This window comes from Nonomuraea sp. JJY05 (assembly GCF_043496855.1).
GTDB lineage: Bacteria > Actinomycetota > Actinomycetes > Streptosporangiales > Streptosporangiaceae > Nonomuraea.
The window spans coordinates 1-57,671 of sequence record NZ_JBIEIS010000019.1; the positions used below are offsets into that span (position 1 = coordinate 1).

Below are 57,671 nucleotides of genomic sequence, written 5' to 3' on the forward strand. Positions count from 1 at the left end.
ACAATGTCTTTCGTCTGGATTGTGAATCCAAGCAATTTCCGTCAATAATGACGGGGATATGCATGTGTATCTCATGCACTGGCTTTTAACACACTGTTGAGTTCTCAAGAAACGGACGCGTACTTCCTCACTTGAGACCGTTCAGGTCTTTCGCTCGGAGGCGTTCATTTCGTTGTGTCTTTATTCTTTCAGCCGTTCAAGTCCCTGTCAAATTGACCCGACTTGCTCGACTTGCTGGAATTAAGACCTGCCCCGCTTCCGGGACAACCCCTCTAACTTACCAGCCCATCCGAACCGATGCGAATCCATCGGAGGACGACCCTCGAAGTAAGTGGGATTTGCCGGGCATCTTCGGGAGTCTCTGTGGCCCCCTCGGCCGCCCTGCGCGAAGCAACTCTAGCAGCCCGGCGCACGTACTTCGCGCCACTCAGGTAATCAGGTGGTTGTTCCCTCACCACGCAACGCCCAAACCTCACCAAGGACACCCAGGTCGGCGCCCCGGCCGTCAAGCCGACGGCAAGTCGTCCGCAATCGCTCCCAGGTACGAAGTACCTACGAGCAGACTGCGCTCTCGGAGGTGTCCGCTATGACCCGCTCGGAGTTCGACGACATCCGTGCCTTCCTTGCCGACGAGGCGACCCATGCCGGAGACCTGTTGAGAATCGCCAGGACCCTGATCGACGATCTCGAACACGCGCGAATGCGCGAGGCCGTGCTCCGTACCCACTATCTGCGTCTGCTCACGGCGGCGCGGGCGACGGTGGCGGCCGACATCGCGGACGCGCCCGACCCCATGGCGTTCCTCAAGCACGAGTTGTCGGAGCGCGGCCAGATGCCGGAGGACGGCGAGGCCGTCCAGCGCATCCTGGCGGACGCCCATACGGCGGCCCTGCTGCTCGCCTGCCTGGAGGAGTCCGTCCCCCAGCGTCCGCGCGGAATGCGGCTGCGCCGGTGTGTCGGCATGAGGCGGACCCTCCCGCGCTGAGGGCTGCTTCTCACGCTGAGGACTGCTTCTTGGGCTGAGGACTGCTTCTCACGCTGAGGGTTGCTTCTTAGGCTGAGGGTTGCTTCTTGGGCTGATGTTCGGCTCGTCATCGATGCCGAGGACGTTCGGGGCGAGCGGCTCGCTCATGCGCCGCTCCGCCGGTCGGCTGCGACGATTTGAAGCGCCCAGGCGTCTGCGGTCTCCGATTCGGGTTCGTCCTCCCGCAGCCTGCGGTCGGGCAGGAAGAATGCGAGTGCCAGGGCTGCGAGGGCGACCACGGACAGACCCGCGAAGATCGGCAGGAGCGCGTCGACGTAGGAATGCACCACCTGATCGCGGACCGACTCGGGCAGCGAGCGGACGAGCTCGGGGGTGAGCGAGTCGGTGCCCTTCCCGCCCAGGCTCAGCGCGAGGCCGGACAGGGAGCCGGTGAGCCGCTCGGCGAACAGCGCGCCGACCGCGGCTGTGGCGACGGTCGCGCCGATCTCACGGAAGAAGTTGTTGGCGGAGGTGGCGGTGCCGACCTCGCTGCGCGGGAAGGCGTTCTGCACGGGCAGGACCAGGTTCTGCATGAGCAGGCCCATGCCGGCGCCGAGCAGTGCCAGATAGGCGCACACCAGCTGGACCGGCGAGTCCGCGTTGAGGGTCGAGAGCAGGTACACGCCCGCCGGGACGATGACCAGACCCGAGATCTTGGCGATGAGCTGGCCGGAGACGGTGGCGGTGAGCATCAGGCCGGCCACCATCGGCAGCAGGAGCAGTCCGGAGACGATCGAGCCGGCGATGGTCACTGCGACGAGCGACAGGATCAGCGGCGAGTCCCACGCGTGATCGTTGCCGCCCAGTCGGCGACCAGCACCAGGCTGGTGACCGTGATCGCCATGAGAGCGGTTCCGAGGTAGTCGAGTCTGGCCGTCCGGTCGGGCTTGGGGAGCCGGATGCCGAAGTAGCCGATGGCGAACGCGGCGACGCCGAGGGGGACGTCGATCCAGAAGGCCCACTGCCACGAGGCGTTGTCGGTGATCCAGCCGCCCAGGAGCGGACCGGCCACTGAGGAAAGGCCGAAGACCGCGCCGATGGCGCCCATGTACTTGGCCCGCCGGCGCACGTACGCTCTCGAACCAGCTGAACTCCAGCAGCCAGGCGCCCGACACGGCGTCGCGCTCCGCACCCGGCCGCAGCCGACCGGCTGCGCCGGGAAGCTGGACCGGCTCACTCGGACCCCGGGCGATCGAGCCGGGCGCGCCGAAGCGCGCCCGGCAGCCAACGCGGCGGAGGAGGAAGGCGGGCAGGCGGTGAACGCCGCCAGGGTGCGGGACTCGGGGGTCAGGGTTGAGGATCAGGCCGTCAACGCGGTGCGCAGCTTGGCGAGCACGGCGCGCAGGATGCGCGAGACGTGCATCTGCGAGATCCCGAACTCCTTGGCGATCTCCGACTGGGTCATGTTGCCGTAGAAACGCATCAGCAGGATGTTCTTCTCCCGAGCCGGCAGGGCGTCGATGAGCGGCTTGATCGCCTGCGCGTCGAGCAGGGTGTCGAGCGAGTTGTCCGGCGCGGCAAGGAGGTCGCCCAGCTCGGCCGCGTCCTCGTCGCCGCCGCCGACCGGCGCGTCCAGCGACAGCGCCGAGTAGGCGGTGGACGCCTCCATCGCCAGCAGCACGTCCTCCTCGGAGATGCCCAGCTTGGCGGCCAGCTCGGCGACGGTCGGCGAGTGACCGAGGACCTGCGTCAGCTCGGCCGTGGCCTTGTTGATCTCGATACGGCGTTCCTGATAGACGCGTGGCACCCGGATGGCCCAGGTGCGGTCGCGGAAGTGCCGCTTGACCTCGCCCAGCACGGTGACCATGGCGTATCCCCTGAAGTCGTGACCGAGCGAGGGATCGTAGCCGTTGACGGCCTTCATCAGCCCCACGTAGGCGGCCTGGCGCAGATCGTCCATCGACTCACCGCGGTAGCGGTAGCGACGGGTGATCTCGGTCACCAGTCCCTCGTGCATCTCCACCAGACGCTCGCGGATGCGCGCCGCGTCCAGGTGGGAGATGTTCGGGTCGGCCAGGCGGGTCAGGAGGTCCTCAGCGGTGAGCTGGTCGGAGGTGGTGGTCAGGACGGGCACGTGCTTCTCCCAAATGTTCCGGCGGCCCCGTCCATGGAAAAAAGCCCATGCAGAGGCACGCCTTGGTTCGCGTGAGAGGAAGCCCTCTGCTGGACTTCGAGATCCACTATCCCCACTGGCGGCCCTCCCATCACCTTCCAGCGATAACGGATTCATAACGGATGCACGGAGCGCTTCATCGCCACCTCCATCGATCGGCTCGACAGCGGTACGGCCTGCCAGGGCGCGCCGGCAAGGCGCCCAAGGCTACGGCGGAGTCTTGGGCGTCAGCCGGTGCTCCCCAGAAGCTCCCGGACGTGTAACGGACCGCGTTCTTGACATCGAGCCCGAACCGGGCCGCGGCGATCATGGCGTCGCGGAGTGACTCGCCTGCGTGGTGACTTCTCGGTCCTCGATCCACGCGCAGCCGCTGGCCGGGCTCCCGGCGCAGGCGATGACCTCGTCCAGGTGGTCACGCGTACGGGTCAGCTCGGCGATCTGGGCGTCGATGCGATCACGTTCGGCGGCCAGCCGGGCACGTGATTCGGGGGTGCTGACCTTGGCATCGACGCAGGGCAGCAGCTCGGCGATGGTCCGGCTGGACAGCCCGGCGGAGTAGAGCATCTGGATCAGCCGAACGCGGTCGGCCGCCGACTCGGGATAGTGACGCTGCCCCGACCCGCTCCGGCCCGCCGCCAGCAGCCCCTGCTCCTCGTAGTAACGCAAGGCCCGCACGCTGACGCCCGACCGCGCCGCCAACTCGCCGATCCGCACCGTGACCTCCATCACAATACTTGCCTCTGACGTCAACGTCAGGTTCTAGCCTATCCAGCATGCAGATCAACGGAGCACATGTGCTGGTCACCGGCGCCAATCGCGGCCTGGGCCGGCAATTCGTCCTTTCCCTCCTCGACCGCGGCGCCGGCAAGGTGTACGCCACCGCCCGCCGTCCCGACCTCATCGACGTACCGGGAGCCATCCCGCTGCGCCTGGACATCACGGACCCGGCGTCGGTCGCCGCCGCGGCCGCCGCGGCGGCCGACGTCAAGATCGTCATCAACAACGCCGGCATCTCCACCGGCGCGAACCTCGTCACCGGCGATCTGGACACGATCCGCCGCGAGATGGACACCCACTTCTACGGCACCCTCAACGTGATCCGCGCCTTCGCGCCCCAACTGGCCGACGGCGCGATCCTCAACGTCCTGTCCGCGCTCTCCTGGCTCGCCTTCAACGGCGCCGGCGCCTACCACGTGGCCAAGGCCGCCGAGTGGGCGCTCACCAACAGCGTCCGCCTGGAGCTGGCCGACCAGCGCACCCTGGTGACGGGACTGCACCTGGGCGCCGCGGACACCGACATGATGGCCTGGTACGACGGCGACAAGACCGCCCCCGAGGCGATCGTCGCGGCAGCCCTCGACGGCATCGAGGCGCACCGGCCGGAGGTGCTCGCCGACGCCTGGAGCCACCAGGTGAAGGCGTGGCTGTCCGAGGACCCGAGCGTCATCTACCGGGAGGCAGCGGCCGCCCTCACGGCCTGACCTTCAGGCCGGGCCCGTACGTGAACCGCACCCGGCGGCCGGCAACCGCGCGATGCCGGCCGGAGAGCCGCCGGTGCACGCCGTCGCGGCTTCCCGGCCGTGGTGACGGGGAGCACGGATCGGACCGGTCGGGTGTGGGGCCTGGACAGCGACCGCCAACTCCAGCGGCCGGATCTGCCCGGCGCGGTGTCGCGTGTCGCTGTCGCGTCGGATGGTCGTCGCGTTCGGTGACGACATGGCCGTCCTGGCGCTCCAGCGCCCGGCAGCGGAGCGGGAGTCGTGACAGTGACGGTCAAGCCTGTCCGTCGAAGCGGCACACGTCGAGGACGCAGTTGCGCAGCCACCGATGAGCCGGGTCTGCGTCGAGACGTACGTGCCACAACAACGACACCGTCACCTCGGGGGCGCGGAACGGCAACTCGAAGAAGCACATTCCTTGCCGCAGGTCCACGGTGTGACGATCCGGAACCGTGGCGACCAGGTCCGAAGCCTTCGCCAGGGCCAACGCGGCGTTGAAGCCGTCGACGACCGTCACGACGTCCCGGTGGCGGCCCGTCGGGCGAAGCGCCTCATCCACCAGTCCCTCCGTCAGGCCGCGCCGCGAGACGTGCACGTGTCGCGCGGAGGCATAACGGGCCGTCGTCACCTTCCCGGTGCTCAGCGGGTGCTCACTCCGGACCACCCCGATGAACCGGTCGGTGAACAGGGGCTTGCTCAGCACGTCCGGAGCCAGAGCGTGCTCGATGACGCCCGTCTCCAGGTCGACCATGCCTTCCCGCAGAGGGGCGACGTCCTTCTTGGTCTTCTGCAGGAAGCGCAACCGTACGCCAGGTGCCGCTCTGCCGACTCTGGCGACCAACTCGGGTCCGAATCTTTCCACGAACCCATCGCTGCCACGGAACGCGAAAGTCCTCTCCAGCGTCGCCAGGTCCAGCTGGTCAGCCGGCCGCAGTACCTCCTCCGCCTCCTGGACCAGGCCGCGCACACGGTCGCGCAGCTCCAGGGCGCGGGGCGTGGGCACCAGCCCCCGTCCGGCGCGCACCAGCAGCGGGTCACCCGTGGCTCGCCGCAATCGTGCGAGCGCGCGGCTCATCGCGGACGGGCTGAGCGCGAGCCGCTCTCCCGCCCGCGTCACGCTGCCCTCCTCGAGCAGAACGTCCAGCGTCACCAGCAAATTCAGATCGGGCCGCGCCATGCGGACACGATCCCACAGATCAGCTCATACATGGCGTCTCATGCACAAGTGGCTTTCCATCATTGCGTCTTCCGCCAGGCCGAGAGGCGACCTACGGTCGTGGCGAACCCGTCGACGTCAGGAAGAAGCCATCATCTTGAGATCAGCAACTTCTCCGAGCACCGAGCCTGAGCAGGCGCCGCCTGCGCGCCGCCCGCCACTGTTCTGGGCGCTCAGCGCGCTGTCGCTGTCGATGCTGCTGCCCTCACTGAGCATCAGCATCGCCAACGTCGGCCTGCCGAATGTGGCTGTGGCCTTCGACGCGGCCTTCAACGAGGTTCAGTGGGTGGTGATCGCCTACCTCCTGGCCGTCACGACACTGGTCGTCGGAGCCGGTCGGCTCGGGGATCTCGCCGGCCGGCGCCGCCTGATGGTGAGTGGCATCGCCGTGTTCACTCTCGCCACGCTGCTCTGCGCTCTCGCGCCGAACCTTGCCCTCCTGATCGCCGCCCGGGCGCTCCAAGGGGCCGGCGCCGCCTGCATGATGGCGCTGACCATGGCCTTCGTCGGAGAGACGGTGCCCAAGGACCGCACCGGCGCTGTCATGGGACTGCTCGGAACGATGTCGGCAGTCGGCACGGCGCTCGGCCCGTCCCTCGGTGGCGTCCTGATCGAGGTCTTCGGCTGGCGTGTGATGTTCCTCGCCTGTGTGCCGCTCGGCCTGGTCACGCTCGTCCTCACCTTCCGGGTGCTGCCCAGCTCCGCGCCGGCGCCGAGCTCCGCAGGCCGACGGTTCGACACCGTGGGCGCGGCATTGCTGGCGATCACCCTGTGCGCCTACGCGCTGGCCATGACGATCGAAGGGAGCTCCTTCGGCCCGCTGACCATCGGATTGCTCATCGCCTCGGGAGCAGGCCTCGCGCTGTTCGTCATCGCCGAGAGCCGGGTCTCGTCCCCGCTGCTCACCCTCTCGATGCTCCGCGATCCCGTCCTCGCCGCCGGCCTGACGACGAGCGCCCTGGTCTCCACCGTCATGATGACCACTCTCGTCGTGGGACCCTTCCATCTGGCACGGGCACTCGGGCTAGACCCGGCCTTCGTCGGCCTGGCGATGTCGGCGGGCCCCGCGGTGTCCGCCCTCACCGGCGTCCCGGCGGGCCGCGCCACCGACCGCTTCGGCGCCGGCACCATGGTGGTCGTCGGGCTCAGCGGCATCATCGGTGGCGCCGTGGTGCTCTCCTTGATGCCCACGGCGGCCGGTGTCATCGGATACGTCGTGCCCCTGGTCGTCGTGACTGCCGGCTACGCGCTGTTCCAGGCGGCCAACAACACCGCGGTCATGAAGGACGTCTCCCCTCACCGGCGCGGGCTGGTGTCGGGCATGCTCAGTCTCTCCCGGAACCTAGGCCTCATGACCGGCGCATCGGCCATGGGCGCGGTCTTCGCCTTCGCCGTCGGCACGAGTGATGTCACCACAGCCGCGGCAGCGGAGACAGCTCGCGGAACGCGCTGGACCTTCGCCGTCGCGGCTCTCCTCGTGGCCCTCGGCCTGGCCTTGGTCCTGGGACTTCGGCTGCGTTCTCGGCGCCCGGGCACCTGACCACCGCCGAAGGAGGCAGGATGTCGATGGCCGGCGTGAGCGTACCGGGCGGCACCGGGTGCTGGGTCAAAGGTCGGCGCAGCGGGGCGATCCGGGCGATCGGCCGCGCACTGCGGAGTGTGGCCACAGCCGCTGACCCGATGAGCACTCGGCCCATACCCGGCCTTGGCTGACCGGCTGTAAGACTTCGCATATGTGGCAGCGGGGCTTTAATTGGGCAGCAGTCGCACTAGTCGGGATATTTGGCCTGATGTGGGTTGGCATCGTGATCTATGCGGATCAGAGCTCATCCCTCTGGATGCGGGTCGTGCAGGTGGCCTTCGGGATCCTGCTCCTCGGTTGGGCCGTGCAGAGAACGGTCGTGATGCTCGTCAAGCCGTCGGGCCACTGCTACTCGGAGGAAGCCGACGGCTGGAACCGGTAGCCCATCCCCGCCTCGGTCAGCAGGTGGACCGGACGGGCGGGATTCCGTTCAAGCTTGCGCCGGAGCTGGGCCATGTACTGGCGCAGGTAGTGCGTCTCCTTGAGGTAGGAGTCTCCCCAGACCTCCCGCAGCAGCTGGCGCTGGCTGATCAGCTTGCCCGGGTTCCGCAGCAGGATCTCCAGGAAGTGCCACTCCGTGGGCGTCAGCCGTACCCCTCCCGAGATCGTCTTGCTGGAGAGGTCGATCACGTGATCGCCCAGCCGCACCGTGGCGGCCTCCTCCTCGTGCTGGCCCGTGCGGCGGGTCACGGCGCGGACGCGGGCGAGCAGCTCGTCGATGCTGAACGGCTTCGTCACGTAGTCGTCGGCGCCCGCGTCGAGCGCGTCCACCTTGTCGGTGCTGTCCGCCCGCCCCGAGAGGACGATGATCGGTACGGCGGTCCAGCCGCGCAGGCCCTCGATGACCTCCACACCGTCCAGATCGGGCAGCCCGAGATCGAGGATGACCAGGTCGGGATGCCACTCGGCGGCCTGGCGCAGCGCCGAGCCGCCGTCGGCCGCGACCGCCACCTCGTACTGCCGGGCGGCCAGGTTGACGCGCAGAGCGCGCAGGATCTGCGGCTCGTCGTCCACCACCAGCACGCGGGTCACGTGTGCCTCCGCAGCGAGACGGTCATGGTCAGTCCCCCTCCGGGCGTGTCCTCCAGTACGAGCGTGCCGCCCATCGCCTCGGTGAGGCCGCGCGAGAGCGCCAGGCCGAGCCCCACGCCCGTGTGGCTGTCGCGGTCGCCGAGCCGCTGGAACGGCATGAACACCCTTTCATGCGCTTCCGGCGGAATCCCGGGGCCCCGGTCGACGATGCGGATCTCCACGTTCTCGCCGTGCCACCCCGCGTTGACGAGCACGGGTTCGCCGTCGGGGCTGTAGCGGAGGGCGTTCGACATGAGGTTGACGAGCACCCGCTCCAGCAGGGCGGGGTCGGCCATGATCTCGGGGACGATGGGCGGGAGGTCGCTGCGGATCTGGTCGCTCAGCGGGCCGAGGTCGTCGATGGCGTGCGGCAGCACGTCCCCGACCGCCACGGGCTCCAGGTTCACGCCGAGCACGCCTGCTTGGAGGCGGCTCATGTCGAGGAGGTTCGCGACGAGCCGGTCCAGCTTGATCAGCGACTCTTCGGCGGTGGCCAGCAGTTCGCCGCGGTCCTCCTCCGACCAGGTCACGTCGGTGCTGCGCAGGCTCTCGACCGCCGCCTTGGCCGAGGCGAGCGGCGTACGCAGGTCGTGGCTGACGGCGGCCAGCAGAGCGGTGCGCATCCTGTCGGCCTCGGCCAGCGGCTCCGCCTGCTCGGCCGCCTCGCGCAGCCGCTGCTCGCGCAGGGCGACCGCCGCCTCCGCCGCGAACGCCTCCAGCACCCGCCGGTCGCTCGCGTCCAGGAGCCGGCCCCGGGCGGCGAGCACGAGCCGCTCGTCGATCACGACGTCGGTGTCGGCCGTGCCCGGCCTCGTGCACGGCACGCCGCCCGAGGTGGCGACGATGTGCCAGTCGTCCGTGCGCTCCAGCAGGGTCACCGTGCCGAGCCCGAACGTCTCCCGCGTCCTGGCCAGCAGCGAGGGCAGCGCCGCGTCGCCCCTCAGCACGTGACCCGCCAGCGTGGACAGCACCTCGGCGTCCGCCCGCGAGCGCGCCGCCTCCCTGCTGCGCCTGGCCGCCAGGTCGACGACCGTGCTGACCATGACCGCCACCAGCACGAACGTGGTCAGCGCGAGCACGTTCTGCGGCTCGGCGATCGTCAACGTGTGCAGCGGCGGCGTGAAGAACCAGTTGAGCAGCCCGAACCCGAGCACCGCCGCCGTCAACGCCGGCCACATGCCGCCCACCAGGGCCACCCCGACGACCAGCAGCAGGAAGAGCGGGATCTCGCTGGGCAGTGACAGGCCGAGTGGCCGGAGGGCGGCCGTGAGCAGCGGCGGCGCGAGCAGCGCCAGCCCCCAGCCGGACAGCCGCCGCCTGCGGGTCAGCGCGGCGCTCGACCGCGCCCGCTCGCGGCCCGTCCTGGTCGCCTCGTGCGTCACCATGTGCACGTCGATCGACCCGGACAGCGCCGTCGTCGTCACGCCCACGCCCCGCGTGACGATCTGCGCGAGCCGCCCCCTTCGCGACGCGCCCAGGACGAGCTGGGTGGCGTTCACGCCACGGGCGAACTCCAGCAGCGCACGCGGGATGTCGTCGCCGACCACCTGGTGGTAGGACCCGCCCAGGGCCTCGACGAGGGCCCGCTGGTGCACCAGGTTCGCGGGGTCGCCGCCGGAGGTCAGGCCGTCGGCGCTGGTGACGTGCACGGCCAGCAGATCGGCTCCCTTGCTCCTGGCCGCGATGCGCGCGGCCCGGCGGATGAGCGTGTCCCCCTCCGCGCCTCCGGTGAGGGCGACCACCACGCGTTCGCGGGCCTCCCAGGTGCCCGCTATGGCATGGTCGGCGCGGTACTGGTCGAGTTGCTCGTCCACCTTGTCCGCGAGCCAGATCAGGGCGAGCTCCCGCAAGGCGGTCAGGTTGCCGACCCGGAAGTAGTTGGCCAGCGCGGCGTCGGCCCGGTCGGGCGGGTAGACGTTCCCGTGCGCCATCTGCCGGCGCAGCGCCTCGGGTGACATGTCCACGAGCTCGATCTGCTCGGCCCGCCGCACCACCTCGTCGGGTACGGTCTCCCGCTGCGGCACGCCGGTGATCTGCTCGACCACGTCGTTCAGGGATTCGAGGTGCTGGATGTTGAGGGTGGAGACGACGTCGATGCCGGCGTCGAGCACCTCGTCGATGTCCTGCCAGCGCTTGACGTTGCGGGAGCCGGGGACGTTCGTGTGGGCGAGCTCGTCGATCAGCGCCACGGCGGGGGCTCGGGCGATGACGGCCTCCACGTCCAGCTCGGTGAACGTCGCGCCCCGGTAGGTCATCGTCCGCCTCGGCAGGACCTCCAGCCCCTCAAGCAGGCGGGCGGTCCTGGCGCGGCCGTGGGTCTCGACGAAGCCCACGACCACGTCCTTGCCACGTTCGCGGGCGCGGTGCGCCTCGCTCAGCATGTCGTACGTCTTGCCCACGCCGGGCGCCGCACCCAGGTGAACGCGCAGCCTCCCGCGGGACGTGCTTCCCATTCCTCCAGGCTACGGCTGGTACGGCGGCGCGACCCCCCAGCCCCAGTGGGGCACGGGGGCCTCGAGCGGCGGCGTGGCGTCCGGCTGGGAGTTGTGCCTGGCCAGCCTGGTGCCCCATTCGATGTAGCCGGCGAACGCCGCCCTGAACTCTGGGTCGTCAGGCAGTCCCACTTCGTCGGCCGCGTCCATGAGGAGGTTCACCCACCTGCGGCGCTGGGGCTCGGTGATGGCCTTGCCGAGGTGGTGGCGGAGCATGTTGGGGTAGCCGCCGCGCTCGTTGGTGTACCGGTCGGGGCCGCCGAAGACCTCGCTGAGCCACATCGCCACATATTTGGGGTGATCGGGGTCCATATGCGCGAACAATGGGCCGATCAGGTCGTCCTTGACGACCGTGCGATAGAACGCTTCGGTCAGCCGCTCGAACGCCTCAGTGCCGCCGGCCCATTCGTACAGCGTGGGTACTGATTCTTCAGTCATGTAATGATGTAATCATCTGCGGGACGGGGCGGGCAAGGCCGGGAAAACGACAGAGTCCCTGGTCTCCGGATCTCTCCGGTGACCAGGGACTCTGGCTTTGTAGCGGGGACAGGATTTGAACCTGCGACCTCTGGGTTATGAGCCCAGCGAGCTACCGAACTGCTCCACCCCGCGGCGGTGTCTCTGTAAATAACTATACAGGGCCCGCGGAGTGCATTGACCACGCCGACCCCGGAGCGGCCCGCCGTCGGTGGTGACGGTCCCTTGCGGAAGGCGCATGGGGCCGATCGAAAGTCCCACCCGCCGATGGGCGTGCCCACCCCAGCCCACCGGCGCGCGAAACGACGGCCGGACACCCCGCTCGCCGCCCGGCGTAACCGTCCGTGCGACCAGGCGGCCCGCGCGAGCGTCTTTCGGAGGCACCGCTGGAACGGCACCACGGACGGGAGTGGGGCGCCTCGTGCTCTGGCCGGATGGGCCCGCACCGCCGACGGAATGGCGGTGTCTTGGGCGGCGGGAACGCGTCGCCGGCCGATCCGGCGTGCCCCTCCCCGGTAGGGCCGTCGCCGCCGGGAAAGCCGGAAGCCCGGACTCCGTAAGAGTCCGGGCTTCCGGGTTGGTAGCGGGGGCAGGATTTGAACCTGCGACCTCTGGGTTATGAGCCCAGCGAGCTACCGAACTGCTCCACCCCGCGTCGCGTTGTTGCTCCTAAAGACTAGTAGGCGACGCGGGGTGGGCGCAAACTGATTGCGCTAGGACGTGCCCGCCGCTTGCGATCCCGTAGGGGATGGCGAGACGGAAGGCGTGCCCGACGGTGAGACCGATGGGGTCGCCGACGGGGTGGCGGATGGAGTGGCCGACGGGGTCGCCGAAGGCTTGGGCTGCTGGGCGTTGGCCCCCTCCAGCGCCTTCAGCGCCTCCTCGAGCCTCTTCTGAGCCTCGCCGTAGGCGTCCCAGTTGGGCGGGCTGGACTGCAGGGCCTTCTGCGCGTCCTCGTACGCCTTCTTGGCGTTGGCGATCGCCGAGTTGATCGCCGTGTTGGCCTGGTTGGGGACGTTCTGCTCGGTGGGGGTGTTCGGCTGCTGTTGCTGGCCGCCGAAGACCTCCGCGAGCGCCTTCTCCAGGTCCGGCCCGACGCCGATCTTGTTGCCGTACGACACCAGGACCCGCTGCAGGATCGGGTACGGCTCCTGGCCCCCGCCCGCGGCCACCTGGACGTACACCGGCTCGACGTAGAGCAGGCCGCCCGCGTACGGCAGCGTCAGCAGGTTGCCGTACCGGAGCGACGAGCTACCCACGCCCATCACGTTGAGCTGGCCGGCTAGGCGGCTCTGGAAGGCGTTCTGCACCTGCCCTGGGCCCGGGATGGGTGTGTTGGACGGCATGCGCAGGATGCGCAGCCGACCGTAGGCGGAGTCTGCCGACGAGTCGACCGCCATGAACGCCGACAGGTTGGCGCTTCCCTGCCGCGGCACGAACGTCGTCGTCAGCGAGAACGTCGGCTGGCCGCCCGGCATCGTGGTGGTCAGGTAGTAGGGCGGCTGCTTGATGTTCTTGTCGTTCTGCGTGGGGTCGCCCGGGACGTTCCAGAAGTCCTGGCCGCTGTAGAAGGCGGCGGGGTTGGTGATGTGGTAGCGCGACAGCGTGTAGCGCTGCACCTTGAACAGGTCTTCGGGGTAGCGGACGTGGTTGCGCAGGTCGGCGCTCATCTCCGAGGCCGGGCGGATGACGCCCGGGAACGCCTTGCTCCAGGTCCGCAGCAGCGGGTCGTTGGTGTCCCAGCCGTAGAGCGTGACCGTGCCGTCGTAGGCGTCGACCGTGGCCTTGACGGAGTTGCGAATGTAGTTGATCTTGTCGGTCGGCTGCTGGGCGATCACGCGGCGGTCGGTGGTCGCGTCGCGCGTCATGTCGCCGAGGCTCTCGCTCTGCGAGTACGGGTAGTCGTTGGACGTCGTGTAGCCGTCGATGATCCAGGTGATGCGCCCGTTGACGATCGCCGGGTAGGGGTTGCCGTCGAGCGCGAGGAAGGGCGCGACCTTCTGGACCCTTTCGCGCGGGTTGCGAACGTACAGGATCTGGGAGTTGTCGTTGATGTCGCCCGACAGCAGGATGTTCGCCTCGCCGTACTTGGCGGCGTAGACGAGCCTGTTGAGGAACGAGCCGACGCGGACGCCGCCCTTGCCGTCGTAGATGTTGTCCGCCTGGCCCGTGCCGCCCGTCTGCGGGTAGTCGAGCTCCTTGGTCTTCGGGTTGCCGCCCGCGATGACGTACTCCTCCGCGGCCGGCTCCTCGCCGAAGTAGATGCGCGGCTGGCGCAGCCCGGTGGTCGTCGCCAGGGAGCCGGTGACCGGCATGTCCTTGGCGTCGTAGTTGGGCAGGCCGCCGCCGTCGACCTGGTTGCCCGGCGCGGCGACGAAACCGTAGCCGTGGGTGTAGACCAGGGCCCGGTTGATCCAGTTGTTCTGGCCCTCGGGCGGGCCGGTCATCTCGCGCACGCCGACGACGTGGTCGACCAGCTTGCCGGTGCTGTCGGGGTAGCGGTCGACGTCGAGCGTGTCGCCGAAGTTGTAGAAACCGCGGATGCGCTGCGTCTGCTCGTACGTCGAGGACAGCAGCGCCGGGTCGAGCAGCCGGACGCCGGTGACTGAGGCGTCGCCGCCCTTCTGGACCTTGGCCGGGTCGGACTCGGCGTTGTAGTTTTCGACCTCGGTCTTGTCGATGTTGTACGCCTCGCGCGTGGCGTTGATGTTGCGCTGGATATAGTCCGCTTCCTTGCCCTGCTGGTTGGGCTTGACCTGGAACTGCTCGACCAGCGCCGGGTAGACGCCGCCGATCAGGATGGCCGAGAGCACGAGCAGGCCCGCAGAGACACCGGGGAGCATGCCACCGGGCCGGAAGATGCCGGCGAAGAACAGGGCGGCGCAGATCAGGGCGATGATCGCGAGGATGGTCTTGGCCGGCAGGACGGCGTTGACGTCGGTGTAGGACGCGCCGTGGACGAACCCGCGGTCGGAGAAGACCAGACCGAAGCGGTCGACCCAGTAGGCGACGGCCTTCAGCAGGACGAAGACGCCGAGCAGCACCGACAGGTGGACGCGGGCCGCCTTGGAGGCGTGCACGCCCGGCGACTGCAGCCGGAACCCGCCGTACAGGTAGTGCGTGATCGCCGCCAGGACGATCGAGATGATCACGGCGGTGAACAGGAAGTTCAGCACCATCCGGATGAACGGGTAGTCGAACATGTAGAACGAGATGTCCAGTCCGAACAGCGAGTCCTTCTTGCCGAACGACTCGCCGTTGACGAACTTCAGCCACGTCTCCCACTGGCCGGCGAACGAGGAGCCGGAGAAGAGGGCGAGCAGGCCCATGCCGACGATGAAGATCAGCTTGCGGTGGGGGTCGAGCGCCATGCGGTAGCGGTCGGCGCCGCTGCCCCCGCCGAACATCGCCGGCCCGAACATCGGCCGCATCCGGAAGGCCAGCAGCATGTTGCCGCCGGCGATGCCGACCATCAACAGCGCCCCGACCAGGAACAGCACGATCTCGGTCAGCAGGACGCCGCTGAAGATCGACGTGTAGTTGGCCGCGTCAAACCATAGATAGTCGGTGTAAATACCGGAAAATAGGAAAAACAGCGCCACGATCGCCACCAGAGCGATCGCCACAGGCAGAAGCAGTCTCGGACGGCGGGGCAAGCTCATCGCCCTACCGGCTCCTGGGGTCCGGAAGCTCAAGGCCAACCCCTCGTCGTGATGAAGAAACGGTCCGTGTCTGGCAACCTACACCGCTGTGCCAGCCCTACGGCTAACGCACGGCGAGCTCCGAAAGTTTCATCCGGCCTCGCACGCGGGCACGTTCCCCTTGCCCGTGCGCAGCGCGTCGAGCGCCAGCACCGCGTCGTGCAGCGTGTCGGCCCTGACCAGCCGGAGCCCGTCGGGCACGGCGTTCATGGCCTCGGCGCAGTTGTCGGCGGGCGTCAGGAAGATCGTCGCGCCGGAGTCTTTGGCGCCCACCATCTTCTGGGCGATGCCGCCGATCGCGCCGACCTCGCCCGACGGCTGGATCGTGCCGGTGCCGGCGATCCGCTTGCCGCCGGTGATCTCGCCGGGCGTCAGCTTGTCGACTATGCCGAGCGAGAACATCAGCCCCGCGCTCGGCCCGCCGACGTCGCCGACGTTGATGTCGACGTCGAACGGGAACTTGTATTTCGCCTGCATGACCACGCCCACGAGGGTCTGCCCCTTGGGGCCGGCCACGGTGGGCACGGTGACGTCGAGTTTCTGGCTCCCCCTGGTGACGGAGAAGGCCACGTTGTCGCCCGGCTTGTGCGCCTTGACCGCGTCGCCCACGACGTCGACGTCCTTCGCGGGCTTGCCGTCCACGGCGTTGATCTCGTCGCCCTTCAGCAGCTTGCCGTCGGCGGGCCGGCCCTTTTCCGTGGAGACCACGGTCACGACCATGTTGAAGGGGATCTTGAGCTCGTTGAGGGCGGCGGCCCTGGCGGAGTCCTGGGAGTTGGTCATCTCGACCGTGTTCTCCTCCTCGACCTCCTTGGGGTCGCGGTTGGGAGCGAAGATGGTCTCCTCGGGGACCACCGCCACGGTCGGGTCGATCCAGCCGCGCAGCGCCGTCAGCAGGTCGATCTGGGCGGCCGGGCCGCCCTGGTAGGCCACCGTGACCAGGCTCAGCGCGCCGCTGGTCGGGTACGTCTCCCGCCCCTTGACCGAGATCACGGGCTTCTTGTCGACCTCGCCGATCGTGTTCTCCGTCGGGCCGGGGCTCAGCACGACGTACGGGACCGGCCTGAACGCGCCCACCACGCCGAGCGCGAGCACGAGGAATCCCGCGAGCAGAAGGGTCAGGGCGCGTCGTGACATGTCGATGAGCTTATTCGCCGGCGCCGACCCATTCGGTCTCGCCGTCGGCGAACAGCTGGTGTTTCCAGATGGGGACGTTTGCCTTCAGGTCGTCGATCAGCCGCCTCGAGGCCTTGAACGCCTCGTCCCTGTGGGGCGCGGCCACCGCGACGATGACGGCCGCCTCGCCCAGCTCCAGATCGCCCACGCGATGGACGGCGGCCAGCGCCGTCACGGGGAAGTCGGCGGCCACCTTCTCGGCGACCTGCCGCAGCTCGGCCTCCGCCGAGGGGTGGGCCGAGTAGGAGAGCCCGGTGACCGGCTTTCCGTGGTCCTGCTCGCGCACGGTGCCCACGAAGACGGCGGTGCCGCCGGCGGCGTGGTCGCCCACGGCGGCCAGCACCTCGTCGACGGAGAGCGGGGTATCACGAATGCCGAGCAACCGGATGACGTCCACGCAAAGAGCCTACCAACAAGAAATCCGCCCGATGGACTGCCGAAACGCCGTCGTACCTGGTCAAAGCCGGGTTGACGGTGGATTTCTCAGGCGCGCCGCTTCTTGCGCACCTGGCGGACGATCGCGGCGGTGCCGATGACGGCCACGGTGGCGCCGGCCGCGGTGAGCGTGGCCTCCTTGACGGGCAGGCGCCGGCCGACCACGGTCGTCCGGTTCTCGCGCAGCTCCAGGAGCTCCTCGAACGCGGCCTCGTTCGTCCACGAGGGCTTCCAGCCAGCCTCGCGCAGCGCCGTGCAGTCGACGACCCACGGGTAGACGACGTAGTGCAGGTCGGTCGCCGGGGCCGGGGTGATGCCCAGCCGGTGGAGGCGCTGGGCCGTGCTGAACGTCAGCCCCGCGGGCAGCTCGAACCTGCGGATGCCCGACAGCTCCTCGACCTGCTCCTGCTCCATCCACCCGTCGGAGCCGACCGCGACCACGCCCGTGACGACGCCGCGGGCGGCCAGGTCGAGCGCCGAGACCAGGTCGTCGATGTGGCAGAACTGCCAGCGCGGGTTGCAGCCCTTGACGGTCAGGAGCCTGGGCGACTCGAAGTGACGGGTGATGACGGTGTCGACTCCCGGGCCCACGACCGCGGCCGGGCGCAGCACGGTGACCTCCAGGCCGGGGTGGCTGCGCAGCGACCGGCGGGCCAGGGACTCGATCTCCAGGTGGTCGCCCACGACGCCGGTGTCGGGCTCGGCCGCCACCGGGGCGTCCTCAGGCAGGGGCACCTCGTTGTCGGGCGCGGCGCCGTACACCATCGCGCTCGTGACCAGCACCACACGCCGCACGCGCGCCGCCGCGCAGGCCGTCAGCACCGTCTGGGCAGCTCGCAGGTTGTACGCGCGCCGCTCGGACGGGTCGGAGTCGACGGCGTAGTCACCGGCCAGATGGACCAGGACGTCGATGTCGGAGATCCGGTTCGCCAAGAGCGGATCCCGTACGTCGATCACTCTCCAGGTGGCTTCCGGAACATCGCCGCGCTCCTCGTCAATGGCCACCACCCTGCGGAAACCCGCGGAGGATACGAGCCTCGCGAGCAGCTCTCGGCCTATGCCGGAGGCCGCTCCGGTGACGGCTACTACGGGTTGGCTCGGGCGTTTCGAGGTAGGCACCAGGTCCTCACTTTGCACTGATCCGCCGTAGGACGACTAACGTGGCGGATGTGGACTCCTCCATCCTGCACGAGGTAGAGCGGTGACTGACCTGCCAGGTCGCGAAAACGACCCTAACGAGAACCCGTTCGCCATGTTCGGCAACCCTGAGCAGATGGCTCAGGCGATGCGCCAGTTCGCCGACATGCTGTCGGCGCCCCAGGGTTCAGGCCCTGTCAACTGGGACATGGCCAAGAACATCGCACGTCACGCCGTGGTCGCCCAAGGCGATCCGAGCGTCATGGAAGGCGAGCGCCGTCAGATCGTCGACGCGCTGAGCCTGGCCGACCTGTGGCTGAACGAGGCGACGACGCTGCCGAGCGGCGTGTCCAACCCGCGGGCCTGGAGCCGGTCCGAGTGGATCGAGAACACGATCCCGGTCTGGCGCAAGCTCTGTGAGCCGATCGCGGAGCGCATGGTCGAGACCATGGGCGGCGCGCTCGGCGGATCGGGGCTGCCTCCCGAGGCCCAGCAGATGGCCGGTCCGCTGCTCGGCATGCTCAAGCAGATGGGCGGCATGATGGTCGGCCAGCAGATCGGGCAGGCGCTCAGCTCGCTGGCCCGCGAGGTGGTCGGCACGACCGACATCGGCCTGCCGCTGTCCGACACGGCCGCGCTGCTGCCCGGGGGCATCGCCTCGTTCAGCGAGGGCCTGGAGATCCCGGCCGACGAGATCCGGCTCTACCTGGCGCTGCGCGAGGCCGCGCACCACCGGCTGTTCCAGCACGTCCCGTGGCTGCGCTCCCACCTGCTGGGCGCGGTCGAGGAATACGCCAAGGGCATCACGGTCGACACCTCGGCGCTCGAAGAGCAGATCCGCGGTCTCGACATCAACAACCCTCAGGCGATCCAGGAGGCGCTGAGCGGGGGTAACCTGCTCAAGCCCGAGGAGACCGAGCGGCAGAAGGCCGCGCTGGCGCGGCTGGAGACGATGCTCGCCCTGGTCGAGGGGTGGGTGGCCACCGTGGTCGACCGGGCTGCCGAGGGCAAGCTGCCCTCCGCCGTGGCGCTGGCCGAGACCGTACGCCGGCGGCGCGCGACCGGTGGGCCCGCGGAGCTGACGTTCGGGACGCTGGTGGGGCTGGAGCTGCGGCCCCGGCGGCTGCGTGAGGCGGCGGCGCTGTGGCGCGCGCTGGAGAGCGAGCGCGGATTCGAGGGGCGCGACGCGCTCTGGGGCCACCCCGACCTCATGCCGACGGCCGACGACCTCGACGATCCCGACGCGTTCGTACGCGGTGAGGCGGCCTGGGACATCTCCCAGCTGGAGGCGAAGCCGGACGACGAGGGCGACAAGGGCGACCCGAGTTGAGCCTGCACGGCGACGCGGTGGCGGTGCTGTCCGCGTGGAGCGCGCCCACGCCCCCGGAAGAGGCGTTGCGCCTGGCGTTCCTGGAGCATTTGGGCGCGCACGACGACGCGATGCTGCGGGAATGCGTACCGGGGCATCTGACGGCCACGACGGCGGTGCTGTCGCACGACGGCTCGCAGGTGCTGCTCACGCTGCATCCGAAGGCCAAGATGTGGCTCCCCATGGGCGGCCACTGCGAGATCACCGACATGTCGCTCGCGGACGTCGCGCTGCGTGAGGCGTGGGAGGAGTCGGGGATCTCCGGGCTGGAGCTGCTGCCCGGCCCGCTCGCGCTCGACAGGCACGAGGTGTGGTGCCACCCCCCGCGCAGCTGGCATCTGGACGTCGAGTACGCGGCCGTGGCCCCGCCCGGCGCCGAGGCCGTGATCAGCGACGAGTCGCTCGACCTGCGCTGGTTCCCCGTGGACGCGATCCCCGAGCTGTCCGACGAGGCGACGCGGCGGTTGGCCGCACGCGGACAGGCCGCGCTTAGCTCGGGCTCACGTGCGTTTGGCTAGAGTCTTTTGCGTCGTTCCAAATAGGGGGCTGCGTGGAGACTTCTGCCGTCGGCGGCACGATCGTGACACCCGAGCGCAAGCGCCGGAAGTTCCCCCGAACGGCGTTGACCTGGCTGGCCGTGACCCCGTTCGCGGCCTGGGCCGTGGTGCGGGTGGCCGGTCTGGAGCGGGGGTCGCTGCCCACGCAGATCATGACCGCCACCCCGTACGCCGCGGCCGGCTCGCTGGTCCCGCTCCTGATCGCCGCGGTCGGGCGTAAGCGGGCGGCGACCGCCGTCGCGCTGCTGGCCACGACCGCGCTCGGCTTCAGCGTCCTGCCCAGGGCGCTGGGCAGGGCGGAGGCCACCACGGGCAGGCCGCTGAAGGTCATGACGATCAACATGCTGTTCGGCCGGGCCGACACGGCGACGATCATGACGCTGGTACGCGAGTTCCAGCCTGACGTGCTGAGTACGCAGGAGCTCACCCCCGGGGCGGTGGCCGACCTCGACGAGGCCGGGCTCAAGGAACTGATGCCGTACCGCGTGCTGCAGGACGAGTGGAGCGCCGGCGGGAGCGGGCTCTACTCCAAGCATCCGGTGGAGCCGCTGTGGAACCTGATCCCGCCGGTCGGGCACCAGATGCCCGCCGCGCTGATCTCGCTGCCGGGCGGGAAGCCGATCGAGTTCATCGACGCGCATCCGTTCCCGCCGCTCGGGCCCCAGGTCGTCGAGTGGAACGAGGCCATGGCGGCCTTTCCCTCCGCCTCCCCCGACCGGATCCGGATCATCGCGGGTGACTTCAACGCCTCGCTCGACCACGCCGCCCTGCGCGGGCTGCTGGCTCGCGGCTACAAGGACGCGGCCGACACCGTGGGGGCCGGGCTGATACCGACGTGGCCGGCGAACAAGCGGGTGCCGCCGATCATCACGATCGACCACGTGCTGGTGGACGAGCGGGTGGGGGTGAAGGAGGTCAGCGTGCGCGACGTGCCGAGGACCGACCACCGGGCGGTGCTGGCCGAGCTCACCGTGCCCTGATCAGCGCCCTGGTGCTCTCCCAGCCTTCCAGGCCCGGGTCGAGGCGTTCGACGTCATCGGGGGTGCGCAGCCGGTGCCAGCCCGGGGTGGTGGCGACCTTACGTGGGCCGGGGGCCTGGGCGCGCAGGGTGGTCACGATCTGCGCGTCGTCGAGGTCGGGGTCCGCCCAGGTGGGCGGGGGGAGCGCGCAGGCCATGGCCACGGCGCCGCCGTTCTCCGCCGGGCAGATGGTGATCTCGGCCCTGCCGAGCTCCCTGAACAGCTTGCCGACGAGGAGGGGCGGCAGATCGGGCGCGTCCGCGCTGATCACAGCGGCTTGGCTGGCTTGGTCAGTTTGGTCGGCTTTGAGGCGCTCGAGGATGATTTTTAGCGGTTCGTCGTCTTTTATCGTGATTACTTCGGTGCCCGGCCAGACGATCTCCTCCAGCTCGGGGACGCTGGTGATCAGGACCGGGGTGACGAGCTCCAGCCCCGCGACCATCTCGTAGGTGTCCTCCGCCACCGCTTCGAGGAATCGCGCCGGGTCCACGCCCGGGGGCGCCGCCTGTGCCATGCGCTGTCGTACCAGGACCGCGGCGATGCGCGTCAACACTCCTCCGGTGCCGTCTGGGCCGCGGCCGAGAATCCCTCCAGAAACCCGCGCGCGCGTTCAGCCTTGGGATACTGTTCTACCAGCGCCCAGAACTTGGTCCCGTGACTGGGCACCAGCAGATGCACCAACTCGTGGATGATCACATAGTTGATGACCCATTCGGGCAGGCCCTTGAGCCTGGTCGAGATCCTGATCGTGCCGTTCTCGGGAGTGCACGAGCCCCATCGGTGCTGCTGGTTGTCGACCCAGCGCACGCTCGCCGGCTCCGCCTTGCCGTCGAGGAACTTGGCCGACAGTTCTCTGGCTCGTTCGAGCAGCGCCTCGTCGGTGGGCCTTCGTCGGCGTTCCTTCGCAGCCAGCCGATCCAGCATCCGGCTCACCCATTCATCTGCGTCTTCGCCACTCAGCCAGGCGGGCAGGAGCACGATCGTCTTGTCGCCGTCGCGGTAGGCGGAGACCGTACGCCGGCGACGAGAACTGCGACGAACCTCGACTGTCTCGGGGGGCACATATGCACGTTAGCCGACCGTGGCGAAATTCCACAGAGGGTGGACGTTGTTTCTGCTGGTCAGATGATTAAGAGCCGGTGAATTTGGGCACGCGGCGTTTCCCGATGGGCGTCGAGCCCCTGATCACGCCTGCGGAGGCCGTGGTCACGGGGCCGGACAGAAGATTCCCACCTCAGCACGGCTTCCTGGTCTTGATGGTCTTGGTTCTGGGGTAGTTTGCGGGGGCTTGTGGGGATGGGAGCGTTCTAAATGATCTTCATTCCGGGCCGGCGGACTTCCGACATTCGGTCGTTTTTCGGGAAAGATTGATTTACCAGAGCTTTATCTACCGATCCCCTCCCCACCCTCCTTGCCCCCTGCACTTGGGGACGCCGAGGCCACCTTTCCGCGCCCCAAGAGTCACTCCCTCACTCCTACGCAATCCGGCCCCTGACGTGGCCCGCTGACGTGACCCGCTGACGCGCCCGCCGACCTGGCCGGCCGACCTGGCCCGCTGACGTGACCGACTGACGTGACCGACTGACCTGGCCGACTGACCTGGCCGACTGACCTGGCCGACATGGACCTCCCCGGCCCAATTGGGAGCGACCTTGCCCCTCATCAGCCGCATTTGCCCCCTCATCAGCACTCTGACCTGCTTGCCTGCCTCTTCCTCTCCACAGGCCCTCTCGGAGCCCGGAGTTATCCACAACCACCGCCGAACCCACTCGGGATCTTGCTCCGGCATGGAACCCTTCCCGCCATGAGGCCACGTGTGAAGCCCGCCCTCCGGCGCATCATCCGCGACAAGCACACTCTCCAGTACGGCGCACACCCCCTCCGGGCCGTCATGTTGAGCGGCCTGACCGAAGCCGTCCGGCAATGGATAGAGGGCCTCGACGGCACCCGCGACCTGGAGTGCGTAGTGAGAGACGCGGCCGCTGCGGGCCTGGACGAGGTCCACGCCCGATCCCTGCTGGATCAGCTCGCCGCCCAAGGCGCACTCCACGACGCCGCCACCAGCCCCGCGCCGATCGCCGACCTCTCCTTGGCCGAACGGGACCGCCTGCGACCAGACCTGGACGCCCTCGACCTCGCCTCGACCGCCCCGGACGGCGCGATCGGCCTCATCGCCCGGCGCCGTGAGCGGCGGGTGCGCGTCTATGGGGCAGGCCGAGTGGGCGCCCAGGTCGTCGCCCTGCTCGCCGCCTCCGGCATCGGCAACATCCGGATCCTCGACCCAGGCATGGCACGCCCGTGCGACATCACACCGGGCGGCCTGACCTGGACGGAGATGGGCCTCCCCCGCGAGATCGGCGCCGCGATGGTCGCCAGACGACTCACCTCAGGCGGCCCCACCCCCACACCACAACCAACCTCCGACAGCCACGCCCCCACGGCACAACCAACTTCCGGCAGCCCCACCCCCACAGCCCGACTCACCTCCGGTGGCCACGCCCCCACAGCGGAACCAACCTCCAACAGCCCCACCCCCACAGCACAACCAACTTCCGGCAGCCCCACCCCCACAGCCCGACTCACCTCCGGTGGCCACGCCCCCACAGCGGAACCAACCTCCAACAGCCCCCTCCCCACAGCGCGGCGCAGTCCCGCTGCCGCTGCCAACACCGCACCGCCCGTCCCTCACCGCACCGACCCACCTCGGCCCATCGCCACCGGCGGCACCCGTTCTACCGGAACAAGCGGCAACGCCCGTACTACCGGTTCCACCCGCGCAAGCGACAACCCCCAAGCCACCGCTTCCACCCGCGCAAGCGACAACCCCCAAGCCACCGCTTCCACCCGCGCAAGCGACAACCCCCAAGCCACCGCTTCCACCCGCGCAAGCGACAACCCCCGCGCCACCGCTTCCACCCGCGCAAGCGAGAACCTCCGCGCCACCGGTTCCAGCCGTGCGAGCGACAACTCCCGCGCCACCGTAAACAACCGTGGCATCGGAGGAGTCCCAACAGCCCGACCCACCCAGCCTGCCCGACCTGCCCAACCTGCTCAAACTGCCCAACCCCGAGGGATGCCGGCAGCCCAGCCCGGCCAGGCAGCCCAGCCCCAACGCCCGCAAGCCGGGAAAGGCCCTCGTACCACCCCAGCTGTACAAAGCACCCGAGTCCCGCAGACCGGAGAAGACTTTCGTGAGGGCATGCGCTCCGCTCAGACCGCAGAAGGCACCCAGTCCAGCGGCGCGGCACGGATTGCAGCCTCCGCGGAGGCGGGACGCCGTCGGGGCGGCCTGGTGCATGAGACCGACGAGAGGGTGAGGCCATCCGTCAACGCAGTGGCGGGAGGCCCGTATCTTGGAGACAAGTCGGATCGCCCCGACCTCGTCATACTCGCACCCGTCGGACCCCTGGACGGGGTGCTGGTCAGCGAGTTGACCTCGCTCGGCATCCCGCACCTCCTGGCGTCGGCCTTCGAAGGGCATGGGACCGTGGGACCGCTGGTCATCCCGGGGAAGACGGCGTGCCTGCACTGCCTGGATCTGACGCGGCGGGATCGCGACCCCCTGTGGCCGATCGTCACCGCCCGGTTGGGCGGGTATCCGCCGGGCGAGATCGCCTGCGACGTCGCCCTGGCGGCGCTGGTCGCGGCGGCGGTGACCGGCCATGCGCTTGCTTACCTAGATGACGGAGGGTCGGCTGTGACCAACGGCACAATGGACGTAACACCTGATTGGCGCTGGAAAAGACGGTCGTGGACCATACATCCGCAATGTCGTTGTATGCGAAACAATCCATATTCGCTAAGAATGGTCATGTCTCCTAACCGCGACTGACGTGCTCAGAGGACGACCATGAAGGGGGGAAGCGGTATCTCGTCGAGGTTCCGCGCATGAGGGTGAGCGATCTTCCGCGCCGTGCTGTCACGCGTTCCGCCAAGCTGGCCACCCTTCCGCTCGGTTTCGCCGGCCGCGCCGCTCTCGGGCTGGGCAAGCGGCTCGGCGGCAAGTCTGCGGAGATCGTGGCTCAGGAGGTTCAGCAGCGTACGGCCGAGCAGATCTTCAAGGTGCTCGGCGAGCTCAAGGGCGGCGCGATGAAGCTCGGGCAGGCGCTGTCCATCTTCGAGGCGGCGCTGCCGCCGGAGATCGTCGGCCCCTATCGAGCCACGCTGACCAAGCTGCAGGACGCTGCTCCCCCGCTGCCCGTGTCCACCGTTCACAAGGTGCTCACCGAGCAGTTGGGTGACGACTGGCGGGAAAACTTCCTGTCGTTCGACGACCAGCCGACTGCCGCGGCGTCCATCGGTCAGGTGCACAAGGCCGTGTGGCACGACGGCAGAGAGGTGGCCGTCAAGATCCAGTACCCGGGGGCGGGTAAGGCTCTGCTCGGCGACTTCGCACAGCTGGCACGGCTGGGCAAGCTCTTCGGCGTGATGCTTCCCGGCCTCGACGTGAAAGCCGTGCTGACGGAGCTGCGCGAACGCATCGCGGAGGAGCTCGACTATCTCCGGGAGGCCGAAGCCCAGCACGCCTTCGCGCTGGAGTTCGACGACGACCCCGACTTCCACGTCCCCGATGTGGTCGCGGCCAACGAGCTGGTGCTGGTCAGTGAGTGGATGGACGGCACTCCGCTGTCCCGCGTCATCACCGAGGGCACCAAGGAGCAGCGCGACCGCGCGGGTTTACTCTTCGTACGTTTCCTCTTCTGCTCCCCCGCGCGGGTCGGAATGCTCCACGCCGATCCGCACCCGGGCAACTTCCGCATGCTGGCCAACGGCAAGCTCGGCGTCCTCGACTTCGGCGCGGTCAACCGCCTGCCCGAGGGCTACCCGAAGGCGTTCGGGCAGCTGACGCGGATCTTCAACGAGGGCGACATGGAGACCGTCATGGCGGGCCTGCGCCGGGAAGGCTTCATCCGCAGCGACATCGAGATCGATCCGGACCTGCTGCGGACCTTCCTCGCGCCGTATGTGGAGCCGACGGCGGTGGAGGAGTTCACGTTCAGCCGGGAGTGGCTGCAGGCCCAGGCGGCGAACGTGACGGATCTACGACCCACCAACGTGGTCCGGCAGCTCAACCTGCCTGCCTCGTACGTGCTCATCCACCGGGTCCACGCGGCGGGCATCGGCGTCCTCTGCCAGCTGGGCACCACGGCGCGCTTCCGCGACGAGGTGATCCGCTGGGTCCCCGGCTTCGCCGACGACCCCGACGACGAGGCCCTGACCATCGGTTGATCGTCCCTGCTCCGGGGGCTGATCTGGCGGCTCGTTGGTGGGCCGCAGGGATTTTACTGAACATGAGGTTAACTTCTGACTTCGCTGTGTAATGATACGAGTGCAAACCGTTACTCACGCGAAAGGATCCACATGCGCCGATCCGCGCGCCTGCTCACCACCTCCGCGGACCCACTCGCTCCCCCACCCCCCATGGCGCGGGTAGCACGAACGCGGTCAGGCCGGCATGAGCTCGCGCACGGTTCGGCGTCATGGTTCCTGAGGTGAGTGCGGCGCCCTGCTGTCCGCGACCGATCCGGCTTCCCCCACGTCCCGTCCGGGTTCGTGACCCCCGGCCGGCTCGGTCCACGAGGCCCGTGCATGCGCCTGTGCCATGCTCGGTGATCCCACCGGCGCTGATGGTCAGCACACCCCCTCCAGGGTGCTGAGCCGGCGCCGGTGGGTGAGCACCCCGGCACCGCACCTCTTCCGCCGCTGCCGAGCTGACGCCCTCCCCAAGCACGCGGCCGGAGCCGAGTATCAGGGCCTGTCCCCCTCTCTCGGCACCGACATCAGGATCAGTTGGATGGGCAGCGGCCGGGGCACCTCACCCGCCAGCGCCGAACTGACCGCCGAAAGCCGAGCACCAGAGCCCCTCCCCATCCCACCGCACCGACATCAGGATCAGTTGAACGGGAGCAGCCGGGGCACCTCACCCGCCAGCGCCGAGCCGACTGCCGGAAGCCGGGGCATCAGGGCCTGTCTCCGTTCCTCGGTGCCGACATCAGGAGTGTCTTCGGGCGGTCAGGGGTTGGCGAGGGCTGGGCGGTGACGGTCAGCTGCTGAAGGCCGGTGCGTTGTCGCGTGCCCAGTCGGCGAAGGTGAGTGCGGGTCGGCCCAGCAGATCTTCCACGGTGCTGGTGGTGGGGCCTGGGCGGTTGGCGTAGTCGGCCAGGGAGCCGAGCAGACGGGCGGGGACTTCTTCGGGCAGTCCCTGCGCGAGCATGCCCTGCCGTACCTGCTCGGGCGGGAGTTCCTGGAAGGACAGCGCTCGGCCGATGGCGGCGCCGATGAGCCGCACCTTCTCGAACTGGTCCAGTGACTGCGGCCCGGTCAGCGTGTGGATCGACCCCGTGTGCATGTTGTTCAGGAGGGCTTGTACGGCGACGGCCGCGATGTCGGTTTCGTGGATCGGGGAGGTGGCGGCCTGGCCGTAGGCGCCGCGTACTACGTCACCGGCCTTGATCTGGGGCGCCCAGGCCAGGGCGTTGGCGGCGAAGTCGGACAGGCGCAGGACCGTCCAGTCCAGGCCGGAACTCGTGACGAGGTCCTCGGCGAGCTTGAACTGGGCGGCGAAGCGGGGCTCCCCGGCCGGATGCTCCACGGTCGTGGCCGACAGCAGCACCGCGCGTCGTACCCCTTGCTTGACGGCGAGCTTCAGTAGATCGCCGAGGCCGGGGCCGACGGCACGCGGACTGATCTGTATTGCTTCCACTCCTTCCAGCGCCGCCTCCATCCACTGGGGATGAAACAGGTCACCACGGACAGCTCTCACGCCGTCAGGAAGCCGGACCTCGCCGGGACCGCGAGTGACCGCGGCGACGGCCGCGCCCTCCTGCAGCAGCAGGTTCAGCACCTGACGTCCCACGACGCCGTTGGCTCCGGTGATCAGGATCATGGTGGTGCTCCTTTGCTCGTCGTACGGGTTGCAGCGAGCCGCCCCGGGCGAGCAGATGCCCTGGAGATCAGGGGTCCGCCGGACCGGGGAGACGTTCGGTCACCAGGCGACGCCGCCGAGGCGATCGATGAAGATGCCGGTCGGACCGTCGGCGTCGATCATCGCGAGCTTGACGATCGGGTCGGTGCCCTCGGTGACCGTCAGCTGGCCGGTGTGATTGTTCATGTCGGTGGCGGCGAACTTGCGGTTGGCGACTTCTCCGGGGGTGACCAGGTTGAACTTGATTTCCGGGAGCGCCTGGGCGTACCGGACGGTGATCATGTTCAGCGCCGCCTTCGACGAGCTGTAGGCGAGCTCGTGCATTTTCGAGACGGGCTGCTCCGGATCGGTCACGACCGCGAAGGAACCGACGGCGCTGGACACCATCACCACTCGCGGATGGTCCGCCGCCTGCAGCAGGGGAAGGAACGCGTGCGTGACCCTGACCGGTCCGTACACGTTGGTGTCGTAGACGGAGTGAATCTCGTCAGCCGTCGCGTCCGCAGGCGCGACGATCCTTCCCGGCGCGCCTGCGTTGTTGATCAGCACATCGAGTCGGTCGGTGTGCTCGCGAACGAGCCGCACCGCGTCCTCCACCGACTCGTCCGAGGTCACGTCCAGTGGGACCATGACCACGTTCGCGCCGCCGTCGGTCAGCTTGGCGGCGGCCGCCCGGCCTCGCCCTTCGTCGCGCGAGCCGAGAAAGATCGTCCAGCCCTGCTCCCCGAGCCGCCGGGCCGCCTCAAAACCGAGCCCCTTGTTGCCTCCGGTGATCAGCACCGAGGTCTGTTCCGTGTTCGTCATGCCCTCTGAGACGAGAGAGCCTCCCTGAGCTGTGACACGGTGTGAGCACCCTCACAATCGGCAGCCTGCCGTGAGGACGTGCCCGAGAAGGCGGTATGTGCGGGTGTTCGGAGATGTCACTGGTGGAGGTTGCTGTCTCGTCTAGGGAATGCAGGCAATCCGCTGTCAAGGAGTGAGTGGACGATGAACCTCGCGTTGTGGATCGCTGCCGGGTTGCTGGCCGCGGTAGCGGTGAGCGGCGGGATCAGTAAGACGTTCGTGCCCAAGGAGAAGCTGGCCACCGTTCCTGGCGGGGGATGGACCGCGGACGTCGGTGCCGGCTTCGTCAGGACGCTGGGTGTCCTTGAGCTCCTGGCCGCGGTGGGCTTGATTCTGCCCGCCGCGCTCGACATCGCGCCGGTTCTGGTGCCGGTGACCGCGGTCTGCTGGGTTCTGCTGATGGTCGGCGCGATGATCACCCACGGCCGGCGTGGCGAATACGCGTTCGTGGTGCTGAACCTGGTCTATCTCGCGGTTGCGGCGTTCATTGCGTGGGGCCGCTTCGGTGTCGGGCCCTTCGCGGGATGACGGGGGGTGGGACCGGGATGATCAGGCGAGGGGTCGTGGCAGGCGGGAGCGGGGTACCGGGGCGGCGGCGAGTGCCACGGTTCTGGCGGTGGATGTTCAACGTCGTGGGCGATCCGCCTCTGGCTCGCGAGTGGGTGCCGCATCGCGCGGGAGCGGAGCGGGTGCCGCATCTGGCGGGAGCGAACGGGGCGCCGCATCTCCCGGGAGCGGAGCGGGCGCCGCATCTCACGGAAGCGGAGCGGGCGCCGCATCTCACGGAAGCGGAGCGGGTGGCCGTATGGCGGGCCCCGGTGCCGGGTCGGCAGGTGGTGGTGACGATGATGAGCGAGGGGCGCGGAATTTCCGACGCCGGTGCCAAGCGGGAGCTCGGCCCGCAGCTGCGCCAGCCGTCGTGGCAGCAGGATTTCAAGGAGGAGCTGGTATGAGCAGGGCCGAGGAGTTTCAGGAGCTGCGGCCGCTGTTGTTCTCGATCGCCTACCGGATTCTGGGCAGCGTGAGCGAGGCCGAGGACGCGGTCCAGGAGACCTGGCTGCGCTTCGAGGCCGCCCCGACGGAGCCCAGGTCGACCAAGGCGTTCCTCTCGGCCACGGTGACCCGGCTCTCCATCGACGTGCTGCGCTCGGCCCGCGTCCGGCGAGAAGAGTACGTCGGACCGTGGCTCCCCGAGCCGCTGCTGGCCGACCCTTACCAGGACCCGGAGCGGTCGGCGGAGCTGGCGGACTCGTTGTCGATGGCGGCCTTGGTGCTGCTGGAGCGGTTGTCCCCGCTCGAGCGGGCGGTCTTCGTGCTGCGGGAAGTGTTCGACTTCGACTTTCCCGAGGTCGCGTCGGCCGTGGGGCGCTCGGAGGCGGCCTGCCGCCAGCTGGTGGTGCGGGCGCGGCGCCATATGGCCGCAGGCCGGCCCCGCTTCGAGGCGAACCGCAAAGAGCGAGAAGCACTGGCGTCGCGGTTCTTCGACGCCCTCCGCGAAGGTGACGTCGCCGGCCTGCAGAGCCTGCTGGCGGCCGACGTATCGATGGTCGGCGACGGCGGCGGGAAGGCCCCGCAGCTGGCCAAGGCCGTCATGGGCGCCCAGAACGTGGCCCGGCTGCTCGCCTCCGTCTTCCCCCGGATGGCCCTGGCCGGCGTGACGGTCGAGCCGCACGAGGTCAACGGCCAGCCGGGGGCGATCTTCCGCGACCGGGACGGCAAGGTGCTCCACACCCTGACGCTCGATGTACTCGACGGGCAGATCCAGACGATCCATACGGTGATCAATCCCGACAAGCTCGGGCACCTGGGCTCAGTGGCGGATGCCTGGGCAGTCGACCGCGAAGTCAGGCGGGCACGCCGGCCCACGGAATAGCCGCGGCTACCGGGTCCACCCTCAAGTGCGGATGGGGGTGGTCAGTGTGCTGTGGATTTCTCGGCTGTGGCGGGCTGTTGAGCGGGGGAGTCTGTACCGGTCTCGAGGGGCCTTTTTCGGCCGGGCGCTTCCGGGGTTGTTCAGGTGAGGCCGGCGAGGAGGGCGTGGACGCCGTCGGTGAGTACGCGTTCGCCTTCCTCGCGCGAGTTCAGGAACCAGCCCGGTAGCGGGCTGCGGAGTGAGCAGGTCAGCTCGATGCTGACGATGCCGTGGATGGTGGTCCACACCAGGTACGCCGCACGTACCGGGTCGTTCGACTGGATGAGCCCGGCCTCGGCCGCGGCCGAGGTGGCTTGGGCGAGGAGGTCGAAGGTGAGGCCGAGGGCGTCGTTCCGGCGCTGTGGTGACGGGTCGAAGTCGGGAAGCGGGCGCTCGAACATCAGCGCGTAGAGAGCGGGATCCGCCAGCGCGAACTCCCGGTAGCCGCGGGCCACCGCCATGATCCGGGCCAGGGGGTCGGCGTGGCCGTTCAGTGACGTGGTCATGGCGTCGTGCAGAATGCTGAAGCCGTACTCGTAGATCGCTTCCAAGAGGCCGGCACGGCCGCCGAAGCAGGTGTAGATGCCCATCGTGGAGGCGCCCGCGACGTCCGCGACGCGGCGGAGGGTGAGGTGGAGGGCGCCCTGTTCGCGGAGAACGCGCATGGCCGCGTCGAGCAGGCCCTGGCGCAGCGCGCCGAGTTCTTTCGGGGTGCTTACGTCTCTCGGCACGCTCTCACCATATCTCGCGATAACGCGCATCATAACGAGCGTTATCGCTTGATATCACCGAGAGAAAGGGCTCCAGGGATGGGTGTCTATCGGGTCACGGCGGCGGCAGGGTTCGTGTGTGCCGTCCTGCTCGTGGTGAACTCGGCCCGACGCGCCGGGCTGCTGCCTGAGACGGCGTTCACGCACGCCATCGCGCCGTTCGGGGCGCTGACGGGTCTCCTCGCGATCACCGGCATCTACCTGATCGTTCGGGGTACGGCAGGCGGTCTCGGACTCATCGGGTACGTGCTCAACTCGGCCGGGCTGGCCGGGGCGTTCGCCATCGAGTACATCCTGCACTTCGTCTTCCCCTACTTAGGCGGGGGCACGGTCAGCGAGCTGCTGGCCGGGGGCACGGGGCGGGCTTTCCTCGTCACGTCGGCCGTGCTGTTGGCGGGGGTGCTGACCTTCAGCGTGGCGGCGATCAGGAGCGGGGCCATGCCCGCGGTCGGCGTGGTGCTCTATGCGGTGGGGATGGTTCCGGGGTCGTTGCGGAGCGTGGTGCCGGTGCCGGTGTACTTGGCGGGGCTCGTGGTGGCGGCGATCGGGGTCGCGTGGATGGCGGCTCGGCTGTGGCGGGCGGAGGAGTTCGTCGCGCATCCGACACGGAGGGGGGACGTACGGCCCACGGCCTGAGCGATCATCGGCGGCGGCTCCGGCGATGCGGCACCCGAAGGTGATGGCGTACTACGGGCCGCGCACTACGGGGCGGCCGCGGGCTATGAACTGCGGGCGCCGGGTCCAGGGTCCGCGGTCCGGGATACGAAATTCGGGCTGCGGGCACTGGATCCGGGGGTCGGGGTCGGGGGGCACCTTCGGCGGAGGCCGGAAGCCGGGCGGCCGGAGGGCGGCGCCGTCGGCGGAGGCCCAGAAGGGCGGAGGACGGCGCCGTCGGTGGGGGTCGGCGGCCGGAGGGCGGCACCGTCGGCGGGGTCGGAGATCTGAGGGCGGGGGGTCGGAGGGCGGGGTCAGGCTCCGAGCTGCGGGGGTCGAGGCGCGAGCTGCGGGATCCGGGGTCGGACGTGCGAGGTCTGCGTTGCGGGATCCGACGTGGCGGGATCCGACGTGGCGGGATCCGACGTGGCGGGATCCGACGTGGCGGGATCCGACGTGGCGGAGAGCCGAGGTCGCGAAGGGGCGAGGCCGCGAAGGGACCGAAGGCGGAGGTCTGAGGTGTGAGGTGTGGGCGGCGGGGTTCGGGGGCGTGTGCAAGCGCAAAGAGCCGGGCGCTTCGGGCGCCCGGCTCTTTGGGGGATCTAAAGGGAGATCCTGCGCCGGCGGCAGGACCTCCCAGGTCAGATCTGGCGGCTCAGGGCCGCACGAAGGCGGTCGTTCGCCCGCTGGACCTTGCGCCGCGCACGCTGCACGCGCGTGACCCGCGCGATGAGGCGTTGCTCCTCCGCCTCGCGGTGAAGGGTTTGTATTCGGTCATTCACCAGCTCATGGATGAGATCCGGCACTGCTCGGCTCCTAGCGATCTGAGCGTTCATTGGTTTGTTCACTTTCTGATTGAAGGTGCGATGTTCAGGCAGCGACCGGGTGCTTGCGGGGACGCCCGCGCGGACGCTTACGGGGAACGACGGCTCCCCTGAGGATGAGTTCGCCGCCCCAGACGCCCCACGGCTCCTCGCGCTCGAGCGCGCGGGCCAGGCAGGCCTTCTGGATCGGGCATCCGCCGCAGAGAGCCTTGGCGAACTCGACGTCCTGCGGCGACTCGGCGAACCACAGGTCAGGGTCGGTACGGCAGGGGATCTTGGCTTCGTCGATCAGGTCCATGATCGTCTTCGCCCCCATCTGCTTTCTCCTTTTGTCAGATCTCTTTGATCTTGGTCGGGCACCTCGTAGGTGGTCGCGAATCACGGACAAATAAGTAAGGCCGCGGATCCGTCTGCAGGATCCGCGGCCTGGGGGGCTGTACGCCGGTCAGGTTATGACCGGTGTATCCCTCCAGGGCTGCGGACCCCACAGTCCACCCTTGGTGAGCTGGTAGGCCGGCAGTTCGATACGTGCGTTGTAGACAGGAGCAGCTGGCGTGGCGGCGCCGAAGTGGGCGCGCGCGTGGTAGGCGGCGGCCTGGCTACGGACAGACTTCTCCTGCCGCAGCATGGCGGGGCCATCGACGAGCCTCACCGAGACACGGCACGCGGAAGCGAGCCACTGCGTAGCTGCCATCTGAATGCTGATCACCGGTGACTCACCTCCACTCTCGAGATCGTCGGAACAGTAGTGTCCGACTCGCTTGACCATGACCCTAAACCGGGAACCCGGGAACGGGCAACATATTTTCTACCTGCGATTTTGTTACATTGACCGCGCCTGGCGGCCTATTGCACGCGGCGTGTCGGCACTATTTCGTCAGGCGGATCATGGCCTCTTGAACGACCGAGACCACGAGCTCACCTGACGCAGTGAACATCTCGCCGCGAGCAAGTCCCCGAGCTCCCCCCGACCAGGGGGACTCCTGAGCATAGAGCAACCAGTCGTCGGCCCTGAAGGGGCGGTGGAACCACATGGCGTGGTCCAGCGAGGCGCCGGACATGTTGGAGGCTCCCCAGGCCATGCCGTGGGCCAGCAGGATCGTGTCGACCAGCGTGAAGTCGGACGCGTACGCGGCCAGCACGACGTGCAGGAGCGGGTCGTCGGGCAGGTCGGCGTGGTAGCGGAACCACACGTTGGTCTCGGCGCTGCGCAGGTCGGGGTTCTTGAACGCCTCCCAGGTGAGCGGCGAGACGTACCTGGCGTCCACGGGGCGGGGGCGCGAGAACCACTCGCGGAGCTCCGGGTGGTCGCCGACGGCGTCGAACATCCGGTCCCGGAACGTGGGGAGCGTCTCGGGGTCGGGCACCTGCGGCATGACGGACGCCTGATGCGTCACGCCCTCCTCGGGGATGTGGAACGACGCCGACATCGTGAAGATCGCCTTGCCGTGCTGGACGGCGACGATCCTGCGGGTGGTGAACGAACGGCCGTCGCGCAGGCGGTCGACGTTGTAGACGATCGGGACGGCGGGGTCGCCCGGGCGGATGAAGTAGGCGTGGAGGGAGTGGACGTGACGGTCCTTCGGCACCGTACGGCCCGCCGCCACGAGGGCCTGGGCCGCCACCTGACCACCGAAGACGCGCTGGATGCGTTCCTCCGGGCTCCGTCCCCGGAAGATGTCGAGCTCGATCTGCTCCAGGTCGAGCAGGTCCAGCAGCTCCTTCAGCGCCTCGTTCACGTGTCCGTCCCCCTTGGGATCTCGGGTGTTGGGGACAAGTCTGACGTGCTCCTTATATGGGACTAAAGGGGGGCTGTCAGTCTGCGCGGCAGAGAGACAGGACAGCCTCGCCGTACCGGTCCACCTTGATCTTGCCGATGCCCGCTATCGACAGCAGCTCCTGCTCCGTGGAGGGCGCGCGTTCCGCGATGGCCTGGAGGGTCACGTCCGTGAAGACGACGTACGGCGGGATCTTGGCCTCCTTGGCGGTCGCGGTGCGCCAGGCCTTCAAGCGTTCGAGGAGGGCCTCGTCGTAGTCCGCCGGGCACGTGGAGCAGCGTCCCAGCTTCTGCTCGGCGGCCGCCACCAGCGTCTTCGCGCACACCCGGCAGCTCACCGGCGCCGCCACCGCACGCCGTTCGCGGGGCGCGGTCGAGACGCGGGGCGGGGACGAGGCGGTGCGGGGGGCGAGGCCGTCGAGGAAACGGGAGGGGCGGCGGGTCCTGCGGGCGCCGGGGGCGCGGGCGCCGGCCCAGGAGAGGGAGAGGTGCTCCCGGGCGCGGGTGACGCCCACGTAGAGGAGGCGGCGCTCCTCCTCGATCTGCTCGGCGGTCTCGGCGTAGATGATGGGGAGCATGCCGTCGGTCAGGCCGACCAGGAAGACGGCGTCCCACTCCAGGCCCTTGGCGGCGTGGAGCGAGGCGAGAGTGACGCCCTCCACGGGCGGGGCGTGCTGCTCGGAGGCCCGGCGCTCCAGCTCGGCCACGTACGTGGGCAGGTCGGCGCCCTCGGCCGCCATGTCCTCCGCCAGGTCCGCCAGCGCCTTCAAGGACTCCCACTTCTCCCTGGCCTTGCCGCCGCCCGGCGGGGAGGGGGTCAGGCCGACGCCGGCCAGGATGTGGTGGACCTCGGCGGCCAGGGGCTCCCCGGCGTAGGAACGGGCGGCGCCACGCAGCAGGACGACCGCCTGCCGGACCTCCGGGCGGTCGAAGAAGCGCTCGGCGCCGCGCAGCACGTACGGGATCTCGGCCTTGGACAGGGCCTCCTCGTAGGCCTCCGACTGCGAGTTGACGCGGAACAGGATCGCGATCTCCCGCGAGTGCACGCCCTTGTCCAGCAGCTTCCTGATCGCGCGGGCCACCCCCGCGGCCTCGGCGGGCTCGTCGTCGTAGTCGGAGAACGACGGCTTGGGGCCGTCGGGGCGCTGGGCCACCAGGTCGAGCCGGTGCGGAGACCTGACGATCAGCCGGTTGGCCAGGTCGACCACCTGCGGGGTCGAGCGGTAGTCGCGCACCAGCTTGATGACGGCGGCGTCGGGGTGCTCGACCGCGAAGCCGGTCAGGTAACGCGGGGTGGCGCCGGTGAAGGAGTAGATCGTCTGGTTGGGGTCGCCGACCACGCAGAGGTCGTCGCGGCCGCCGAGCCAGGTGTCGAGCAGGAGCTTCTGCAGCGGGTTGACGTCCTGGTACTCGTCCACGACGAAATAGCGGTACTGCTGGCGGACCTGCGCCGCGACCTCCTGGTGCTCGGTGATCACCGCGGCGGTCAGCTCGAGGATGGTCTCGAAGTCGACCAGGTGGCGTTCGCGCCTGATCTGCTCGTACGCCTCGTAAAGGCGAGCCACCTCCTCCGGCGGGACCGGGGGCGTGCGGTGGTATTTCGCCGCGGCCGCCATGTAGTCCTCCGGCCCGATCTGGGTGACCTTGGCCCACTCGAGCTCGGCCGCGATGTCCCGCAACTCGGACCGATCCGCATTTTTCCGGATCTGGCGGCAGGCCTCCGCCAGTACCGGGAGCTTGGACTCGATCACCGAGGGCGCCTCGCCCCCGATGACCCTCGGCCAGAAGTAGGTGAGCTGCCGCAGCGCCGCCGCGTGGAACGTGCGGGCCTGCACGCCGGGCGCCCCGAGCGCGCGCAGCCGCTGGCGCAGCTCCCCCGCCGCGCGAGTGGTGAACGTCACAGCGAGCACGCTCTGCGCGTCGACCACCCCGCTGCGGACCGCGTGCGCGATGCGATGGGTGATCGCCCTGGTCTTGCCGGTGCCCGCACCTGCCAGCACACACACCGGACCGCGCACCGCCTCGGCCACCGCGCGCTGCTCGGGGTCGAGCCCGGCCAGGACGTCATCCATGTTGTTCACCCGTACATACTCGCAGGTGTAGCGGACAGCCTCTTTATTCTGGCAACATGCGGGCCGACGTATGTTCATAGCCACCAGATGCAAAGAACCGGTCTCTTCCCTCACAATGGGTCCGACCATCTGCATGGGGGAAAGGAAGGCCGTGCGAACTGCGGTTTTCGCGGGCGTGCTCGCGCTCGCTGCCGTCGTGCTCACACCTGTGGCCGCCAGCGCCAACAAGGAGCCGACGCCCGGCCCCACGGACGTCGTCGACCAGTACGGGCTCGGCGAGTTCGCCTCCGAGACCGTCTCGTACGGCCCCCAGGCACGCCAGGCCATGGACGTCTGGTGGACCCCCGACGGCCAGCAGCGCCCCGGTGTCTTCCTGATCCACGGCGGCTGGTGGTCGGGCGGCGACAAGCGTTACATGAAGGAGATCGTCCGCCAGTACGCCGAGCTGGGCTACACGGTCTTCAACCTCAACTACCGGCTCTCCAGCGACGCCGCGTGGCCCGCGCAGCGCTCGGACGCGCTGGCCGCCATCGCGCTGGCCCGCAAGCACGCCGAGCGGTGGGCGTTCGACCCGAGCAACTACGTGGTGGTGGGCTTCTCCGCCGGCGGCCACATCGCGGCGGCCGTGGGCACGTACGGCGACGGCATCTCCGGCCTCAAGGGCGTGGTGGGCCTGTCGCCGATCATCTCGCCGCTGCGCGCCTACTCCGACGGCGAAAAGTCTGATGACCCCAACAAGCGCAAGCTCCGTACGGCCGCCATCCGCCTGGCCGGTGGCTGCGCGCCCAAGGGCAAGTGCTCGCGGGTCTGGGCCAGCATGGAAGTGGCCTGGCACGCCAGCCGCAAGGACGCGCCGATGCTGACCGTGCACTCCAAGGACGAGTTCGTGCCGCCGGTGCAGAGCCAGCTGCTCAAGACGATGCTGGGGCAGGTGGGCGTGCCCGTGACGGTGATCACCCAGCCGGGCATCAACCACAGCAACCCGCTCTATCGCGAGCCCGGGGTGGCCGAGCAGGTGCAGGCCTGGATCGCCGACCGCATCGGCTGACGCGGCCCCGCCGGGCGCCCCGCCCACGTGGGCCGGGAGGACGCCACCGCGCCCGAGGCGGGACACCCCCGCCTCAGGAATGAACTTGCACAGTCCGGTTGTTGCATGGAGCGCCTATTTTCCTGACCTCCGGAGGGATCTCCCGACATGGCGCTCACCGTCTACAGCACCACGTGGTGCGGCCCCTGCAAGCGGCTCAAGTCCCAGCTCACCCGCGAGGGCATCAGCTTCAAGGACATCGACATCGAGCGTGACCCGTCGGCTGCGGAGTTCGTGATGAGCGTCAACAACGGCAACCAGGTGGTGCCGACCGTGGTGATCGACACCCCCGACGGCCGCGTCGTGCGCACGAACCCCTCGGCTCTGGAGGTCAAGGCCCTGCTCCGGGCCTCCTGATCACCAGTCGCCGGTCAGCTCGCCGCCGTACCAGGTCTCGATCAGGCGGCGGGCGATCGACACCGGCGGGGGCAGGCGCAGCTCGCCGGACTCCAGCGCCCGCGCCAACTCCTCGCGCGAGAACCAGCGGGCCTCGGCGATCTCCTCGGCGTCCGGCGTGAGCTCGGTCGAGATCGCCTCGGCGAAGAAGCCGAGCATGAGGCTGCGCGGGAACGGCCAGGGCTGGCTGCCGAGATAGCGCGGGCGGACGACGGTGACGCCGACCTCCTCCGCCACCTCACGGGCGACGGCGTGCTCCAGCGACTCCCCCGGCTCCACGAACCCCGCCAGGATCGACAGCCGGCCCTCCGGCCACTGCGGCCCGCGGGCGAGCAGGCAGCGGTCGTCCTCGTCGCGGACCAGCATGATCACCGCGGGGTCGACGCGCGGGAAGTGCTGGCTGCCGTCCTGCGGGCAGACGCGGATGTGCCCCCCGGCCTGCACGTCGGTGCGGGAGCCGCAGCGCGGGCAGTATTCGTGGGTCGTGTGCCAGGCCTCCAGCGCCACGGCGTAGACCAGCAGGCCGGCGTCGCGGTCGCCGAGCAGGCCCCCCACCTGGCGCAGCCCGGCCGCCACCGGCTCGCCGTCGGGCGTGTCGCGCAGGCTCATGGGGACCGTCACGCGCCCGTTGACGTCGCCCCTGGGGACGCCGGGCAGCGGCGCGGCCACCGCGAAGTAGGCGACGCCGCCCTCGACCCCGAGCAGGTAGCGCTCGCCCGGCGGGGCGTCGGCCGGCGCGTAGAGCACCGCCTGCACCTCGTCGCCCGACCGCCGCACCAGCGTGTGACCGTCGTCGATCACCAGCACCCTGGTCGACGGATCGGACCACGCCCGCTCCAGCCACTGCTCGTTGGCCCGCAGCGCCGAGGATCTGTCGATGGTGCCGCGTGCCAGAAGCAGAGGCCCGATGAGTTGCTCTTCCGCGGTCGTCTCCACAGGCCGCCCCCTCCCGAAATCCCCTGTCATCCTATGACCTCGCGGTTAGCCGGCGATTACGGTATCCGGGCCCCGGGGTGATCTCTCTCGGGCTAAGATCGACGAGTTAGGTTAGCCTTACCTGATCCTTCGGGGGTGCCTTCGCGTTGCGGCTCTACCTGACCGCGCTCAAAACAACCGATTCCGTGACGGACGGCTTCCTGCCTGCGGCGGAGGCGCTGGGGCTGGAGGTCACGGTCCTGACGGATCGGCCGGAGCGGCATCCGTACGCGGTGGCGTGCGACGTCCGCGACCCGCGGGCCCTCATCGACGCCGTCGAGAGCCTCGGCAGGCCGGACGCGATCTTCACCAACTCGGACCACCTGCAGGCGGAGACGGCGCTCGCGGCGGCCTACTTCGGGCTGCCAGGAAAGGACTGGCGGGCCTGCGTGGCCGCCAAGAACAAGTTCCTGGCGCGCCGCAGGCTCCTCGAGGCCGGGGTCGAGCAGGTGTGGTCGATCCGGCTCGCCCCCGGCGACCCGGTGCCGGAGCGCCTCCCCTACCCCGTCGTGCTGAAGCCGCGCGAGGGCGTGGCCAGCGAGGACGTCATGCTCGTCGAGCGCGACCTGGCCGCCGCCGTGGCCCTGGTCAGGAAGCGGCGGCCGGGCGAGACGCTGGTCGTCGAGGAGTACCTGGAAGGGCCGCTGCGGACGCTGGAGACGCTGGGCGACGCGTCCGGGACGCGGGTGCTCGGCGGGTTCGAGACGACGCTGGGGGCGCTGCCGTACTTCATCGAGGAACGGCTCGACTGGGCGCCGCGGGACGGGGCGCACGAGCACGTGCTGGCGGCGCTGGGGGCGCTGGGGGTGGGGTTCGGGGCCTGTCACACCGAGTACGTGGTCACCCCGCGGGGGCCTCGGATCGTCGAGGTGAACTATCGGGTGATTGGCGACAATTGCGACTTCCTGCTCGGTGATGTGCTCGGGGTGCCGCTGTTCGAGTGGATCCTGCGGGTGCATCTCGGGGAGGCCGTGCCCGAAATTCCGGAAATTTCGTCGTACGGGAGTGCGGTCAGCCTCGTCGCCGACCGGGCCGGGACCGTCAAGGACGCCCCCGGGACCGAGACCCTCGTCGACGGGGACGTCCGGCTGTGGCACCGGCCGCTGCGGGCCGTCGGGGACGTCGTCTCGCTCACGCACACGAACCGGGACTATCTGGGCGTCGTACGTGCCGTCGGCCCCTCCTGGGCCGCCGTGGACGCGGCCGTCGAGGCCTACCGGGCCGCGCGGCCGTGGGTGGTCGAATGAGCGATCGGGAGGCCTACCTGGCCGCCCGGGTCCTGAACGCGTTGCTGCGCGAGGACTACGGCGGGCTGTCCTCCCGGATCAGCCGGACCAAGGACGGCGTGGGGCTGTCGCTGGCGGACGGCCGGTGGGTGCGCCTGTCGCCCGGCGCGCTGTTCCAGGACTTCGTGGTCGCCCCGGCGGAGCGGCTCGGGCTGGAGCAGGTGCTGGAGACGCTGGTGGAGGTCGCGGACCCGGCGGACTCGGAGGGGGTCGCGGCCTTCTTCGAGGAGTGCCTGGCGGCGCTGACCGCTCTGGAGCTGCACGACTCGCGTGCCGGCGAGGTGCTCGAGCGGGGGCCCTCCTATGAGGCGCTGGCCGCCTTCGTGGACCATCCCGTCTACCCGACCTCCCGGGCCCGGGTGGGGCTGTCGGAGCAGGAGTTGCTGGCCTACGCGCCGGAGTTCGCCCCCTCGTTCGAGCTGCGGTGGGCGGCCGTGCCCCGCCGGGCGCTCGCGCCGGGCTCCGCCGCGCGCTTCCCCGCCGACGCGGGCGGGTGGGAGGTGGGGCCGGACGAGGTGCTCTTCCCCGTGCACCCGCTGACGGTCGGCGAGGTGCGGAAGATCGACGGGGTACGGGTGCTCGACGAGGCGCGGTTGACCGTGCGGCCCACCCTGTCCATGCGGACCGTCGAGATCGACCCCCGTACCCATCTGAAGCTCCCCCTCCCCATCAGCACCCTGGGCGCCCGGAACAGACGGTCGATCAAGGCGGGCACGCTGAGCGACGGGGCCAAGGCCGAGCTGCTGCTCCGGGAGCTGGCCGGCCCGGACGTGGTGCTGGCAGACGAGCAGGTCCACGCGCACGCCGGGCACGAATACCTGGCCTGGATGGTCAGGCGGCTGCCCGCGGGGAAGGTCGTGCCGGTGGCCGCGCTGGGGGTGCCGGGGGTGCTCGACGAGCTCGGCGACGTCGTCCCCGCCTATCTGCGGCTGCTGCTGCGCTGGAACGTGGGGCTCTTCGTGCGCTACGGCGTCGCCCTCGAAGCCCACCAGCAGAACCTCGCCCTGGTCTTCCACGAGGACCGGATGCGGCTGCTCGTCAAGGACAACGACGGACTGCTGGCCTCACCCGCGAGGCTGCGGGCGGCCGGGATCGAGGTGCCCGAGTTCGCCGACGGGCGGATGCTGAACGACGATCCGCACGCGCTGGCCGACGTGTTCGTGACCATCACGCTGCATCTCGCGGCCGCCGCCGTGGCGTTCGGGGCGATGCCGCACGCCGGGGCGGCGGCGCTGCTGCGCGACACGCTGGCCGAGGCCCTCGACGAGTACGGCGAGGCTCCCATGGCCAGGATCCTGCGCGCCAGGACCCTGGACGCGGCCAGGCTCACCGGCAAGTCCATGATCACCGCTGGGACGCTCGTCGCGAAGGAACGCTCCGGCGCCCGCGACGTCAACAAGTTCTACGGCACCAGCGGGCCCAACTACCTGAGGAGAGCTTGAATGCACGCTCCGGCCATCGACGCGCCCTCCGCCCCCGCTGAGGAGGCAGCCGAGGAGGCGACGCTGGCGGCCCTGCTGCGCTGCTGCGTGCGGGAGGTGGCCGGGCCGCGCGGCCTGGTCTGGCCCGCGCCGCCGTACCTGCTGCTGCGGGTGGCGGGCACGCTGCTGCGGGTCCGCACCCACGGCGGGGCGGCGCTGCGCTTCGACGGCCGGCCTGAGCGCCTGGAGGAGGGCTCCTGGCAGCCGCTGACGGCCGAGGAGCTGGTACGGCTGGTCGAGTCGGACCTCCACGGGGCGAACCGCGAGTTCGCCGGGCAGGTGGCGGCCAGCCGCGAGGCGGTGGCCATGATCCTGCGCGCGAGGCAGGACGCCGTCCCGCCCGCCGATCCGTGGCTGGCCTCGGAGCAGGCGCTGGTGTACGGCCATCCCTTCCACCCCAGCCCCAAGGCGCGCGGAGGGGACGGCTGGCTGCGCTACGCGCCCGAGGCGCACGCCGAGTTCCCCGTCCGGCTGCTCGGCGTGCGCGAGGACGTGCTGGCCGAGGGCGGCGACGCGTCGGTGCTCGACACGATGGGCGAGGCGCCGCGCGGCTACCGGCTGCTTCCGGCGCACCCGTGGCAGCTGGAGCTGCTGAGGCCGGCGTTCGGGGCCGGGCTGATCGACCTGGGGCCGGGCCCGGCGGTGCTGCCGACCTCGTCCGTGCGGACCGTGTACGCGCCCGGGGCGGAGGCGTGCCTGAAGTTCTCCCTGGACGTGCGGATCACGAACTGCGTGCGCAAGAACGCCTGGTACGAGCTGGCCGGCGCCGTGGAGCTCACCTCCCGCCTGGGCCCGATCTTCAAGGAGGTCGCCAACCGGCATCCCGCCACCCGCTGGCTCCCCGAGCCCGGCTACCGCACGGCGGCCCTCGGCACCCGGCTCCACGAGGGCCTGGGCGTGATCGTCCGGCAGAGCCCCTGGACCGCCTGCTCCCCCGGCGTGACCCCGGTGCTGGCCGCCGCGCTCGCCCTCGGCGCGCCGGTCGAGGACCCGCTCGCCTGGTGGCGGGCGTATGTGGCGGCGGTCGCGCTGCCGGTCCTGGAGCTGTATTTCGCGTACGGCGTCGTGCTGGAGCCCCACCTCCAGAACGTCCTGGTCGGCCTGGACGCGGACGGGCTGCCCGCGGAGGCCGTCTTCCGCGACCTGGAGGGCACCAAGCTCGTGGCCGGCCGCCACGACCTCGGCGGCCTGCATCCCGAGGTGGCCGCGGCCCTCACCTACGACGCCGAGCGCGGCTGGGCCCGCGTGGTGTACTGCCTGCTCGTCAACCACCTCACCGAGATCGCCGCCATGGCCGCGGGAGCGGACGACGGGCTGCTGCGCGAGCTGTGGCGGATCGCCCGCGACCTGCTCGCCGGCCAGGCGGGCGAGCTCGGCCGGCCGCTGCCCCTGTCGGACCTGCTGGCCGGCGCGCCGCTGCCCGCCAAGGCGAACCTGGGCGTCCGCTGGGCGCGGGCGGCCGACCGCGCCGCCGGTTACGTCCCGATCGCGAATCCGCTCGCATGATCACCGACCGCGTCCAGGACGCCGCGCTGCGCCTCGACGAGGCCCCCGCCTACCTGTACGACCTGCCCGCGCTGGACGAGCACGCCGCCTCCGTACGGAAGGCGCTCGGCGGGGTCGAGCTGTACTACGCCGTCAAGGCCAACCCGGACGCCGAGCTGCTGCGCGTGCTGGCCGGGCACGTGGACGGGTTCGAGGCGTCGTCGGCGGGCGAGCACGCGCACGTCACGACGTTGTTCCCGGGCAAGCCGGTCGCGCTCGGGGGCCCCGGCAAGACCGACGCCGAGCTGCGCCTGCCGCACCACCGCATCCACGTCGAGTCCCCGAACGAGCTGCGCCGCCTCCTCGCCACCGGCCTGGAGGCCGACGTGCTGCTCAGGCTCAACCCCGACCTGCCGGTCGAGGGCGCCGCGCTCACGATGAGCGGGCCGTTCGGCATGGACGAGCAGGGCATGGCGGAGTGCCTGCCGCTGTTCACCGAGCGGGTGCGCCTGCGCGGCCTGCACACCCACCTGGCCAGCGGCCTGGACGCCCCGCAGCTCCTGACGCTCGCCAAGGCCCTGCTGGACAACGAGCACGAGGAGGTCAACCTGGGCGGCGGCATGGCGGTGTCGTACGCGGCGCCGGAGTCCAGGTTCGACTGGGCGGCGTACGGAGCGGGCCTCGCCGCCGTCCGGGGCGGCAGACGCCTGCGGATCGAGCCCGGCCGGGCGCTGACCGCGTACTGCGGCTACTACGTGACCAGGGTCGTGGACGTGAAGCGGGTGCGCGGCGAGGCGTACGCGATCCTGCTGGGCGGCACCCACCACCTGCGGACCCCGGCGACCAAGGGCCACGACCAGCCGTTCACGATCCTGCCCACGGGCAAGGGCCCGGGCCTGGCGGGGGAGCCGATCACGTTCGTCGGCCAGCTATGCACCCCGAAGGACGTTTTTTCCCGAAAAATCGTGACCTCGGCCCGCGTCGGGGACACCGTGGTCTTCGAGATGGCCGGCGCCTACGCCTGGAACATCTCGCACCACGACTTCCTCATGCATCCGAAGCCGGCGTTCCACCATCTACGAGCTTGACCCCCTCGACGAGCGCGACCAGGCCGTCGGCGTCGAGCAGGTTGACCGGGCGTACGGTGCGGTTGGCGCGGACGTAGTGGAAGGCCGCCCGCACCTTCTCCAGCGGCACCCCCGCCAGGTGCGACCAGGCCAGCCGGTACGCGGCCAGCTGCACCGACGCCACCCTGGTGGCCTTCTTGCCCTTGGGCGGCTCGCCGGTCTTCCAGTCGACGACCTCGTAGCCGCCGTCCGGCAGCTCGAAGACCGCGTCCATCCGCCCGCGCACGAGCCGGTCGGCGATCATGGTCTCGAACGGCACCTCCAGGTCGACCGGCCGCCGATCGGCCCACTCGCTCTGCTCGAACCGCTCCTGCAGGTCGGCGAGGCGCACATCCGCCTCTTCGAGCTCGTCGTCGTACAGCTCCAGGTCGTCGATCAGGCGCTGCTGGTCCCACCGCGTCTCCAGCCACTTGTGGAACGACGTGCCCCGGCGCGCCAGCGGCGCGGGCTTGACCGGGACGGGGCGGCGGATCCTGCGGGCCAGCTCGCGTGGATCGCCGGCCAGCGTGACCAGCGACGACACGGTCAGCTTGGCCGGCAGCTCGACGATCGTGGCGGGCCGGCGCCGGTGCAGCTCCCGCTCGCGCAGCAGCAGGTCGGTGTCGCGCTCCCAGGCCCGCAGCCGCTCCTCCTCGAACGCGCGCAGCGGCTCGTCCTCCTCCTCGGCGAGCGCCCCGGCCAGGGCGTCCTCGACCAGGCGGGCGCCGTCGAGCACGGACTCGTAGCGCAGGCCCTCGGGCGTGACCGGCCAGGTGGCCTCGGCGGGCTCGGCGAGCAGCGGGTTGGTGGCGCCGTCGGCCAGGTCGCCGGCCCAGAACGAGACGCGGTCGGCGGTGTCGCGGATCTCCAGCAGGAAGTCGGACGGCTCCAGCGGCTTGGTGGCGCTGCCCCAGCGGTAGCCGGAGGCGATCAGGTGGTAGTGGGCGCGGGTCACGGCCACGTACGCCAGCCTGCGCTCCTCCATCAGGTCGCGCTCGCGGCAGTGCTCGTCGAACGCGCCCAGCTCCTCCTTGCTCAGCCCGCTCAGCCTCGGCAGGTCGGCGGCGTCGCCGCGGAGCGGGTAGGGGAGCTTGCGCGGGTTTTCGCTCCAGCGGCTGTTCATGACCGGCGTGGCGGGGAAGATGCTGCCCGTCGCGATCGTCCCCTTCGAGCTGACGAGCTGCGACAGGCCCGGCACGACCACGATCGGCCACTCCAGCCCCTTGGAGGCGTGGACGGTCATGAGCTTGACGCTGTTGCTGTCGCCGACCCGGCCCGCCTCCAGCCCGAACTCCTCGCTCTCCGCCGCCTGCAGGTAGGCCAGGAACGCGCCCAGCGTCGGGTCCTCCGCGTCGCCCGCGAACCTGGACGCGGCGTCGAGGAAGGCGTCGAGATCGGCCCGCGCCGCGAACGTGCTCGACGTGCCGCTGCGCGCGGCCACCTCGACGTCGAGGCCGATCGTGCGCTCGACCTCGCTGATCAGGTCGGGGAGCGGCTGCGCGGTGTGCGCCCTGAGCCGGCGCAGCTCCTGGGCGAGCGCCACCAGCCTGGTGCGGGCCAGCGGCGAGAACGCCTCCAGCCACTCCTCCCGGTCGGGCAGCTCGTCCAGCGCGTCGACCAGGCTGCCGCGCTCCTCGGCCAGGTCGGCCACCACCTGATCGAGGGGGTCCTCCTCCCGGCCGCTCTCGCTCAGCTCGCGGGCCAGCTGCCTGGCGTGCTCCCCCAGCACCCGCAGGTCGGCGGGCCCGATTCGCCAGCGGGGCCCGGCAAGCAGCCTGGCCAGCGCGTCGCCGGCCGTCGCGTCGTACAGGACGCGCAGGGTGGCCACGATGTCGGTCACCTCGGGCACGGTCAGCAGGCCGCCGAGACCGACCACCTCGACCGGGATGTCACGCTCCTCCAGCGCCCTGCGCAGCGCGGGGAACTGCGAGCGCTTGCGCGCCAGGATCGCGACGTCCTGGGGCTGCACGGCGAGCGTCTTCTTGCGCTCCTTCTCGCCCCAGGGCAGGCCGTCGGGCGCCGTCTCCGTGCCGAGGATCCTGGCGATGCCGTCGGCGACCCACTTCGCCTCGTCCTCGGCCGTCTCGTGGAAGGCGCAGGTGACCCGGCCGCGGTCGACCCGGTTGGGGCCGGGGACCAGGACCGGCACCTCACGGGCCTCCATGCGGAGCGGGAGCTGGACGCGGGCGGCGACGTCGAGCACCCGGTCGCCGTTGCGGAAGCTGACGCTGAGCTGGCGGACCTCTGCGGGGTCGCCGGTGCTGTTGCGGAAGTCCTGGGGGAAGCGGCGCAGGTTTCCCGCGGAGGCGCCCCGCCAGCCGTAGATGGACTGGCAGGGGTCGCCCACGGCGGTGACCGGATGACCGCCGCCGTAAAGGGAGCGCAGCAGGACGAGCTGGGCGTGGCTGGTGTCCTGGTATTCGTCGAGCAGGACCACGGAGTAGCGGGCGCGCTCGATCTCGCCGACCTCCTTGTGGTTGGCGGCGATCCTGGCGGCCAGCGACATCTGGTCGCCGTAGTCGATGACCTCACGGCCGCGCTTGAGCCGTTCGTACGCCTCCACCATCGGCAGCAGCTGCTCCCTGGCGGCCTGGACGCTCAGCGGCTTGCGCTGGGCCACGGTCGTCCTGCCGGGCAGCAGGTCGAGCCTGCCCCGCAGCCACTCCCCCACCCGTCGCACGTCGCCGGCCGACCGCAGGTGCTCCGACAGCTCGCCGGCCAGCTCCAGCACGGCGGCGGTGACCGACGGCGGGCCCAGCTCGATCCGGTCCATCGGCCCGTCGTACATCGCCACCACCCGCGACGCGAGCTGCCACGACACCGCCGGGGTGACCAGGCGCATGGTGGGCTCCAGCCCTTCGCGCAGGGCATGGTCGGTCACCAGGCGGGCGGCGTAGGCGTGGTAGGTGGACACGGTCGGCTCGTTGTCGAGCGCGCCCGGCTCCACGAGGCCCGCCTCGGCCAGGCCGTTGAGCCGCTCCCTGACCCGGTTGGCCAGCTCGGCGGCGGCCTTGCGGGTGAAGGTCAGGCCCAGCACGTTTTCCGGTTTGACCAGGCCGTTGGCGACCAGCCAGACCACGCGCCCGGCCATGGTCTCGCTCTTGCCCGAGCCCGCGCCGGCCATGACGACCATGGGCTCCAGCGGGGACTCGATGACCGTGGCCTGCTCACGGGTGGGGGGCAGGATGCCGAGCTTGCCGGCGAGTTCGGCGGGGGTCAGCACACCTGGCCCCCGTTGTCGTTGACCGGGCAGCTGGCCCTGGCCGCGCACGTGCGGCAGCCGTCGTTGACCTTGGCCTGGAAGAACGGGCCCGACATGCCGGTCGCCACCGTGTCGACCAGATCCTTGGCCCAGCCCGGGTCCTTGTCGTCGGCCAGCGGCTGCTGCGTCTGCTCCAGCGCGTCGTTCTTGCCCGCCGCCTTGCCCACCTGGACGAGCGCGGCGCCGCCCGGCTCGGTCATGCCGTGGCGCGCGAAGGCCCCGAGCAGCGCGGCGAGCTGGTAGACGCCGAGCTGGGGGTGGCGGTCGAGGTCGCCGGCCTTGGGCTTGGAGCCGCCGGTCTTGAGGTCGATGATCACGGCCCGGTTGTCGCCGTCGCGCTCGACCCGGTCGACGCGCCCCTTGATCTGGACGCCCTCGGTGACCATCGCCGTGAACGCCTCCTCCAGGGCCACCAGCTCGCGCGGATTCTCCTTGTGCCAGCGCAGGAACTTGCCGATCATCTGCTCGGCGACCTGGCGCTGCTTGCGGTTGTACCAGACGCCGCCGAAGTCGAGGTCGTGCCAGACCTCGTTGAGGCGGTCGCCCAGGAGGTCCTCGCTGGGCAGGTCGGTGGCCGCCAGGACGGCCAGGGCGTGGATGATGTTGCCCAGGCCCTGGGCGGTGCTGGTGCCCGCGGCGCCGACGGCCGTCTCCAGCAGCCAGCGCAGGCCGCACTTGGTGAAGCTCTCGACCGCCGAGGGCGAGATGCTGACGACGTCGTCGGGCCAGCTCAGCGGGCGGTCGTCGGAGATGGGGGTGAGGGCGTACCAGTCGTTGGGGTGGGCCCCCTGGACGCCGGCGGCGGCGAGGCGGGCGAGCTGCCTGGCCGCCTTCTGCCGCATCTTCCCGGGCTTGGTGGGGTCGGTCACCGCGCTGCGGAGGTCGGCCACCAGGGCGGACATGTTCAGCCAGCGGGCCCGGTCGTCCACCGTGGCCGACTCCACCGCTCCCGGCATCAGCTCCGACAGGAACCTGGACGGGCGCTCGTCGGTGTCCTCGCCGCCCACCGCGGTCACCACCAGCCTGCGCCTGGCCCTGGTGGCGGCCACGTAGAACAGCCGGCGCTCCTCGGCCAGCAGCTTGGAGACCAGTGAGGCGGCGTTCGGCTTGGTGCCCTCGACCACCTCGACGAGGTCTTCCACGCCGAGCAGGGACCCGCGCAGCCGCAGGTCCGGCCAGACGCCCTCCTGCACGCCCGCGACGACCACGACGTCCCATTCGAGGCCCTTGGAGCGGTGGGCGGTCAGCACGCGTACGGCGTCGCCGTCGGGGGCCCGGTCGGCCAGCGTGTCACCGGGGATCTCCTGGGCGGCCAGGTCGTCGATGAACACCTCGGGGCCCGCCTTGGGCATCCGGTCCACGAACCGGGCCGCGTGGTCGAACAGGGCCACCACGGCGTCGAGGTCACGGTCGGCCTGCGCGCCCCTGGGGCCGCCCTGCAGGCTCTGCTCGGTCCAGCGCCCGGCCAGGCCGCTGGCGTCCCACACGGCCCACAGGAGGTCTTCCGCCGTCCCCTCCTGCCGCGCGGCCTCGCGGGCGGCGGCCAGGAGCCTGGCCACCCGCTCGGCGGGGACGGCGACGTGGTCTTCGACGCGGATGAGCTCCCGGACGTCCTGCACGGCCGCGACCAGCAGCTCGCCGGACGACCGCGTGCCCTCCGCCTCGTTCTCGGCGATCTTGAGGGCGCGGCGGAGGCGGCGTACGCCGATCATGTCCGTGCCGCCGAGCGGCCCCGTCAGCAGCTCCTCGGCCACGCCCTCGTCGAGCTGGGCGGGATCCATGGCCACGCGGAGCATGGTGAGCAGCGGCCGCACGCCGGGCTCCTGCGCGATCGGCACCTCGTCGCCCGCGATCATCGTCGGCACGCCCGCGTTGACCAGCGCCCGGCGCAGCAGCGGCACCTGGCGCTTGGCCGAGCGCACCAGCACCGCCATCCGGTGCCACGGCACCCCGTCGATCAGGTGCGCGCGCCGCAGCGTGTCGGCCACGATCGCGGCCTCCTGGCTGGTGCTGTCGGCCAGCAGCACCCGCACGTCGCCGGGGTCGGCGTCGGGCAGCGCCGCCAGGTCACGGTGGTCGTGCTCGTGCCCGTACGCGTGATCGGGCATGGGCGCCACCGGCAGCCGGGCCGCCACCCGGCGGGAGGCCTCCAGCAGGTCGGCCCCGCTCCTGCGGCACACCCGCAGCGCCAGCACCGGCGCCTCGCGGCCGTCCATGGTCTTGAACCGCTCGGGGAACTTCATGATGCCCTGCACGTCGGCGCCCCTGAAGCCGTAGATCGACTGGTCGGGGTCGCCGACGGCGACCAGGTCGGCCCCGTCGCCCGCGAGCTGGGCCAGCAGGAACTCCTGCGCCGGGTCGGTGTCCTGGTATTCGTCCACGAACACCACGTCGTGCGCCGCCCGCTCCCGCTCGCGCACCTCCGGCCGGGCCAGTAACGCGGAGGCGGCCCCGATCAGCTCGGCGTAGTCGTAGGTCTCCTCCGGATCGAGGTCGAACCTGTCCTGGTAGCGCTCGGCGAACCTGCCCGCCGCCGCCCAGTCGCCCCTGCCGTGCAGCCTGCCGAGGGCGATCAGCCGCTCGGGGTCGAGCCCGCGCTCGTTGGCCCTGGACAGGAAGTCGCGCAGCTCCTCGGCGAAGCCCCGCGTCTTGAGCGGCTCGCGCAGCGACACCGGCCAGTCGAGCGCGCCGCTCTCCAGCTCGCCGTGGAGCAGCCGCCTGATCTCCAGGAGCTGCTCGGGGCCGGTCAGCAGGCGCGGCGGGGCCTTGCCCTCGAGCACGGCCTCGCGGCGCAGGAGCGCGTACGCGTAGGAGTGGAAGGTGAGGGCCAGCGGGGTGCGGGTGGTGCGGCGCAGGCGGGCGGTGACCCGCTGGCGCAGCTCCTCGGCGGCCTTGCGGCTGAAGGTGAGGATGAGCACGCGCTCCGGGTCGACGCCGCGGCGCTCGATCCTGTCGACGACGCTCTCGACTATGGTGGTGGTCTTGCCGGTGCCCGGACCTGCGAGAACGAGCAGCGGGCCGCTCTGGTGGGCCACCACGGCACGCTGGTGCTCATCGAGCACAGGGGGCACAACAGGGCCACCGTTGCCGCGCCGCACCAAGCGCCAGGTCTGACCACTCACAACACTAGATTCCACCAGACCACAGGGACAGATCGTGCCGACTTGCCCGGTCTCCCCACGCGATCCGCCTACCGTACCGGGGCGAATCTCCACTTTTTCGCGCGACACGCCGCCCACCTGTTCGCCGACGGCGTTGCCGCCATCCTTCCTGCCTCGGCGCGCTTCGACATCGAACTGCGAAAGTGATCGGCAACCGCGCCCACGCAGCGTCGCGCCTTGTAACGTAGGGTCAACGTCTCGGCTCGGAGTGGGGGTTGATCGCATGCGGTGGCAGGTCCACTCCGAGAGGTCGCTGTACGCGGACCCCTGGCTGGACATCCGGGTGGCGGATGTGGAGCTGCCCGACGGGCGCCGCCTCGACCACCGGCTCGTACGCACCGCACCCGGCGCGGGGGCGGTCGTCACCGATGACCAGGACCGGGTGCTGCTGATCTGGCGGCATCGCTTCATCACCGACAGCTGGGGCTGGGAGATCCCGCTGGGGCAGGTGGACGAGGGCGAGATGCCCCAGGCGGCCGCGGCCCGCGAGGTCGAGGAGGAGACGGGCTGGCGTCCCGGCCCCCTGCGCCCGCTGCTGTCGATCCAGCCGTCCAACGGCTTCACCGACAGCCTGCACCACATCTACCGCGCCGACTCGGCCACCCACCTCGGCCCGCCGTCAGACCCGTGCGAGGCGGAGCGGGTGGAGTGGGTGCACGCCACACGCCTGCGCAAGCTCATCGAGAACGGCGAGATCGTCTGCGGCACCACCATGTCGTCCCTTCTCTACCTCCTGGTGGAGCACCTCCCGAACGGCGGATTCCACCGCGCCGAAGACCTCACCTTCGACTACGACCCCGACCGCCGCTTCCTCCTCCCGGACCTCCCCGACCTCTTCTGACGACGACGCCCGCGCCACTCAGGGCAGGGAGAAGGTGCGCCCTTGACCACGGAGCCGGTCAAGGATGCGTCGTCACGGCGAGCAGCCCGTGAGCCTTCACGACCGGCCATGACAGACGGCCACCCGCGTCGGCGCGTGCGGCCCACCGTGCGCAGCCGTAAAAGATGAAGGTTTTGATGGGCGGGCGGCTTGGAGAAGCGGCCCGCCCGTGAAGCGGCGACTAGGAAAAGAGACGGTCGACGACGCGGGCGGTGGCTTTGCCGTCGTCGCGGGGGGCGAAGGTGGCGCGGAAGGCTTCGTAGCGGTCGGTGTGGGCGGCCGCCACGGAGTCGATGTTCCACAGGGCGTCGATCACCTCGGCCGACGTCGACAGCACCGGCCCCGGCGCCTGCTCGGCCAGGTCCAGGTAGAGCCCTCGCTTGGTCGAGTATTTAGCCAGGTCGTAGCCGTAGAACACGATCGGCCGGCCGGTGCACACGAAGTCGAACATGACCGACGAATAGTCCGTCACCAGCACATCGGCCACCAGCAGCAAGTCGGCAATATCGGGATAAGTGGTGACGTCGCGGGCGATGTCCGGGACGGCCGGCGCCGCCTGCATCGGGTGCGCCCGCACCAGGATCTCGTGATCGGCCCCGAGCGCCTCGCGCGTCTTGGCGAGGTCGAGCTTGACCATGGCGTTCTTGCGGTCGTAATCCCGCCACGTGGGCGCGTACAGGATCACCCGCTTGCCCTCCACGAGCCCCAGCCGCTCCCGCACGGCGGCGGCCAGCGCCTCGCGGTCGGGTGAGTAGAGGACGTCGTTGCGCGGCAGCCCGCTCTCCAGGATCTCGCCCTTGTAGCCGAACGCCTTGCGCAGCACCGGCGTGGCCCACGGCGACTGCGATAGCAGCAGGTCCCAGCCGCGCACCTCCGCCGCCTGGCGGTGCCAGATCGGCGGCCTCGGGTCGCGCGCCATGTGGGACTGGTCGTTGCCGATGCGCTTGGCCGGGGTGCCGTGCCAGGTCTGCAGCACGACCTGGTCCTCGCGGGCCCTGAACCAGACCGGCAGGAACGAGTTGGTCACGATGTGGCGGGACCTGGCCAGCGCGGCGTGGTGCTCGCGGCTGCCCGCGCGGACGACGGTCGCGCCGCCGGGCGGCACGAAGGCGCCGTCCTTGACGATCCAGATGTGCTCGCGGTCGTCGCCCCGCCGCAGCCGCTCCTCGTAGATGGCGCGGACGCTGTCGGCGTAGAGGCGGCCGTCGTTGACGACGTAGACGGTCGCGTCGTTGAGCGGCTCGGAGCGCTGGGCCGGGTAGAACACGCGGCGCAGCACGTGGGTGCCGGCCACGCCCCGCTCGTCGGCGGGCCGGGCCTCCTCGACCGTCACGACCGGCACGTCGAACCGGGTGGAGATCATCCGGTACGTGCGCCCGTCGATCGTGCGCGGGTCCTCGTCGAGCCCCGGCAGGGCCGCGTGGTCCATGCGCAACGGCACGATCTCGCCCGACGGGTGCCGGATCGACATGTTCCAGGTGCCGGAGCCGAGCGGCACGGGCTCGCCGAAGCGGTCCATGGCCGAGGGCTCGACGCGTACGGAGAACTCCTCGCCGGAGCGCTCCATAGGAAGCAGATAGGACAGCCCGGACCGGTGCCGCAGCGTCAGCGTGCGGGGGCCCGGAGCGTCGGGGTAGTTGCCGCGCAGGAGGAGCGCGGAACCCTCCCAGACGGCCGAGGTGATCATCGGGCGGATGCGGTGGGCGGAGACGATCACGCGGTCGCGGCGGTCGCCGAACACGGTGATCTCGCGATCACCCACCGGCGTGCGGGTCTCCACGAGGTCGGCGAGCATGACGGACGCCGCCGGGTCGCCCTTGGGCTCGACCCAGAGCCGCCGCCCGTCCTTCTCCTGCAGCAGGGTGGGCACGGCCAGCACCACCGTGACCTCCGTGCCGTCACCGGCCGGGGTGAAGTCGGCGGCGATGCGGTGGCCGCCCAGGCGGGCGTGGCCCTTGGTCACCGTGCGGCCGGGCAGGGAGATCTTCAGCTCCAGGCGCTCGCCATCGACGGACACGCCCGTCAGCTCGGCCCGGTTGGGCTGGAGCACGACCTGCAGCGCCCGGTCGGACGTCCACACCGGCCGGATCCACAAGCCCGGCTTCAGCTTGAGCCCGGCGGGGCGCTCGGGCCGGCCGATCGAGGAGCCGCGCAGCAGGCCCGTGGCCCGCGCACCCCGGCTCCAGAACACGATCTCGGCTCGCCAGGTGGTCGTGTCCGGCACGGACGGGCGGTGCCGCATCCGCCGCCGCACGGCCGACACCACACCGCGTACGGCGCCGCGCCAGCGCAGCGGCCACGGGCTCAGCTCGGCGCTGAACCCGGACCAGTCGTAGTTGCAGCCGGGCTCGCGCGCGCCATGGGTGGCCTCGGGCGCGAGCACGCGCCGCGTGCGCATGCGGATGGGCGGCAGCCAGCGCGGCCCGCGCAGCACCACGCTCGCCCAGTTGAACCGCCGACTGCGGACGGAGAGCCCCGCCAGGTACGCGAACCCGGTGACGCGCAGCTTGCCGTCGACCCAGACGATGTCGTCGATGTGGGTCACCGGCACCATGTCGGCACGCCGCAGCCGGTAGAGGTCGGACGGGAGCTCGTCGCGGAAGGGCAGGTCCGCGTACCAGCGCAGGCCCTTGCGGATGCGCTTGGACGGTTCGGCGGCGGCCGTCACGACCTTGGTGAGCGTCTCGCCCTCGACGAGTTCCTCGTCGGGCCGGTGCTCGATCAGGTGACATATGACACGCCGCGCTACCGGCAGGTCGTGCTTGACGCGCGCGTCCACGGCCGCGAGGTAGGGCCGGACGAGGTCGAGCATCTCGCGCCGCCGTGCCGCGCCGCGCTTGACCGCGAGGTCCATGCGGGACCCGAGTGGGCCGCTCAGCACCTCGGTGTCGAACGCCGCGTCGCGACCGCCGGGGCCGACAGCTCGCATGACCGCTTCGAGGGGCTCTCCACGATCGCATAGATCCTGGACAGCCTTGAGGCGGTCGGCGAGCGATTCGCCGCCCTGGCTCTGGGCTGTGACGCCGGTGGCCATTGAGGTGGCACCGCCTTTCGGGCCGCCATTCAGTGTTCTGCCCATGGTAATGCGAGTCACATGTCACCAATTCGCCGGTTCGGCGAAACGGCTGGTCATGACCCTTACTGAAAATCCGCTGAAGGCCCGCCCCAGCGAGCCTGTCTCATGTCCACCCGTTCGCCGCGCAACGGTGTGCCTTCCTCGCGCCAGTGGGTCAGGCAGCGTTGCAGGTGGTCAGGGGCGGCGCCGGAGCCGTCGGCGTGGACGACGCGCCACCACGGCACGCCGCCGCCCCACGTCGACATCACCTTGCCGACCTGGCGGGGGCCGCCCTCGCCCAGGTATTCGGCGATGTCGCCGTAGGCCATGACCTTGCCGGGCGGGATACGCTCGACGAGGTCGAGCACCCGCTCGGCGAAGGGGTTCAGGGGGTCCATGCCGCCGGGCCCGCTTCGATGATCTCTTCGAACTTGCCGATCTCCATCGCGCTGCCGCCCGTCACCACCTCGATGACGCCGTCGCGCAGCGCGTAGAGCTCGCCGTCCTCGCCCACGAGCCGGGCGCCGAGCGCGGCCGAGAGCCGGACGAGTTGCGCGACCTGCCAGTCGGAGCCCGGTTCGCCGACCAGCTGGCCCTGCCAGCGCGCCACCGCGTACGTGCCGCTCCTGTGCGCGGCCACGATCTCGTCATCTCCGCGCAGCCCGAAACCGGCCGGTGCGATGGCCTTCGCGAGCTCCGCGAAGGCGAGTGGCGACTCGCGCACCACCCGCAGCTCGTATCCCATGACGCGCGACCATAGCGGATCTTTACTGTTCCTTGCGCTGATTGAGCACGATGATCGCGCCGCAGAACATGACCAGCGCGACCAGCACCCCTCCCCCGTACAACCACAGCCGCAGCGGATCGGGCCCCGGCCGGGTCGGCACGGGCGAGTCCTCGCCCTGCCCGAAGTGCTCCTGACCTGACAGGACGCTGCGCTGCTCCCCGGTCAGCCGCTCGGCGGCGTTGAGCGCGGCGGCCGCGTCGACCACCCCGAACCCGGTCCGGTCGTCGTAGCCCGGGGCGGGCCGGCCCCGCGCGCTGGCGGCCAGGGCCTGGGCCACCTGCTCGGGCGGCAGGTCCGGATAGCGCGACTTGATGAGCGCGGCCACGCCCGCCACGAGCGCGGCGGCCGAACTCGTGCCCTCGGACAGCTCGTAGCCGCTCTTGCGCTTGACCACGGGCACGCCCACGCCCGGCGCGGCGACCAGCACGGAGAGGTTGTCGCTGCTGAACGCGGCCCGTTTGCCCTGCTTGTCGGTGGCCGCCACGCCGATGACCCCCGGGTAGCCGGCCGGGAAGCTCCAGTAGGAGGTGCCGTTCTCCTTGGCGTAGTTGGTCAGGCCGTCGTTGCCCACGGCGGCGACGAGGACGACGCCCTTGCCGAGCGCGTACGAGACGGCCTCGCGCTCGGACCTGACCGGGCCGTAGGAGCCGATGGACATGCTGATGACCTGGGCGCCGTGGTTGGCCGCGTACCGCAGGGCCCGCGCGAGCGGGCTCTCCGAGGCCTGCCCCTCGTCCTCCAGCGGCGGGACGCTCAGCTCGGGGTTGTCGTCGGTGACCATGGGCAGCGACAGGATGCGGGCGCCGGGGGCGACGCCGATCAGCCCGTCGCCCTCCCCCGACGCCGCGATCAGTCCGGCCATGGCGGTGCCGTGCCGGCCCGGCGCCGTGTCCCTGACCACCGCGCCCCCGCTCATGTCGGGACCCGCGGTCACCCGGCCCTTCAGCTCCTTGACCTGGTCGTCCACGCCGCTGTCCACGACGGCGACGGTGACGCCCTGGCCCTTGGTGACGGTCCAGGCCTGTTCGACGTTGAGGGCGTCAAGCACCCACTGCTGCTGCTCCCGCACGGGGTCGGCGGCGGGTCCCGCCAGCAGGAGGAGCGCCGCGGTGAGCGCGCGTACGGTCGCTAGCACACGTTCCCCTGGGTGCAGGGCGGCACCTTGGGCGGGTCCGCGAGGAAGTAGGCGATCTGGTTGCCGACGGACTTCGCGGCCGGCCACAGCTCGGAGTGCAGGATCTCCTCCGGCGGGATCGCGGCCCTGGTCCGGCCATCGGCGTAGCCGGCCGTGGAGAACACGATGTACGGCCCGGCGCCCACCCAGCCGGTGCGCTGGCGCTGGTCGGGGCCGAAGCGTTCGGTCACCGTGCCGGGGAAGGCGACGGGCAGCACGCCCACGCGGTCGTCCTGGGTGAGCTCCTCTCCGGCCGAGACCCTGGACGCCTCGTCCTTCAGCACGGCCACCCCGACCGTGATCACGAACGAGGCCGTCTGGTCGACGTACGTGGCCCGCAGCATCGTGACGCAGCCGTGGTTCTCCAGGACCCCGGCCACGGAGGCGTCCACGCCCTTGCCGCACTCGGTCTCGGGGGCGATGCCGACGCGCCTGGCGTACTGCTGGGCCCGGTCGAGCCCGAGGTACTTCACCTCTTCGGGGAAGACGCCCGTCGCCGGCCACGCCTGCCAGCGCCTGGCGATCTCCTCCTGCTTGTACTGGTTCTGCTCGGAGGGGGTCAGCGGGCGCGAGCGGGTCTCGGCGAACAGCCCGACCGTGCCGAGCAGCACGACCACGGACGACACGACCACGATGACGCTCAGCAGCATCACGAAGATGCGCCGGTACCGGACGCCCTGCTGGAGCGCCTCGCGCTCGGCGCGGTCCTTGGCGGCCGTCCTCGTGCGGGAACCCGCCGCCGGCCACGTACGCACCCGCGGCCGCCGGCCGGTGGTGGCGCCGAGCGGATTCCTCCGTTCCGGCGTGGCCTCGCCCTCGGCGCGCGGCAGTCCTGAAGTCGACCTACGAGCCTTCACCACCGCCTCATCCTCGCCGTCCTCCCTGCCCATC

Annotated in this window: 50 protein-coding genes and 2 tRNA genes; 20 read left to right on the forward strand and 32 right to left on the reverse strand. The window is 70.4% G+C overall.

From position 1 onward, the window contains the following. The first annotated feature begins 586 nt into the window (after positions 1-586). Positions 587-985, forward strand: a complete 399-nt coding sequence (locus ACFKCF_RS28715) for a hypothetical protein (RefSeq protein ID WP_394498327.1) — start codon at positions 587-589, stop codon at positions 983-985. Between the two features lie 143 nt (positions 986-1,128). Here the strand turns inward: ACFKCF_RS28715 and ACFKCF_RS28720 are convergent, their stop codons facing one another. The 4 genes from ACFKCF_RS28720 to ACFKCF_RS28735 form a co-directional block, all read right to left on the reverse strand. Next, positions 1,129-1,776: a hypothetical protein gene (locus ACFKCF_RS28720; RefSeq protein WP_394498329.1), complete on the reverse strand. Its 648-nt coding sequence runs from the start codon at positions 1,774-1,776 to the stop codon at positions 1,129-1,131. Positions 1,777-1,793: 17 nt separating this feature from the next. Continuing rightward, the gene (locus ACFKCF_RS28725; RefSeq protein WP_394498331.1) at positions 1,794-2,093 is read right to left on the reverse strand and encodes an MFS transporter; all 300 of its coding nucleotides are present in this window, start codon (positions 2,091-2,093) and stop codon (positions 1,794-1,796) included. A gap of 231 nt (positions 2,094-2,324) precedes the next feature. Continuing rightward, positions 2,325-3,098, reverse strand: coding sequence for an RNA polymerase sigma factor SigF (locus tag ACFKCF_RS28730; protein WP_394498333.1), 774 nt, complete (start codon positions 3,096-3,098; stop codon positions 2,325-2,327). Between the two features lie 345 nt (positions 3,099-3,443). Beyond that, positions 3,444-3,851, reverse strand: coding sequence for a MerR family transcriptional regulator (locus ACFKCF_RS28735; protein WP_394498550.1), 408 nt, complete (start codon positions 3,849-3,851; stop codon positions 3,444-3,446). Between the two features lie 59 nt (positions 3,852-3,910). Here ACFKCF_RS28735 and ACFKCF_RS28740 point away from each other — a divergent pair, with 59 nt between their 5' ends. Next, positions 3,911-4,618, forward strand: a complete 708-nt coding sequence (locus ACFKCF_RS28740; RefSeq protein WP_394498334.1) for an SDR family oxidoreductase — start codon at positions 3,911-3,913, stop codon at positions 4,616-4,618. Positions 4,619-4,910: 292 nt separating this feature from the next. Here the strand turns inward: ACFKCF_RS28740 and ACFKCF_RS28745 are convergent, their stop codons facing one another. Beyond that, a complete protein-coding gene (locus tag ACFKCF_RS28745; protein WP_394498336.1) occupies positions 4,911-5,813 on the reverse strand; it encodes a LysR family transcriptional regulator in 903 nt (300 codons plus the stop codon). Positions 5,814-5,949: 136 nt separating this feature from the next. On the opposite strand from ACFKCF_RS28745, the gene ACFKCF_RS28750 reads away from it, so the two are divergent. Then, a complete protein-coding gene (locus ACFKCF_RS28750; protein ID WP_394498337.1) occupies positions 5,950-7,392 on the forward strand; it encodes an MFS transporter in 1,443 nt (480 codons plus the stop codon). A 250-nt stretch (positions 7,393-7,642) separates the two neighbouring features. After that, positions 7,643-7,816 carry a hypothetical protein gene (locus tag ACFKCF_RS28755; RefSeq protein ID WP_394498339.1) on the forward strand — a complete coding sequence of 58 codons (174 nt, stop codon included), beginning with the start codon at positions 7,643-7,645 and terminating at the stop codon, positions 7,814-7,816. Here the strand turns inward: ACFKCF_RS28755 and ACFKCF_RS28760 are convergent. From ACFKCF_RS28760 to ACFKCF_RS28800, 9 genes are all read right to left on the reverse strand, one after another. After that, positions 7,783-8,466, reverse strand: a complete 684-nt coding sequence (locus tag ACFKCF_RS28760) for a response regulator (protein WP_394498340.1) — start codon at positions 8,464-8,466, stop codon at positions 7,783-7,785. The genes ACFKCF_RS28755 and ACFKCF_RS28760 overlap by 34 nt on opposite strands. Beyond that, positions 8,463-10,958, reverse strand: coding sequence for a DUF4118 domain-containing protein (locus ACFKCF_RS28765; protein ID WP_394498342.1), 2,496 nt, complete (start codon positions 10,956-10,958; stop codon positions 8,463-8,465). The genes ACFKCF_RS28760 and ACFKCF_RS28765 overlap by 4 nt, the downstream gene beginning before the upstream one ends. A 9-nt stretch (positions 10,959-10,967) precedes the next feature. Then, entirely contained in the window at positions 10,968-11,435 is a 468-nt protein-coding gene (locus ACFKCF_RS28770; protein WP_394498344.1) for a group II truncated hemoglobin, read from the reverse strand. Positions 11,436-11,535: 100 nt separating this feature from the next. After that, positions 11,536-11,609: transfer RNA gene (locus ACFKCF_RS28775), tRNA-Met, on the reverse strand. Positions 11,610-12,052: 443 nt separating this feature from the next. Beyond that, positions 12,053-12,129, reverse strand: a tRNA-Met gene (locus ACFKCF_RS28780). A 58-nt stretch (positions 12,130-12,187) separates the two neighbouring features. Further along, positions 12,188-15,136 carry a UPF0182 family protein gene (locus ACFKCF_RS28785; protein WP_394498346.1) on the reverse strand — a complete coding sequence of 983 codons (2,949 nt, stop codon included), beginning with the start codon at positions 15,134-15,136 and terminating at the stop codon, positions 12,188-12,190. Positions 15,137-15,265: 129 nt separating this feature from the next. Beyond that, positions 15,266-16,312: a PDZ domain-containing protein gene (locus ACFKCF_RS28790; RefSeq protein WP_394498348.1), complete on the reverse strand. Its 1,047-nt coding sequence runs from the start codon at positions 16,310-16,312 to the stop codon at positions 15,266-15,268. 10 nt (positions 16,313-16,322) lie between these two features. After that, on the reverse strand, positions 16,323-16,748 hold the full coding sequence (locus ACFKCF_RS28795; protein ID WP_394498350.1) for a molybdenum cofactor biosynthesis protein MoaE: 426 nt from the start codon (positions 16,746-16,748) through the stop codon (positions 16,323-16,325). An 86-nt stretch (positions 16,749-16,834) separates the two neighbouring features. After that, on the reverse strand, positions 16,835-17,908 hold the full coding sequence (locus ACFKCF_RS28800) for an NAD-dependent epimerase/dehydratase family protein (RefSeq protein WP_394498551.1): 1,074 nt from the start codon (positions 17,906-17,908) through the stop codon (positions 16,835-16,837). A 130-nt stretch (positions 17,909-18,038) separates the two neighbouring features. Here ACFKCF_RS28800 and ACFKCF_RS28805 point away from each other — a divergent pair, with 130 nt between their 5' ends. The 3 genes from ACFKCF_RS28805 to ACFKCF_RS28815 are packed head-to-tail and all read left to right on the forward strand — an operon-like array spanning position 18,039 to position 20,829. Continuing rightward, complete coding sequence (locus ACFKCF_RS28805) at positions 18,039-19,253, forward strand: zinc-dependent metalloprotease (RefSeq protein WP_394498552.1); 1,215 nt, start codon at positions 18,039-18,041, stop codon at positions 19,251-19,253. After that, positions 19,250-19,810 carry an NUDIX hydrolase gene (locus ACFKCF_RS28810; RefSeq protein WP_394498351.1) on the forward strand — a complete coding sequence of 187 codons (561 nt, stop codon included), beginning with the start codon at positions 19,250-19,252 and terminating at the stop codon, positions 19,808-19,810. Before ACFKCF_RS28805 ends, ACFKCF_RS28810 begins: the two co-directional genes overlap by 4 nt. Positions 19,811-19,842: 32 nt before the next feature. Further along, complete coding sequence (locus tag ACFKCF_RS28815; protein ID WP_394498353.1) at positions 19,843-20,829, forward strand: endonuclease/exonuclease/phosphatase family protein; 987 nt, start codon at positions 19,843-19,845, stop codon at positions 20,827-20,829. On the opposite strand, the gene ACFKCF_RS28820 is transcribed toward ACFKCF_RS28815, so the two are convergent. Together ACFKCF_RS28820 and ACFKCF_RS28825 are read right to left on the reverse strand one after the other, a co-directional pair. After that, complete coding sequence (locus ACFKCF_RS28820) at positions 20,816-21,418, reverse strand: hypothetical protein (RefSeq protein WP_394498354.1); 603 nt, start codon at positions 21,416-21,418, stop codon at positions 20,816-20,818. The two genes, ACFKCF_RS28815 and ACFKCF_RS28820, sit on opposite strands and share 14 nt — an antisense overlap. Then, complete coding sequence (locus tag ACFKCF_RS28825; RefSeq protein WP_313042994.1) at positions 21,415-21,930, reverse strand: M48 family metallopeptidase; 516 nt, start codon at positions 21,928-21,930, stop codon at positions 21,415-21,417. The genes ACFKCF_RS28820 and ACFKCF_RS28825 overlap by 4 nt, the downstream gene beginning before the upstream one ends. A 2,353-nt stretch (positions 21,931-24,283) precedes the next feature. Here ACFKCF_RS28825 and ACFKCF_RS28830 point away from each other — a divergent pair. Beyond that, complete coding sequence (locus tag ACFKCF_RS28830) at positions 24,284-24,700, forward strand: hypothetical protein (protein WP_394498356.1); 417 nt, start codon at positions 24,284-24,286, stop codon at positions 24,698-24,700. Between the two features lie 62 nt (positions 24,701-24,762). Further along, on the forward strand, positions 24,763-26,097 hold the full coding sequence (locus tag ACFKCF_RS28835; RefSeq protein WP_394498553.1) for an ABC1 kinase family protein: 1,335 nt from the start codon (positions 24,763-24,765) through the stop codon (positions 26,095-26,097). 814 nt (positions 26,098-26,911) lie between these two features. Here ACFKCF_RS28835 and ACFKCF_RS28840 read toward each other — a convergent pair. Next, entirely contained in the window at positions 26,912-27,754 is an 843-nt protein-coding gene (locus ACFKCF_RS28840; RefSeq protein ID WP_394498358.1) for an NAD(P)H-binding protein, read from the reverse strand. 99 nt (positions 27,755-27,853) lie between these two features. After that, complete coding sequence (locus ACFKCF_RS28845; RefSeq protein ID WP_394498359.1) at positions 27,854-28,597, reverse strand: SDR family NAD(P)-dependent oxidoreductase; 744 nt, start codon at positions 28,595-28,597, stop codon at positions 27,854-27,856. A 183-nt stretch (positions 28,598-28,780) separates the two neighbouring features. On the opposite strand from ACFKCF_RS28845, the gene ACFKCF_RS28850 reads away from it, so the two are divergent. The 3 genes from ACFKCF_RS28850 (at position 28,781) to ACFKCF_RS28860 (ending at position 30,509) form a co-directional block, all read left to right on the forward strand. Then, positions 28,781-29,164 (forward strand): DoxX family protein, encoded by a 384-nt coding sequence (locus ACFKCF_RS28850; RefSeq protein ID WP_394498361.1) that lies wholly within the window; start codon positions 28,781-28,783, stop codon positions 29,162-29,164. A 92-nt stretch (positions 29,165-29,256) separates the two neighbouring features. Continuing rightward, positions 29,257-29,589, forward strand: coding sequence for a hypothetical protein (locus ACFKCF_RS28855; RefSeq protein ID WP_394498363.1), 333 nt, complete (start codon positions 29,257-29,259; stop codon positions 29,587-29,589). Continuing rightward, the gene (locus tag ACFKCF_RS28860; RefSeq protein ID WP_394498364.1) at positions 29,586-30,509 is read left to right on the forward strand and encodes an RNA polymerase sigma-70 factor; all 924 of its coding nucleotides are present in this window, start codon (positions 29,586-29,588) and stop codon (positions 30,507-30,509) included. Before ACFKCF_RS28855 ends, ACFKCF_RS28860 begins: the two co-directional genes overlap by 4 nt. A 140-nt stretch (positions 30,510-30,649) precedes the next feature. Here ACFKCF_RS28860 and ACFKCF_RS28865 read toward each other — a convergent pair whose 3' ends face one another. After that, complete coding sequence (locus ACFKCF_RS28865) at positions 30,650-31,279, reverse strand: TetR/AcrR family transcriptional regulator (RefSeq protein WP_394498365.1); 630 nt, start codon at positions 31,277-31,279, stop codon at positions 30,650-30,652. 78 nt (positions 31,280-31,357) lie between these two features. On the opposite strand from ACFKCF_RS28865, the gene ACFKCF_RS28870 reads away from it, so the two are divergent. After that, positions 31,358-31,954: a hypothetical protein gene (locus ACFKCF_RS28870; RefSeq protein WP_394498367.1), complete on the forward strand. Its 597-nt coding sequence runs from the start codon at positions 31,358-31,360 to the stop codon at positions 31,952-31,954. A gap of 659 nt (positions 31,955-32,613) precedes the next feature. Here ACFKCF_RS28870 and ACFKCF_RS28875 read toward each other — a convergent pair. The 5 genes from ACFKCF_RS28875 to ACFKCF_RS28895 form a co-directional block, all read right to left on the reverse strand. Beyond that, the gene (locus tag ACFKCF_RS28875) at positions 32,614-32,778 is read right to left on the reverse strand and encodes a hypothetical protein (protein ID WP_394498369.1); all 165 of its coding nucleotides are present in this window, start codon (positions 32,776-32,778) and stop codon (positions 32,614-32,616) included. 64 nt (positions 32,779-32,842) lie between these two features. Continuing rightward, positions 32,843-33,112: a WhiB family transcriptional regulator gene (locus tag ACFKCF_RS28880; protein ID WP_394498371.1), complete on the reverse strand. Its 270-nt coding sequence runs from the start codon at positions 33,110-33,112 to the stop codon at positions 32,843-32,845. 129 nt (positions 33,113-33,241) lie between these two features. Beyond that, positions 33,242-33,505 carry a hypothetical protein gene (locus ACFKCF_RS28885; protein ID WP_394498373.1) on the reverse strand — a complete coding sequence of 88 codons (264 nt, stop codon included), beginning with the start codon at positions 33,503-33,505 and terminating at the stop codon, positions 33,242-33,244. Positions 33,506-33,665: 160 nt separating this feature from the next. Beyond that, on the reverse strand, positions 33,666-34,535 hold the full coding sequence (tesB, locus tag ACFKCF_RS28890) for an acyl-CoA thioesterase II (RefSeq protein WP_394498375.1): 870 nt from the start codon (positions 34,533-34,535) through the stop codon (positions 33,666-33,668). A gap of 76 nt (positions 34,536-34,611) precedes the next feature. After that, positions 34,612-36,645: an ATP-dependent DNA helicase UvrD2 gene (locus ACFKCF_RS28895; RefSeq protein ID WP_394498554.1), complete on the reverse strand. Its 2,034-nt coding sequence runs from the start codon at positions 36,643-36,645 to the stop codon at positions 34,612-34,614. Positions 36,646-36,796: 151 nt separating this feature from the next. Here ACFKCF_RS28895 and ACFKCF_RS28900 point away from each other — a divergent pair, with 151 nt between their 5' ends. Together ACFKCF_RS28900 and ACFKCF_RS28905 are read left to right on the forward strand one after the other, a co-directional pair. After that, positions 36,797-37,693 carry an alpha/beta hydrolase gene (locus ACFKCF_RS28900; RefSeq protein ID WP_394498376.1) on the forward strand — a complete coding sequence of 299 codons (897 nt, stop codon included), beginning with the start codon at positions 36,797-36,799 and terminating at the stop codon, positions 37,691-37,693. Between the two features lie 147 nt (positions 37,694-37,840). Further along, positions 37,841-38,089, forward strand: a complete 249-nt coding sequence (locus tag ACFKCF_RS28905) for a mycoredoxin (RefSeq protein WP_394498378.1) — start codon at positions 37,841-37,843, stop codon at positions 38,087-38,089. Here ACFKCF_RS28905 and nudC read toward each other — a convergent pair whose 3' ends face one another. Continuing rightward, positions 38,090-39,064, reverse strand: a complete 975-nt coding sequence (gene nudC, locus ACFKCF_RS28910) for an NAD(+) diphosphatase (RefSeq protein ID WP_394498380.1) — start codon at positions 39,062-39,064, stop codon at positions 38,090-38,092. A gap of 146 nt (positions 39,065-39,210) precedes the next feature. Here nudC and ACFKCF_RS28915 point away from each other — a divergent pair, with 146 nt between their 5' ends. From ACFKCF_RS28915 to ACFKCF_RS28930, 4 genes are read left to right on the forward strand one after another with little or no spacing between them, the layout of a single operon-like run. Next, positions 39,211-40,350, forward strand: coding sequence for a siderophore biosynthesis protein (locus ACFKCF_RS28915; RefSeq protein ID WP_394498381.1), 1,140 nt, complete (start codon positions 39,211-39,213; stop codon positions 40,348-40,350). Beyond that, complete coding sequence (locus ACFKCF_RS28920; RefSeq protein ID WP_394498382.1) at positions 40,347-41,831, forward strand: IucA/IucC family protein; 1,485 nt, start codon at positions 40,347-40,349, stop codon at positions 41,829-41,831. The genes ACFKCF_RS28915 and ACFKCF_RS28920 overlap by 4 nt, the downstream gene beginning before the upstream one ends. Further along, a complete protein-coding gene (locus ACFKCF_RS28925; protein ID WP_394498384.1) occupies positions 41,832-43,376 on the forward strand; it encodes an IucA/IucC family protein in 1,545 nt (514 codons plus the stop codon). Beyond that, the gene (locus ACFKCF_RS28930; RefSeq protein ID WP_394498386.1) at positions 43,373-44,443 is read left to right on the forward strand and encodes a type III PLP-dependent enzyme; all 1,071 of its coding nucleotides are present in this window, start codon (positions 43,373-43,375) and stop codon (positions 44,441-44,443) included. Before ACFKCF_RS28925 ends, ACFKCF_RS28930 begins: the two co-directional genes overlap by 4 nt. Here the strand turns inward: ACFKCF_RS28930 and ACFKCF_RS28935 are convergent. Both ACFKCF_RS28935 and ACFKCF_RS28940 read right to left on the reverse strand, forming a co-directional pair. Then, positions 44,403-47,684, reverse strand: a complete 3,282-nt coding sequence (locus ACFKCF_RS28935) for an ATP-dependent helicase (protein WP_394498388.1) — start codon at positions 47,682-47,684, stop codon at positions 44,403-44,405. The genes ACFKCF_RS28930 and ACFKCF_RS28935 overlap by 41 nt on opposite strands. After that, positions 47,678-50,785, reverse strand: coding sequence for an ATP-dependent helicase (locus ACFKCF_RS28940; RefSeq protein WP_394498390.1), 3,108 nt, complete (start codon positions 50,783-50,785; stop codon positions 47,678-47,680). The genes ACFKCF_RS28935 and ACFKCF_RS28940 overlap by 7 nt, the downstream gene beginning before the upstream one ends. A 322-nt stretch (positions 50,786-51,107) precedes the next feature. On the opposite strand from ACFKCF_RS28940, the gene ACFKCF_RS28945 reads away from it, so the two are divergent. Then, positions 51,108-51,725 (forward strand): NUDIX domain-containing protein, encoded by a 618-nt coding sequence (locus tag ACFKCF_RS28945; protein ID WP_394498391.1) that lies wholly within the window; start codon positions 51,108-51,110, stop codon positions 51,723-51,725. A 220-nt stretch (positions 51,726-51,945) separates the two neighbouring features. Here ACFKCF_RS28945 and ACFKCF_RS28950 read toward each other — a convergent pair whose 3' ends face one another. From ACFKCF_RS28950 to ACFKCF_RS28970, 5 genes are all read right to left on the reverse strand, one after another. Beyond that, on the reverse strand, positions 51,946-54,693 hold the full coding sequence (locus ACFKCF_RS28950) for a CDP-glycerol glycerophosphotransferase family protein (protein WP_394498393.1): 2,748 nt from the start codon (positions 54,691-54,693) through the stop codon (positions 51,946-51,948). Between the two features lie 209 nt (positions 54,694-54,902). Then, positions 54,903-55,217, reverse strand: coding sequence for an MGMT family protein (locus ACFKCF_RS28955; protein WP_394498395.1), 315 nt, complete (start codon positions 55,215-55,217; stop codon positions 54,903-54,905). Further along, complete coding sequence (locus ACFKCF_RS28960; RefSeq protein WP_394498397.1) at positions 55,205-55,564, reverse strand: hypothetical protein; 360 nt, start codon at positions 55,562-55,564, stop codon at positions 55,205-55,207. The genes ACFKCF_RS28955 and ACFKCF_RS28960 overlap by 13 nt, the downstream gene beginning before the upstream one ends. Positions 55,565-55,586: 22 nt before the next feature. Next, positions 55,587-56,741, reverse strand: a complete 1,155-nt coding sequence (locus ACFKCF_RS28965) for a S8 family serine peptidase (protein WP_394498399.1) — start codon at positions 56,739-56,741, stop codon at positions 55,587-55,589. Further along, complete coding sequence (locus ACFKCF_RS28970) at positions 56,735-57,670, reverse strand: hypothetical protein (protein WP_394498401.1); 936 nt, start codon at positions 57,668-57,670, stop codon at positions 56,735-56,737. The genes ACFKCF_RS28965 and ACFKCF_RS28970 overlap by 7 nt, the downstream gene beginning before the upstream one ends. Position 57,671: the final 1 nt, after the last annotated feature.

Coding starts and splice junctions, on each gene's coding strand:
- ACFKCF_RS28925 (WP_394498384.1), top strand. CDS start 41,832: ATGCACGCTCCGGCCATCGACGCGCCCTCCGCCCCCGCTGAGGAGGCA.
- ACFKCF_RS28945 (WP_394498391.1), top strand. CDS start 51,108: ATGCGGTGGCAGGTCCACTCCGAGAGGTCGCTGTACGCGGACCCCTGG.
- ACFKCF_RS28785 (WP_394498346.1), bottom strand. CDS start 15,136: ATGAGCTTGCCCCGCCGTCCGAGACTGCTTCTGCCTGTGGCGATCGCT.
- ACFKCF_RS28950 (WP_394498393.1), bottom strand. CDS start 54,693: ATGCGAGCTGTCGGCCCCGGCGGTCGCGACGCGGCGTTCGACACCGAG.
- ACFKCF_RS28955 (WP_394498395.1), bottom strand. CDS start 55,217: ATGGACCCCCTGAACCCCTTCGCCGAGCGGGTGCTCGACCTCGTCGAG.
- ACFKCF_RS28850 (WP_394498361.1), top strand. CDS start 28,781: ATGAACCTCGCGTTGTGGATCGCTGCCGGGTTGCTGGCCGCGGTAGCG.
- ACFKCF_RS28895 (WP_394498554.1), bottom strand. CDS start 36,645: ATGGATGACGTCCTGGCCGGGCTCGACCCCGAGCAGCGCGCGGTGGCC.
- ACFKCF_RS28960 (WP_394498397.1), bottom strand. CDS start 55,564: ATGGGATACGAGCTGCGGGTGGTGCGCGAGTCGCCACTCGCCTTCGCG.
- ACFKCF_RS28860 (WP_394498364.1), top strand. CDS start 29,586: ATGAGCAGGGCCGAGGAGTTTCAGGAGCTGCGGCCGCTGTTGTTCTCG.
- ACFKCF_RS28845 (WP_394498359.1), bottom strand. CDS start 28,597: ATGACGAACACGGAACAGACCTCGGTGCTGATCACCGGAGGCAACAAG.
- ACFKCF_RS28790 (WP_394498348.1), bottom strand. CDS start 16,312: ATGTCACGACGCGCCCTGACCCTTCTGCTCGCGGGATTCCTCGTGCTC.
- ACFKCF_RS28930 (WP_394498386.1), top strand. CDS start 43,373: ATGATCACCGACCGCGTCCAGGACGCCGCGCTGCGCCTCGACGAGGCC.
- ACFKCF_RS28840 (WP_394498358.1), bottom strand. CDS start 27,754: ATGATCCTGATCACCGGAGCCAACGGCGTCGTGGGACGTCAGGTGCTG.
- ACFKCF_RS28970 (WP_394498401.1), bottom strand. CDS start 57,670: ATGGGCAGGGAGGACGGCGAGGATGAGGCGGTGGTGAAGGCTCGTAGG.
- ACFKCF_RS28880 (WP_394498371.1), bottom strand. CDS start 33,112: ATGGGGGCGAAGACGATCATGGACCTGATCGACGAAGCCAAGATCCCC.
- ACFKCF_RS28715 (WP_394498327.1), top strand. CDS start 587: ATGACCCGCTCGGAGTTCGACGACATCCGTGCCTTCCTTGCCGACGAG.
- ACFKCF_RS28905 (WP_394498378.1), top strand. CDS start 37,841: ATGGCGCTCACCGTCTACAGCACCACGTGGTGCGGCCCCTGCAAGCGG.
- ACFKCF_RS28805 (WP_394498552.1), top strand. CDS start 18,039: ATGTTCGGCAACCCTGAGCAGATGGCTCAGGCGATGCGCCAGTTCGCC.
- ACFKCF_RS28770 (WP_394498344.1), bottom strand. CDS start 11,435: ATGACTGAAGAATCAGTACCCACGCTGTACGAATGGGCCGGCGGCACT.
- ACFKCF_RS28745 (WP_394498336.1), bottom strand. CDS start 5,813: ATGGCGCGGCCCGATCTGAATTTGCTGGTGACGCTGGACGTTCTGCTC.
- ACFKCF_RS28855 (WP_394498363.1), top strand. CDS start 29,257: ATGTTCAACGTCGTGGGCGATCCGCCTCTGGCTCGCGAGTGGGTGCCG.
- ACFKCF_RS28870 (WP_394498367.1), top strand. CDS start 31,358: ATGGGTGTCTATCGGGTCACGGCGGCGGCAGGGTTCGTGTGTGCCGTC.
- ACFKCF_RS28755 (WP_394498339.1), top strand. CDS start 7,643: ATGTGGGTTGGCATCGTGATCTATGCGGATCAGAGCTCATCCCTCTGG.
- ACFKCF_RS28765 (WP_394498342.1), bottom strand. CDS start 10,958: ATGGGAAGCACGTCCCGCGGGAGGCTGCGCGTTCACCTGGGTGCGGCG.
- ACFKCF_RS28920 (WP_394498382.1), top strand. CDS start 40,347: ATGAGCGATCGGGAGGCCTACCTGGCCGCCCGGGTCCTGAACGCGTTG.
- ACFKCF_RS28740 (WP_394498334.1), top strand. CDS start 3,911: ATGCAGATCAACGGAGCACATGTGCTGGTCACCGGCGCCAATCGCGGC.